The sequence below is a fragment of the Halomonas sp. KM-1 genome, assembly GCF_000246875.1.
GTDB lineage: Bacteria > Pseudomonadota > Gammaproteobacteria > Pseudomonadales > Halomonadaceae > Halomonas > Halomonas aerodenitrificans.
Map to the genome: position 1 here is coordinate 1 of NZ_BAEU01000079.1, position 55,834 is coordinate 55,834.

General features: G+C 64.4%; 56 protein-coding genes (1 of these 56 cut by a window edge). 36 read left to right on the top strand and 20 right to left on the bottom strand.

Features of this window, described 5'->3' with window-relative positions; translation table 11 throughout:
• The coding region (locus tag B8115_RS08395) for a DUF1538 domain-containing protein (RefSeq protein WP_035590548.1) at positions 1–886 on the bottom strand (886 nt) is incomplete at its 3' end.
• 189 nt (positions 887–1,075) lie between these two features.
• On the opposite strand from B8115_RS08395, the gene B8115_RS08400 reads away from it, so the two are divergent.
• The 3 genes from B8115_RS08400 to B8115_RS08410 all read left to right on the top strand — a co-directional run bounded on the left by B8115_RS08400 (position 1,076) and on the right by B8115_RS08410 (position 4,447).
• Positions 1,076–1,672, top strand: a complete 597-nt coding sequence (locus B8115_RS08400; RefSeq protein ID WP_010627340.1) for a LemA family protein — start codon at positions 1,076–1,078, stop codon at positions 1,670–1,672.
• Positions 1,673–1,684: 12 nt separating this feature from the next.
• A complete protein-coding gene (locus tag B8115_RS08405; RefSeq protein WP_010627341.1) occupies positions 1,685–3,613 on the top strand; it encodes a M48 family metallopeptidase in 1,929 nt (642 codons plus the stop codon).
• Between the two features lie 132 nt (positions 3,614–3,745).
• Complete coding sequence (locus tag B8115_RS08410) at positions 3,746–4,447, top strand: hypothetical protein (protein WP_010627342.1); 702 nt, start codon at positions 3,746–3,748, stop codon at positions 4,445–4,447.
• A 102-nt stretch (positions 4,448–4,549) separates the two neighbouring features.
• On the opposite strand, the gene B8115_RS08415 is transcribed toward B8115_RS08410, so the two are convergent.
• Positions 4,550–4,756 carry a cold-shock protein gene (locus tag B8115_RS08415; protein ID WP_010627343.1) on the bottom strand — a complete coding sequence of 69 codons (207 nt, stop codon included), beginning with the start codon at positions 4,754–4,756 and terminating at the stop codon, positions 4,550–4,552.
• Positions 4,757–5,058: 302 nt separating this feature from the next.
• On the opposite strand from B8115_RS08415, the gene B8115_RS08420 reads away from it, so the two are divergent.
• Complete coding sequence (locus B8115_RS08420; protein ID WP_010627344.1) at positions 5,059–5,700, top strand: LysE family translocator; 642 nt, start codon at positions 5,059–5,061, stop codon at positions 5,698–5,700.
• 30 nt (positions 5,701–5,730) lie between these two features.
• On the opposite strand, the gene B8115_RS08425 is transcribed toward B8115_RS08420, so the two are convergent.
• On the bottom strand, positions 5,731–7,683 hold the full coding sequence (locus tag B8115_RS08425) for a transglycosylase SLT domain-containing protein (RefSeq protein WP_010627345.1): 1,953 nt from the start codon (positions 7,681–7,683) through the stop codon (positions 5,731–5,733).
• Positions 7,684–7,884: 201 nt separating this feature from the next.
• Here B8115_RS08425 and B8115_RS08430 point away from each other — a divergent pair, with 201 nt between their 5' ends.
• The 7 genes from B8115_RS08430 (at position 7,885) to sixA (ending at position 15,805) form a co-directional block, all read left to right on the top strand.
• Complete coding sequence (locus tag B8115_RS08430; protein ID WP_010627346.1) at positions 7,885–8,406, top strand: PaaI family thioesterase; 522 nt, start codon at positions 7,885–7,887, stop codon at positions 8,404–8,406.
• Positions 8,399–8,869 carry a PaaI family thioesterase gene (locus tag B8115_RS08435; RefSeq protein WP_010627347.1) on the top strand — a complete coding sequence of 157 codons (471 nt, stop codon included), beginning with the start codon at positions 8,399–8,401 and terminating at the stop codon, positions 8,867–8,869. Before B8115_RS08430 ends, B8115_RS08435 begins: the two co-directional genes overlap by 8 nt.
• Before the next feature lie 92 nt (positions 8,870–8,961).
• Positions 8,962–10,866 (top strand): molecular chaperone HtpG, encoded by a 1,905-nt coding sequence (htpG, locus tag B8115_RS08440; protein ID WP_010627348.1) that lies wholly within the window; start codon positions 8,962–8,964, stop codon positions 10,864–10,866.
• A 243-nt stretch (positions 10,867–11,109) separates the two neighbouring features.
• Entirely contained in the window at positions 11,110–12,681 is a 1,572-nt protein-coding gene (locus B8115_RS08445) for a Re/Si-specific NAD(P)(+) transhydrogenase subunit alpha (protein ID WP_010627349.1), read from the top strand.
• Positions 12,682–12,698: 17 nt separating this feature from the next.
• A complete protein-coding gene (locus B8115_RS08450) occupies positions 12,699–14,141 on the top strand; it encodes an NAD(P)(+) transhydrogenase (Re/Si-specific) subunit beta (protein WP_026037983.1) in 1,443 nt (480 codons plus the stop codon).
• 120 nt (positions 14,142–14,261) lie between these two features.
• On the top strand, positions 14,262–15,335 hold the full coding sequence (locus B8115_RS08455) for an NAD(P)H-dependent glycerol-3-phosphate dehydrogenase (RefSeq protein ID WP_026037984.1): 1,074 nt from the start codon (positions 14,262–14,264) through the stop codon (positions 15,333–15,335).
• The gene (gene sixA / locus B8115_RS08460; RefSeq protein ID WP_010627352.1) at positions 15,332–15,805 is read left to right on the top strand and encodes a phosphohistidine phosphatase SixA; all 474 of its coding nucleotides are present in this window, start codon (positions 15,332–15,334) and stop codon (positions 15,803–15,805) included. Before B8115_RS08455 ends, sixA begins: the two co-directional genes overlap by 4 nt.
• Before the next feature lie 142 nt (positions 15,806–15,947).
• On the opposite strand, the gene B8115_RS08465 is transcribed toward sixA, so the two are convergent.
• Entirely contained in the window at positions 15,948–16,895 is a 948-nt protein-coding gene (locus tag B8115_RS08465) for an AEC family transporter (RefSeq protein ID WP_010627353.1), read from the bottom strand.
• A gap of 213 nt (positions 16,896–17,108) precedes the next feature.
• Between B8115_RS08465 and B8115_RS08470 the strand changes: the two genes are divergently transcribed.
• Genes B8115_RS08470 through B8115_RS08480 form a run of 3 tightly spaced genes read left to right on the top strand, consistent with a single transcriptional unit; the run spans position 17,109 to position 19,865 of the window.
• Positions 17,109–17,924, top strand: coding sequence for an alpha/beta fold hydrolase (locus B8115_RS08470; protein WP_010627354.1), 816 nt, complete (start codon positions 17,109–17,111; stop codon positions 17,922–17,924).
• Positions 17,921–18,787, top strand: a complete 867-nt coding sequence (locus tag B8115_RS08475; RefSeq protein WP_010627355.1) for an alpha/beta fold hydrolase — start codon at positions 17,921–17,923, stop codon at positions 18,785–18,787. The genes B8115_RS08470 and B8115_RS08475 overlap by 4 nt, the downstream gene beginning before the upstream one ends.
• A 16-nt stretch (positions 18,788–18,803) precedes the next feature.
• Entirely contained in the window at positions 18,804–19,865 is a 1,062-nt protein-coding gene (locus B8115_RS08480; protein ID WP_010627356.1) for a patatin-like phospholipase family protein, read from the top strand.
• Here B8115_RS08480 and B8115_RS08485 read toward each other — a convergent pair.
• On the bottom strand, positions 19,862–20,440 hold the full coding sequence (locus B8115_RS08485) for a Smr/MutS family protein (RefSeq protein ID WP_010627357.1): 579 nt from the start codon (positions 20,438–20,440) through the stop codon (positions 19,862–19,864). The genes B8115_RS08480 and B8115_RS08485 overlap by 4 nt on opposite strands.
• 118 nt (positions 20,441–20,558) lie before the next feature.
• Between B8115_RS08485 and prmB the strand changes: the two genes are divergently transcribed.
• The 5 genes from prmB (at position 20,559) to phaC (ending at position 25,700) form a co-directional block, all read left to right on the top strand.
• Positions 20,559–21,509, top strand: a complete 951-nt coding sequence (gene prmB, locus B8115_RS08490; RefSeq protein WP_010627358.1) for a 50S ribosomal protein L3 N(5)-glutamine methyltransferase — start codon at positions 20,559–20,561, stop codon at positions 21,507–21,509.
• A gap of 30 nt (positions 21,510–21,539) precedes the next feature.
• Complete coding sequence (gene aroC / locus B8115_RS08495) at positions 21,540–22,625, top strand: chorismate synthase (RefSeq protein WP_010627359.1); 1,086 nt, start codon at positions 21,540–21,542, stop codon at positions 22,623–22,625.
• Positions 22,626–22,700: 75 nt separating this feature from the next.
• Positions 22,701–23,087, top strand: a complete 387-nt coding sequence (locus B8115_RS08500; RefSeq protein WP_010627360.1) for a DUF6489 family protein — start codon at positions 22,701–22,703, stop codon at positions 23,085–23,087.
• Positions 23,088–23,285: 198 nt separating this feature from the next.
• Positions 23,286–23,732 carry a phasin family protein gene (locus tag B8115_RS08505; protein ID WP_010627361.1) on the top strand — a complete coding sequence of 149 codons (447 nt, stop codon included), beginning with the start codon at positions 23,286–23,288 and terminating at the stop codon, positions 23,730–23,732.
• A 129-nt stretch (positions 23,733–23,861) separates the two neighbouring features.
• Complete coding sequence (gene phaC / locus B8115_RS08510) at positions 23,862–25,700, top strand: class I poly(R)-hydroxyalkanoic acid synthase (RefSeq protein WP_010627362.1); 1,839 nt, start codon at positions 23,862–23,864, stop codon at positions 25,698–25,700.
• Between the two features lie 84 nt (positions 25,701–25,784).
• On the opposite strand, the gene lnt is transcribed toward phaC, so the two are convergent.
• From lnt to miaB, 5 genes are all read right to left on the bottom strand, one after another.
• Complete coding sequence (lnt, locus tag B8115_RS08515; protein ID WP_010627363.1) at positions 25,785–27,263, bottom strand: apolipoprotein N-acyltransferase; 1,479 nt, start codon at positions 27,261–27,263, stop codon at positions 25,785–25,787.
• A 27-nt stretch (positions 27,264–27,290) separates the two neighbouring features.
• Positions 27,291–28,166, bottom strand: coding sequence for an HlyC/CorC family transporter (locus tag B8115_RS08520; protein ID WP_035590543.1), 876 nt, complete (start codon positions 28,164–28,166; stop codon positions 27,291–27,293).
• Between the two features lie 2 nt (positions 28,167–28,168).
• Positions 28,169–28,678: an rRNA maturation RNase YbeY gene (gene ybeY / locus B8115_RS08525; RefSeq protein ID WP_010627365.1), complete on the bottom strand. Its 510-nt coding sequence runs from the start codon at positions 28,676–28,678 to the stop codon at positions 28,169–28,171.
• Positions 28,675–29,751: a PhoH family protein gene (locus B8115_RS08530; protein WP_026037985.1), complete on the bottom strand. Its 1,077-nt coding sequence runs from the start codon at positions 29,749–29,751 to the stop codon at positions 28,675–28,677. Before B8115_RS08530 ends, ybeY begins: the two co-directional genes overlap by 4 nt.
• A 118-nt stretch (positions 29,752–29,869) precedes the next feature.
• Positions 29,870–31,213 carry a tRNA (N6-isopentenyl adenosine(37)-C2)-methylthiotransferase MiaB gene (gene miaB, locus B8115_RS08535; RefSeq protein WP_010627367.1) on the bottom strand — a complete coding sequence of 448 codons (1,344 nt, stop codon included), beginning with the start codon at positions 31,211–31,213 and terminating at the stop codon, positions 29,870–29,872.
• A gap of 222 nt (positions 31,214–31,435) precedes the next feature.
• Here miaB and B8115_RS08540 point away from each other — a divergent pair, with 222 nt between their 5' ends.
• From B8115_RS08540 to B8115_RS08550, 3 genes are all read left to right on the top strand, one after another.
• Positions 31,436–31,765, top strand: coding sequence for a DUF1820 family protein (locus tag B8115_RS08540; protein ID WP_010627368.1), 330 nt, complete (start codon positions 31,436–31,438; stop codon positions 31,763–31,765).
• 208 nt (positions 31,766–31,973) lie between these two features.
• Complete coding sequence (locus B8115_RS08545) at positions 31,974–32,600, top strand: TIGR04211 family SH3 domain-containing protein (protein WP_010627369.1); 627 nt, start codon at positions 31,974–31,976, stop codon at positions 32,598–32,600.
• Between the two features lie 16 nt (positions 32,601–32,616).
• Positions 32,617–33,258, top strand: coding sequence for a thiopurine S-methyltransferase (locus tag B8115_RS08550; protein ID WP_010627370.1), 642 nt, complete (start codon positions 32,617–32,619; stop codon positions 33,256–33,258).
• A 98-nt stretch (positions 33,259–33,356) separates the two neighbouring features.
• Here B8115_RS08550 and B8115_RS08555 read toward each other — a convergent pair whose 3' ends face one another.
• Entirely contained in the window at positions 33,357–33,947 is a 591-nt protein-coding gene (locus B8115_RS08555; RefSeq protein ID WP_010627371.1) for a YajG family lipoprotein, read from the bottom strand.
• 213 nt (positions 33,948–34,160) lie between these two features.
• Here B8115_RS08555 and B8115_RS23585 point away from each other — a divergent pair, with 213 nt between their 5' ends.
• Positions 34,161–34,604, top strand: coding sequence for a GNAT family N-acetyltransferase (locus B8115_RS23585; protein WP_010627372.1), 444 nt, complete (start codon positions 34,161–34,163; stop codon positions 34,602–34,604).
• Between the two features lie 6 nt (positions 34,605–34,610).
• On the opposite strand, the gene B8115_RS08565 is transcribed toward B8115_RS23585, so the two are convergent.
• Genes B8115_RS08565 through cysP form a run of 4 tightly spaced genes read right to left on the bottom strand, consistent with a single transcriptional unit; the run spans position 34,611 to position 38,446 of the window.
• The gene (locus B8115_RS08565; protein WP_010627373.1) at positions 34,611–35,708 is read right to left on the bottom strand and encodes a sulfate/molybdate ABC transporter ATP-binding protein; all 1,098 of its coding nucleotides are present in this window, start codon (positions 35,706–35,708) and stop codon (positions 34,611–34,613) included.
• The gene (gene cysW / locus B8115_RS08570) at positions 35,705–36,532 is read right to left on the bottom strand and encodes a sulfate ABC transporter permease subunit CysW (RefSeq protein WP_010627374.1); all 828 of its coding nucleotides are present in this window, start codon (positions 36,530–36,532) and stop codon (positions 35,705–35,707) included. The genes B8115_RS08565 and cysW overlap by 4 nt, the downstream gene beginning before the upstream one ends.
• A complete protein-coding gene (cysT, locus tag B8115_RS08575) occupies positions 36,532–37,395 on the bottom strand; it encodes a sulfate ABC transporter permease subunit CysT (RefSeq protein ID WP_010627375.1) in 864 nt (287 codons plus the stop codon). Before cysT ends, cysW begins: the two co-directional genes overlap by 1 nt.
• Positions 37,396–37,435: 40 nt before the next feature.
• A complete protein-coding gene (gene cysP / locus B8115_RS08580; RefSeq protein WP_010627376.1) occupies positions 37,436–38,446 on the bottom strand; it encodes a thiosulfate ABC transporter substrate-binding protein CysP in 1,011 nt (336 codons plus the stop codon).
• Between the two features lie 177 nt (positions 38,447–38,623).
• Here cysP and rpe point away from each other — a divergent pair, with 177 nt between their 5' ends.
• The 6 genes from rpe to trpE all read left to right on the top strand — a co-directional run bounded on the left by rpe (position 38,624) and on the right by trpE (position 44,777).
• Positions 38,624–39,322, top strand: a complete 699-nt coding sequence (gene rpe, locus B8115_RS08585) for a ribulose-phosphate 3-epimerase (RefSeq protein WP_026037987.1) — start codon at positions 38,624–38,626, stop codon at positions 39,320–39,322.
• A 10-nt stretch (positions 39,323–39,332) separates the two neighbouring features.
• On the top strand, positions 39,333–39,629 hold the full coding sequence (locus tag B8115_RS08590; protein ID WP_238539204.1) for a GIY-YIG nuclease family protein: 297 nt from the start codon (positions 39,333–39,335) through the stop codon (positions 39,627–39,629).
• Positions 39,614–40,279, top strand: coding sequence for a phosphoglycolate phosphatase (locus B8115_RS08595; protein WP_010627379.1), 666 nt, complete (start codon positions 39,614–39,616; stop codon positions 40,277–40,279). The genes B8115_RS08590 and B8115_RS08595 overlap by 16 nt, the downstream gene beginning before the upstream one ends.
• 159 nt (positions 40,280–40,438) lie before the next feature.
• Positions 40,439–40,999, top strand: a complete 561-nt coding sequence (locus B8115_RS08600) for a LemA family protein (protein WP_010627380.1) — start codon at positions 40,439–40,441, stop codon at positions 40,997–40,999.
• 36 nt (positions 41,000–41,035) lie between these two features.
• Positions 41,036–42,982 (top strand): DUF2207 domain-containing protein, encoded by a 1,947-nt coding sequence (locus B8115_RS08605; RefSeq protein ID WP_158409645.1) that lies wholly within the window; start codon positions 41,036–41,038, stop codon positions 42,980–42,982.
• Positions 42,983–43,292: 310 nt separating this feature from the next.
• Complete coding sequence (gene trpE / locus B8115_RS08610) at positions 43,293–44,777, top strand: anthranilate synthase component I (protein WP_010627382.1); 1,485 nt, start codon at positions 43,293–43,295, stop codon at positions 44,775–44,777.
• A gap of 95 nt (positions 44,778–44,872) precedes the next feature.
• Here trpE and B8115_RS08615 read toward each other — a convergent pair whose 3' ends face one another.
• Complete coding sequence (locus B8115_RS08615; RefSeq protein ID WP_010627383.1) at positions 44,873–45,892, bottom strand: metal ABC transporter solute-binding protein, Zn/Mn family; 1,020 nt, start codon at positions 45,890–45,892, stop codon at positions 44,873–44,875.
• Positions 45,893–46,226: 334 nt separating this feature from the next.
• Between B8115_RS08615 and B8115_RS08620 the strand changes: the two genes are divergently transcribed.
• Both B8115_RS08620 and trpD read left to right on the top strand, forming a co-directional pair.
• Positions 46,227–46,811 (top strand): aminodeoxychorismate/anthranilate synthase component II, encoded by a 585-nt coding sequence (locus B8115_RS08620; RefSeq protein ID WP_010627384.1) that lies wholly within the window; start codon positions 46,227–46,229, stop codon positions 46,809–46,811.
• A 27-nt stretch (positions 46,812–46,838) separates the two neighbouring features.
• Complete coding sequence (gene trpD, locus B8115_RS08625) at positions 46,839–47,861, top strand: anthranilate phosphoribosyltransferase (RefSeq protein ID WP_010627385.1); 1,023 nt, start codon at positions 46,839–46,841, stop codon at positions 47,859–47,861.
• Positions 47,862–47,997: 136 nt separating this feature from the next.
• Here trpD and B8115_RS08630 read toward each other — a convergent pair whose 3' ends face one another.
• From B8115_RS08630 to B8115_RS08645, 4 genes are all read right to left on the bottom strand, one after another.
• Entirely contained in the window at positions 47,998–49,941 is a 1,944-nt protein-coding gene (locus B8115_RS08630) for a TonB-dependent receptor domain-containing protein (protein ID WP_010627386.1), read from the bottom strand.
• 106 nt (positions 49,942–50,047) lie between these two features.
• Positions 50,048–51,403, bottom strand: a complete 1,356-nt coding sequence (locus B8115_RS08635; RefSeq protein WP_010627387.1) for a cell wall metabolism sensor histidine kinase WalK — start codon at positions 51,401–51,403, stop codon at positions 50,048–50,050.
• Positions 51,400–52,104, bottom strand: a complete 705-nt coding sequence (locus tag B8115_RS08640) for a response regulator transcription factor (RefSeq protein WP_010627388.1) — start codon at positions 52,102–52,104, stop codon at positions 51,400–51,402. The genes B8115_RS08635 and B8115_RS08640 overlap by 4 nt, the downstream gene beginning before the upstream one ends.
• 91 nt (positions 52,105–52,195) lie before the next feature.
• Positions 52,196–52,957: a 4'-phosphopantetheinyl transferase gene (locus tag B8115_RS08645; protein WP_010627389.1), complete on the bottom strand. Its 762-nt coding sequence runs from the start codon at positions 52,955–52,957 to the stop codon at positions 52,196–52,198.
• A gap of 180 nt (positions 52,958–53,137) precedes the next feature.
• On the opposite strand from B8115_RS08645, the gene trpC reads away from it, so the two are divergent.
• The 5 genes from trpC to B8115_RS08670 all read left to right on the top strand — a co-directional run.
• Positions 53,138–53,944, top strand: coding sequence for an indole-3-glycerol phosphate synthase TrpC (trpC, locus tag B8115_RS08650; protein WP_010627390.1), 807 nt, complete (start codon positions 53,138–53,140; stop codon positions 53,942–53,944).
• A gap of 115 nt (positions 53,945–54,059) precedes the next feature.
• A complete protein-coding gene (locus B8115_RS08655; RefSeq protein ID WP_010627391.1) occupies positions 54,060–54,461 on the top strand; it encodes a VOC family protein in 402 nt (133 codons plus the stop codon).
• A gap of 47 nt (positions 54,462–54,508) precedes the next feature.
• The gene (locus B8115_RS08660; protein WP_026037991.1) at positions 54,509–54,919 is read left to right on the top strand and encodes a hypothetical protein; all 411 of its coding nucleotides are present in this window, start codon (positions 54,509–54,511) and stop codon (positions 54,917–54,919) included.
• 53 nt (positions 54,920–54,972) lie between these two features.
• Positions 54,973–55,698 (top strand): class I SAM-dependent methyltransferase, encoded by a 726-nt coding sequence (locus tag B8115_RS08665; protein ID WP_010627393.1) that lies wholly within the window; start codon positions 54,973–54,975, stop codon positions 55,696–55,698.
• Position 55,699: 1 nt separating this feature from the next.
• Positions 55,700–55,834, top strand: the start of a protein-coding gene (locus B8115_RS08670) for an SH3 domain-containing protein (RefSeq protein ID WP_010627394.1). It continues 231 nt past the right edge of the window; 135 of the gene's 366 nt are visible here — the first part of the coding sequence; its start codon is at positions 55,700–55,702; the stop codon falls past the right edge of the window.

Consider the following 55,834-nt stretch of genomic DNA (forward strand, 5'->3'; position numbering starts at 1 on the left):
GCGGGCTGGCCAGCGGGTGGCGCAGCACGGCGTACTGGAAGAACAGGATCACCAGAATGATCGGCAGCACGTCGCGCAGCATGCCGAACAGGTCGAGAATCATCGTCACCCAGCCGGCTGGTGGGGCGGCGTCGGCTTCGGCACGCAGCACCTCGGCCCCGCCGGCCAGGGTACCCGGATCGGCGTAGACCAGAATGCCGTAGAGCTGCACGCTGATCATCGGCACCATCACCGCCAGGGCCACCAGGCCGAAGCCGTCGACCAAGGGGTTGCGACCGCGAATCGAGGCGGCCAGACCGATGCCCAGCGCGGCGATCAGCGGTACGGTGACGATGTTGGTCGTCACGCCGCCGGAATCGTAAGCCAGGCCGACGATCTCCTCGGGGGCGAAGAAGGTCACCATCACCACGATCACGTAGCCGACGATCATGTACCAGTGCAGTGGGTGGCCGAGAATGACGCGGAACACTCCCAGGGCCATCACCAGGCCCACCGAGCTGGCCACGATCAGGCGCAGCGTCAGGGCGTCGATGCGCCCCTCGCTGATCATGGCGGCCTGCTCGGCCACGGCGATCAGGGCCGGCTCTGCGATGACGGCGGAAAAACCGATGGCGAAACCGAACAGCATCAGCAGCGGCATCGAGCCGCGCCGGGCGAACTGGTTGGCGAGCCGTTTGCCCACCGGGAAGATGCTCAGCTCCAGCCCTTGCAGGAACAGCGCCACGCCCAGGGCGACGATCAGCAGCCCCAGCGCCATGCTCAGCCCGCCCTCGGGCCACTCGCGCAGCAGTAGCGCCTGGAATGCCAACACCACGATGATGATCGGCAGCAGGTTGCGCAGGGCATGGGCCAATGCGTGGAGAAAATCCTTGAATTGCTCTACCAAGACCGACTCCCTGGCAATATCGGTTGGGCTATGGTGTCGCGGCTAGCGTTGGTGGCGCGATGCATCAGGCGGTTGGCCTGGGTGGCTGCCACACTATACCATCGGCCCATGACAGTTAGCAGGCGCTAATGCAGGCTCCATCTTGACCTATATCAACAGGGCACGGTGGCCGCGGACAGGAGAACGCGAATGAACATGACAGTGATCGTCGCTCTGGTGGTACTGGCACTGCTGGTGATCTACGGGGCCAGCATCTACAACCGCCTGGTGGCGCTGAAGAACCGCTACCAGAACGCCTTTGCCCAAATCGAGGTGCAGCTCAAGCGGCGTTATGATCTGATTCCCAACCTGGTCGAGACCGCCAAGGCCTATATGGCCCACGAGCGCGATACCCTGACCGCCGTGACCGAGGCGCGCAATGCTGCGCTTGCCGGGCTGAAGTCGGCGGCGGCAAGGCCAGGCGAGCCCGGCGCCATGGCCGAGCTGGCCGGTGCCGAAGGGGCCCTGGGTGCCGCCTTGGGGCGGCTCAACGTGGTGATGGAGGCCTACCCGGACCTGAAGGCGTCGGACAACATGCGCCAGCTCTCCGAGACCTTGACCAGCACCGAGAATCGCGTGGCCTTTGCCCGCCAGGCTTTCAACGATGCGGTCATGCAGTACAACACCTACAAGCAGAGTTTCCCGCCGGTGCTGCTGGCCGGCCCGTTGGGGCATCGCGAGGACGCGGCGCTGCTGGAGTTCGACGACAGCGCCGAGATTCAGGCGGCGCCACGCATCAGCTTCTGACGGCGCGCCGCAATGGATTTCTTCGGCGCTCAGGCCCAAGCACGCCGCTTGACCCTGTGGTTGGTGTTTCTGCTGTTGGTGGCCGTGATCGGTATGGTGGTAGTGACCGTCCTGGTGGTGACCCTGGCAGTGGCACTGCTCGATGGCGGCCAGCCGGGAGCCGACCCGCTGGCCCTTGCCTTCGATCCGCTGCTGCTTGGCGGTGTGACCCTCGGGGTCCTGGCGGTGGTGTCGGCGGGCAGCCTGGCGCGCCACATGCAGCTACGCGCAGGCGGAGCGGCGGTGGCCGAGGCGCTGGGCGGCAGGCCGATCAACGCCGATACCCGTGACCCCGACGAGCGCCGCTTGCTCAACGTGGTCGAGGAGATGGCCATTGCCTCGGGGCTGCCGGTGCCACTGGTCTACGTGCTCGAAGAAGAAGGCATCAACGCCTTTGCCGCCGGGCACACACCGCAGGATGCCGCCATCGGCGTCACCCGTGGGGCCATCCAGAGCCTCTCGCGGGACGAGCTGCAGGGGGTCGTGGCCCATGAGTTCAGCCATGTGTTGCACGGTGACATGCGTCTCAACATGCGCCTGATTGCGCTGCTCTACGGCATTCTGGTGATCGGCCTGGTGGGGCGCATGTTGCTGCGTGGAACGGCGACCCGGCGCATGGTGCGCGGCTCGCGCCAGAACAATGCCCAGGTCGTGCTGCTGGGAGCGGGCCTGGCGCTGATGCTGGTGGGCTTCATCGGCACGCTGTGCGGCAATCTGATCAAGGCGGCAGTCAGCCGTCAGCGCGAGTTTCTCGCCGATGCCAGCGCTGTGCAGTACACCCGTAACCCGGCCGGCCTGGCCGGCGCCTTGAAGCGCGTGGCAGCGCACGCGCAGGGCTCCGAGCTGCGCGCGGCGCAAGCCGAGGAGTTCAGTCATCTCTACTTCGGTCGCGGTGTGTCCGGCCTGCGCGGATTGACCGCCACCCACCCGCCATTGGCGACCCGCATCCGCCGCCTCGAGCCCGAGTGGGACGGCGAGCTGCCCGAGCCGAGGCAGGCGCTGGACGACAGGACCGATGAAGCGCTGCAGGCGCCGCGGACGGCGACTGCAGCGACGGCTGCAGCGACGGCGACAGCGGCTGTTACCGGGAGCGCCTTTCTTGCCACCGGCGGGGGAGTGTCACAGCGAGTCGGCGAGCCGCGCGATGCCGATCTCGAGGGCGCCCGAGGGATCCTGGCCGAGATCGATCCTCGTCTGCTTGAGGCAGTTCACGAGCCCTATGCGGCACGCGCCGTCATCTACGGCATTCTGATGGGAGCGGAGCCCGAGAGCCGAACCCGACAGCGCGAGGCGCTGGTAGATGCTGCCATGCCGGAGGTGTTGGCGGAGCTTGAGCGTCTCGACCAACCGCTGCGCGACGTGCTGCCGGGTCAGCGACTGGCGCTGATCGAACTCTGTCTACCTATGCTGCGCCAGCTCTCGGTGGCCCAATATGCAAGACTGCACGAATGCCTCGAGCGCCTGATGGCCGCCGAGCATCGCCCCGGCGCCCTGCAGTGGGCGCTACACCGGCTGGTGACGGTGGGCAGCCAGGGGGCGACGTTACCGCGTGGTCGCCGCCTGCCGCTGGCGCAGGCTGGGGACGCGGTGGAGCTGCTACTGTCGAGCCTGGCTCTGGCAGGCAGCGACGAACAGGATCGGGCGAGAGCGGCCTTCGACAAGGCGGCCGAACGGTTGGACATGAACCTGACGCTGCGGCCGGAGCCGGCTTCGCCGCAGGCGCTCGACGACGCCTTGGCACGCTGCCGGCGGCTGGCGGACACCGAGCGAGCCCGGCTGCTCGATGCCATGCTCGACTGCGTGACGCACGACGGCCATGTGGCGCCGGAAGAAGCCCAACTGCTACGGGCCGTGGCCTGGTCGTTGGGGTGCCCGCTGCCGCTGGTCACCGTGCAGAATTGAGGCGGATGCGGGATCGTTTCTCGTTATCGTTGTCCAATCCCCAGGAGGGCAAGGCCCGGTGGCTTGCAGCAGCTGTCGGGCTCTGCTGGAATAGGGGCCTTTTGCTGGTCTCATATGGATGGGAGAAAGCCGATGGCCAAGACACCCTGGATTCCTGCCGCCGTGGCATTGACGCTAGCCCTTGGGCTGGCGGGCTGTGGCGACAATGGCGAAGAGGCTGACGCGACACCCCAGCCCGAAGAGCCGGCCACCGAGGCCGAGCCTGACATCGAGATGACGGAGGACGAGCCGGAGACGCCGCCACCGGCGGCCGAGGAAGAGGTGCCGACCGATGATGAGTCGTTGCCGGCCATCCCCGAAGAGGACGCCGCCGAGCTGGAAGCCAACGGCGAGCTCGAGGCCGACGCCGAGACGCTGGGGGAATCTCCGGTCGATACCCTCGAAGAGGGCGGTGCACTACCCGGTGAGCCGACCCGCTCCGATATCGATGCCATCATCGAGGATACCGAGCGTCGCTTCGAAGAAGCGCAGCGTCAGATCGACCAGCAGTTCGAGGAGGTGGAGCAGAGTCCACCCGCCCTGGAGCCCATGGAGAGCGACGAAGATTACAGCACCCGGCTCGAACCGATAGGTGGGGGCGAGCGCGATACGACGACCGAAATCGATCGCGAGGCGGAGCGCACCGGGGAGGTGACGCAGTCCGACATCGATGCCTGGCTCGAAGAGACCGAGCGCCGTTTCGAGGAAGCGCAGCGTCAGTTGGAGGCACAGTTCGAGGAAGCCGAGCGGCGTGAACCGGAAAGCGAGGCGCCGCGCTTCGAGATCGAGGACTGAACAGCCGGATCCGGAAAGGCTGCGGCTGGAAAGACGAAAAAGGCCCACTCGAACGAGTGGGCCTTTCGTCAGGCAGACATCAGGGCCAGCCGAGGACGAGCCTCAGTTGGCAATCCGGATGTTGGAGGCCTGAAGGCCCTTCTTGCCCTGGGTCACTTCGAAGGTCACCTTCTGACCGTCCTGCAGGGTCTTGAAGCCTTCAGCCTGAATTTCGGAGAAGTGTGCGAACAGGTCATCGCCGCCGTCGTCCGGAGAGATGAAGCCGTAGCCCTTGGTATCGTTGAACCACTTGACAGTGCCAGTTGCCATTGTCGATTTTCCTTGCTTACTGATTGATCGTACTGGGCACTCGGAATACCGGGGCCCGAAGTGCGTGGCAAGAGAAAAATGTGCGCTTCGGGTGTACCATGACTCGCCATGCTTGGCTCGCCTTGCAGCGTCACGTCTTTCCACTTTCAAGCCTACGCAGCGGAAGCCACTGGAGAAGGCGCTGTTTGTAGTGAGTCGCTCGCCCCAGGCTGGCCGCCCGCTCAATCCACTGTAGATAGAAAATTTCCTAGCGTCCAGAGAATCTATTGCCCTGCTTAGGCAATATTTAACGGAGTCCTTATATGGTCGATGCCCAGTTCTGGCCCTTTCTCATTGCCATCACGCTGCTGTCGATGAGCCCGGGGGTAGACACCCTGCTGGTCATCCGCAACACCGCCCGCGGCGGCACCCGCGATGGCGTGTTAACCAGCTTGGCCATCTGCTGCGGCCTGTTCGTGCATGCCACCATCTCGGCGCTGGGTATCTCGCTGATCCTGCTGCAATCGGCCTGGGCGTTCAGTGCACTGAAAATGGCCGGCGCAGCGTACCTTATCTGGCTGGGCATCAACGGCCTGCTGGCGGCGCGGCGTGGCACCGGACTGCCGCTGGGGGCCGTGCAGGGCGAGCGCCAGGCCGTGCCGCTATGGCGCCCGCTGCGCGAGGGACTGCTCTCCAACGTGCTCAACCCCAAGACCGTGGTCTTCTACATGGCCTTTCTGCCTCAGTTCATTGCACCGACCGATCCGGCGCTGCTCAAGTCGCTGTGGTTGGCCGGGGTGCATTTCGTCATTGCCAACGTATGGCAGATCGCCATCGTCTTCATGGTCGGCAGTGCGGGGCGCTGGCTGGGCAGCCGTCTCTTTGCGCGGGCGCTCAATGGGGCAACGGGCGCGGTGCTGGTTCTTTTCGGTGTCAGGCTGGCGCTGGAACGGCAGCCAGCCTGATTCCGTGTCGGTGGTGGTTGGCTCGACGGCTCAGTTACGGGCCAGCAGGGAGGCGTCGTAGCGTACCGTCTTCTCCGCCTGGCTGAGCATCGACACGCCCTCGCTGCTGCCACCGTTGGCCAGGCTCTCGAAGATCACCCGGTAGGAGAGCACCGCCTGTACGTAGTCGCGGGTCTCGCGGAAGGGGATCGCTTCGACGAACAGGTCGAACTCTTCCGGCGCGTCGCGCAGCCAGCGGTCCACCCGGCCAGGGCCGGCGTTGTAGGCCGCGGCGGCGGCCAGGCGGTTGCCGCGGTAGCGGTTGGTCATGTCGCGAATGTAGGTACTGCCCAGGCGAATGTTGAGCTCGGGGTCGAGTACGCCATAGGGACCCGGGTCACTGATGCCGAGCTGGCGGCTGAGCTGGGTGGCGGTGCCCGGCATGATCTGCATCAGGCCGCGGGCGCCGGCCGGTGACAGCGCCACCGGATTGTAGGCGCTCTCACGACGGGCGATGCCCATCAGCAGGAAGGGGTCGACCCCGGTCTGCCGTCCCCAGTGGAGGAAATGCTCGCGATAGGCTTCGGGGAAACGCCAGTCGAGCGCGTCCCACAGCTGGGCGGTGATGGTGGTCTGCACCAGCCGTGCATGCCAGCCTCGGCGTTGGGCATAGTCGGCCAGTGCTCTGACCTCGCGCGGCGAGGCGGTGGCCACCGCATGCAGCCATTCGCTGTTGGCCAGCCCATCCTCACCGATGCGCAGCAGGGCTTCGGTGCGCTGTACCGCTGGCCAGCGGGCCACCTCTGCGCGGTAGCTCTCGTCGAAGTTGCTGCGCTCCAGGTTCAGCGAGTAGGGGCGTCCGATGCGATCCGCAGCGGCGAAGCCGAAGAAGTTGCGCCCCTGGGCGGCCTGCGCGTAGGCCACTTCGGCCCGCTCGCTGTCACCCAACTGCTCATGAGCGCGTGCCTTCCAGTACTGCCAGCGGCTGTTGTCACGGCTGTCCTCGGGCAGCATCTCCACCCAATCGAGGACACCGGCCCAGTCTCGGTTGGCCAGGGCGTGGCGAATGCGCAACTCCAGGACCCGCGTGGTAGCGATGCGCGGCAGGGCTTCGTCGACCCAGTACATGTTGTGATCGATGCCACGCACCAGTGAGTAGAAGGCCAGATCTTCCTCGATGGCGTGGCGATGGCGCTCCTCGACCGGAAGGTGCGGGGCAATCTTGCGCCACGCCTCGTAGGCGGCTTCGGTATCGGCACGGGTGAAGCCATGCATGGCCGAGACGAACAGCGGACCGCTGCCACGGCACTCGGGGCCGATGCAGGAGGGGACGCGGGTGACGTCGGCGTAGCTGCGCTGCAGGCGCTCCACGGCGTCGATGCCATCCTGCCAGCGGCTGCCCAACAGACGGCCCAGATAGCTGACAAGGCCGGTTTCTCCCTGCTCCCAGGCCAGCATCTTGCGCTCCCAGATATCGAGCTCGCTGATTTCGCCGTTGGCGCGCAGGTGGTCGAACAGGGTGTCGCAGGCCGAGGGTTGGGAACTGCCCACGTGCCACAGCTGGCGGCCACCTTCGGCGGCGGCCTGGGGATCGCTGCCGAGTAGCGCCGTGTAGTAGTAGCACTGCCGTTCGGTGCCGCTGGGCTCGCCATCGGCCACGGCAAGCAGGCTGCCGAAACGCCCGGCGGCACCATAGCGGGCGATCGCCTGGCCGCGCATCCAGTCGGCCACGGGGGCGCCCCGGTGGCGCTCGATGAACTCCAGTATCTGGCCAGGCTCGGCCTGGGGCAGGCGGCTGCGTAGGCGATGGTACTCGACATAGCCCTCCAGCACATGACCGCTGATGCCGGCCTGGTCGATGCGATCCCATTGATGGTTGCGCGCGGCCTCCAGTGCCGTGCGCATGGCGCTGTCGCTGGGCTGGGCATGCGCGGTGACGGAAAAGCTCAAGGCCGCCGCGGTGAGCAGGGCGGCCGCGCGGTGCAAGGGGAAAAAATGGCGCATGTTGAACGGCCTCCGGAAGGGCGGTGACGAACCTCTGTATCCTGGCCCATTGGAGCCGTTTTGAGTAGACCGTGTGGTCGCTTTCTCGTTCAGCGCATCTCACGTTCCGTCATCGGAACGCTTGTCTCGCCGACGGGCGGCGTCTAGTCTGCGAAACTGGATCAAACGCTTGTTGGAGGTGTGAGTGTTGGAGGATAGAGAGTGAGCGCATCTGACGAGTCGCGCCAGGAATCTGCCGCGGCACACCGAAGTCCCGAACGATGGCGAGCCGGCCTGACCCGTTTCGTCAACGTCATACCGCATACCCGGGAGCTGGGCCTCGAGGTGCTGGAAGTCGCACCGCCCAGGGTGCACATGCGTCTGCCCTGGCGCGACGAACTGCTGGGCGACACCGAGCGCGGACTGGTGCACGGCGGGGTGCTGACCATGCTGCTCGACACCGTGTGCGGCTCGGCAGTGCTATGTGGGCTGCCCGCGCCGGAGGTCTGTCCCACCCTCGATTTGCGGGTCGATCACTATCGCCCGGCCTTGGCCGGCCAGCCGATCATGGCCGAGGCTCGCGTGCTGCGCGTGACCGGTGCCATGGTCTTCACCGAAGGAACGCTGTGGCAGGACCCGCAGCGGCCCATTGCCCGCGGCATCGGTAACTTCGTGCGGCTCGGGCCGCGCAATACGCCGCCGGGTTTCGCCGAGGCGCTGTTCGGGGAGGACGACCATGCCTGAAGGATTTCACGACGTGGCCTGGCTGGCCAGGACGCGCGCCGAAGGAGACGTTGCCGCCTGGCTCGAGCGGCTGCCCTATGCCCGTTACATCGGCGTCACGGCCACGCCGGACGCTAGCGGCGATGGCCTGATCTTTCATCTCGAACCGCGCGAGCACAACGTCGGCAACGTGCTGCTGCCGGCGCTGCATGGCGGCGTGGTGGCGGCCTTCATGGAAACCGCGGGCACCCTCGACCTGATGCTCTCGGCCAGGGAGCCGCGCCTGCCCCGTGTCGTCGACTTCTCCATCGACTATCTGCGCACCGCCCGGGTGGTGACCACCCATGCCAGATGCCAGCTGCTGCGCGAGGGGCGTCGACTGGCCAACGTTCAGGTCACGGCCTGGCAGGAAGCGGAGGACCAGCCGGTGGCTACCGCACGCCTGCACCTGGTGCTGGGGGCGCCGGAGCCCAACGACGCTTGAAAAGCGGGATGTGGACCCCATATCGCTGAACAGTTCAGTAGCGGCGGTGCGCCGGGCACCGCCGTGGGTTCACGCGATGAGGTAATCGATCCATGTCCACGACCGCTCACGAGGAAACCCTCGGCTTCCAGACCGAGGTGAAGCAGCTGCTGCACCTGATGATCCACTCCCTGTACTCCAATCGGGAGATCTTCCTGCGCGAGCTGATTTCCAACGCCGCCGACGCCTGCGACAAGCTGCGTTATGCCGCGCTGGACAACGACGCCCTGTACGAGGGCGACAGCGAGCTGCGCATCGAGATCGAGCATGACGAGAAGGCACGTACCGTGACCTTGCGCGACAACGGCATCGGGATGAGCCGCGAGGAGGTGATCAAGAACCTGGGCACCATAGCTCGCAGCGGTACTGCCGAGTTCCTCAAGCAGCTCTCCGGCGAGCAGCAGAAGGATGCCCGCCTGATCGGTCAGTTCGGCGTCGGTTTCTACTCCAGCTTCATCGTTGCTGACGAAGTCACGGTGCGCAGCCGTAAGGCGGGCAGTGACAAGGCCGAGGGCGTCGAGTGGCGTTCCAAGGGCGAGGGCGAGTTTACCGTCGCTGACCTCGAGCGCGAGGTGCACGGCACCGAGATCGTGCTGCACCTGAAGAAGGACGCCAAGGAGTTCGCCGACGACTTCCGCCTGCGCAGCCTGGTACGCAAGTACTCCGACCACATCGAGGTGCCGGTGCGCATGCCCAAGGTCGAGACCGCCAGGGATGACGAGGGCAACGAGATCGAAGGCAGCGAGGTCACCACCTGGGAGACCGTCAACGAAGCCACCGCGCTGTGGGTGCGCTCCAAGGGCGAGATCTCCGACGATGAGTACAAGGCCTTCTACAAGCACGTGGCCCATGATTTCAGCGATCCGCTGACCTGGAGCCACAACAAGGTCGAGGGCAAGCTCGAATACACCAGCCTGCTCTACGTGCCGGGGCGCGCGCCCTTCGACCTCTATGAGCGCGACGGCTCCCGCGGCGTGAAGCTCTACGTCCAGCGCGTCTTCATCATGGACGACGCCGAGCAGTTCCTGCCGCTCTACCTGCGCTTCGTCAAGGGCGTGCTCGACACCCGGGAGCTGTCGCTCAACGTCTCCCGCGAACTGCTGCAGCAGGATCCCAAGGTCGAGAAGATCAAGAGCGCGCTGACCAAGCGTGCGCTGGACATGCTCAAGAAGCTGGCCAAGGACCAGGAGGCCTACCAGACCTTCTGGAACGTGTTCGGCAGCGTGCTCAAGGAGGGCCCGGCGGAAGACTTCGCCAACCGCGAGAAGATCGCCGCCCTGTTGCGCTTCGCAAGCACCCACACCGACAGCGCCACCCAGGACCAGTCGCTTGCCGACTACGTCGCGCGCATGAAGGAAGGGCAGGAGAAGATCTACTACATCGTCGCCGACGGCTTCAACGCGGCGAAATCGAGCCCGCACCTGGAAATCTTCCGCAAGAAGGGCATCGAGGTACTGCTGTTGCACGACCGCATCGACGAGTGGCTGATGAGCCACCTGCACGAGTTCGAAGGCAAGCGCTTCGTCGACGTGGCCAAGGGTGAGCTCGACCTCGGCGAGATCGAGGGCGAGGAAGAGAAGAAGGCTCAGGAGCAGACCGCCAAGGCCAAGGAGGCGCTGGTCAAGCGGGTCAAGGAGGCGCTGGGCGACGCCGTGCAGGAGGTCAAGGTGACCCACCGGCTAACCGACTCGCCGGCCTGCGTGGTGCTGCCGGAGCACGAGATGGGCTTCCAAATGCGCCGTATCATGGAGGCCGCCGGGCAGAAGATGCCCGAGGTCAAGCCGATCCTCGAGCTCAACCCGAGCCATGCCCTGGTGGAGCGGCTCGAGGCCGCCGAGGGCGAGCGCTTCGGCGATCTGGCGCTGGTACTGCTCGACCAGGCAATCATCGCCGAAGGCGGCCACCTCGACGATCCGGCGGCCTACGTACGCCGCCTCAACGCACTGTTGACCGCCTGACATAAGGCTGACGACATAGCACTTTGGGCCGCCTTCGGGCGGCCTTTTCGTATCTATTCGCGTCTTCTCGCCCTCTCTTGACGTAAGGGTCAGCAAGCTTTTTTTTCGCAATTTCAGCTGGATAGTATTGCCCACGAGCTGGAAGGAAAGGGCGGGGCTGCTGTTGTGCATCGCAGTAAGGTCAGGTATGAATAGTCGGATTGCCTAACCAGAAAGTTCAATAACCATAAAGGGAGATCCAACGTGAAGATTGGTGCACCCAAGGAGCTCGCCACGGGAGAAGCGCGCGTCGCGCTCACCCCTGACAGTGCACAGCTCATACAGAAGCTTGGACACGAGTGTTTGATAGAAACCGGGGCCGGCGTTGCCGCCGGCTTCGACGACGAGGCCTACCGGGCCGTCGGCGTCAGTGTGGCGGAGAGTGCCGAAGCGCTGTGGCGCGACGCCGAGATCGTGATCAAGGTGCGCGAGCCGAGCGAGGCGGAAGCCGACCTGCTACGCGAGGGTCAGACCCTGATCAGCTTCTTCTGGCCGGCCCAGAACGAGGCGCTGCTGGAGCGCTGTCGCGCCCAGGGCGCGACCGTGATCGCCATGGACATGGTGCCGCGGATCTCGCGGGCCCAGAAGATGGACGCGCTCTCCTCCATGGCCAATATCGCCGGCTACCGTGCGGTGATCGAGGCGGGTAACAATTTCGGACGCTTCTTCACCGGCCAGGTCACCGCAGCGGGCAAGGTGCCGCCGGCCAAGGTGCTGGTCATCGGCGCCGGTGTGGCTGGCCTTGCCGCCATCGGCACGGCGACCAGCCTGGGTGCCGTGGTGCGCGCCTTCGACGTACGTCCCGAAGTGGCCGAGCAGATCGAATCCATGGGCGCCGAGTTCCTGTTCCTCGACTTCGAGGAGGCCCAGGACGGCTCCGGCACCGGCGGTTACGCCGCACCCTCCAGCCCCGAGTTCCGCGAGAAGCAGCTGGCGCTGTTCCGCGAGCAGGCCCCCGAGGTCGACATCGTCATCACCACTGCGCTGATCCCGGGTCGTCCGGCGCCCAAGCTGTGGCTCGAGGACATGGTCAAGGCGATGAAACCGGGTTCGGTGATCGTCGACCTGGCCGCCGAGAAGGGCGGCAACTGCGACCTTACCGTGCCGAACGAGAAGGTGGTCAGTGACAACGGCGTGACCGTCGTCGGTTACACCGACTTCCCGTCGCGCATGGCGACCCAGTCGTCGCTGCTCTACGCCACCAACATTCGTCACATGCTCACCGATCTGACGCCGGAGAAGGACGGCGCCATCGCGCATGACATGGAAGACGACGTGATTCGCGGCGCCACCGTGACGCACCAGGGCGAGATCACCTTCCCGCCGCCGCCGCCCAAGGTGAAGGCCATTGCCGCGGCCAAGCCCAAGGAGAAGGTCAAGGAGCCGACGCCCGAGGAGAAACGCGCGGCGGAGCTTGCCAGCTTCAAGGAGCAGACCAAGCGTCAGGTCACGCTGCTCGGCATAGGCGGGGCGCTGATGCTGCTGCTCGGGCAGATCGCCCCGGCCTCGTTCATGCAGCACTTCATCGTCTTCGTGCTGGCCTGCTTCGTCGGTTTCCAGGTGATCTGGAACGTCAGCCACTCGCTGCATACGCCGCTGATGGCGGTGACTAATGCCATCTCCGGCATCATCGTGCTCGGTGCCGTGCTGCAGATCGGTTCGGGTAACTGGATCGTGGTGCTTCTGGCGGCGATCTCGGTATTGATCGCCACCATCAACATCGTGGGCGGCTTCCTGGTGACACGCCGGATGCTGGCCATGTTCCAGAAATCCTGAGCGGCGGAGTGACGAACATGTTAGGACAAGGTTTTGTTTCCGCCGCGGCCATCGCGGCAAGCATACTTTTCGTGCTCTCCCTGGGCGGGCTGAGCAATCAGGAGAAGGCCAAGCGGGCGGTATGGTACGGCATCGTCGGTATGGCGGTGGCGGTGCTGTTCACCGCCTTCGGCCCCGGCATCGGCAACTACTGGCTGATGATCCCGATGATCGCGATCGGTTCGGTGATCGGCTGGAAGGTGGCCAAGCAGGTGGCCATGACCGAGATGCCGCAGCTGGTGGCGGCACTGCACAGCTTCGTCGGCCTCGCCGCGGTGTTCGTGGCCTGGAACGCCGATCTCGAGCGGCGCCGGGTGTTGGCCGCCCAGGCGCTGGATACCGCGCATCAGGAGTTCTCCGCCTTCGCCGCCCTGGTGGCGACCAAGGCGCCGGACGAGCTCACCTTCCTGCAACTGGAGGTGGTCTTCGCCATCTTCATCGGCGCGGTGACCTTCACCGGCTCGGTGGTCGCCTTCGGCAAGCTGGCCGGCAAGGTCGACGGCAAGCCGCACAAGCTGCCCGGCGGCCATCTGCTCAACGCCGGAGCCGCGGCGATCTGTCTGCTGCTGGCGGTGCTCTATCTCAACGGGGCCGGTTTCTGGACGCTGCTGCTGCTCGCGGCGCTGTCGTTCTTCATCGGCTGGCACCTGATCATGGGCATCGGCGGCGCCGACATGCCGGTGGTGGTGTCGATGCTCAACAGCTACTCCGGCTGGGCGGCGGCAGCTATCGGCTTCACGCTCTCCAACGACCTGCTGATCGTGACCGGCGCGCTGGTGGGCTCCTCAGGGGCGATTCTCTCCTACATCATGTGCAAGGCGATGAACCGCAACTTCGTCAGCGTCATCCTGGGCGGCTTCGGCGGCACCCAGGGCCCGGCCGCCGAGATCGAGGGCGAGCAGGTGGCCATCGACGCCGCGGGCGTGGCCAGCACGCTCAACAACGCCGACAGCGTGGTCATCGTGCCGGGCTACGGCATGGCCGTTGCCCAGGCCCAGAACGCCGTGAGCGAACTGGTGCGCAAGCTGCGTTCCGCCGGCAAGGAGGTGCGTTTCGCCATCCACCCGGTGGCCGGGCGCCTGCCAGGGCACATGAACGTGCTGCTGGCCGAGGCCCGGGTGCCCTACGATATCGTGCTGGAGATGGACGAGATCAACGACGACTTCCCCAAGACCGACGTGGTGATCGTCATCGGCTCCAACGACATCGTCAACCCGGCGGCCCAGGACGACCCCAACAGCCCGATCGCCGGCATGCCGGTACTCGAGGTGTGGAAGTCCAGCGTGGTGTTCGTCTGCAAACGAGGCCAGGGTACCGGCTACTCCGGCATCGAGAATCCGCTGTTCTACAAGGAGAACACGCGGATGTTCTACGGCGACGCCCGGGAGAGCATCGACTCCCTGCTATCGCTGATCGACTGAGTCGGTCGCGGGAGTGTCATCCCGCACCGAACGTTGGTATGAATGCCCCCGAAAGGGGGCATTCTTCGTTACACTCAGGGCAATTTCATCCGTTCCATCGACCGATTTCGCGGGGCAGACATGGCAGACGAACCCATGCGGGTAGCAGTTCTGGGGGGCGGCAGCTTCGGTACCGCGCTGGCGAGCATCGCCGCTGACAACGGGGCCAGGGTGTGCCAATGGCTGCGCGACCCGCAGCTTGCGGAGCAGATCAATCGGGAGCATTGCAATTCACGCTACCTGCCGGACTACGCCATCAATCCGGCGGTGTGCGCCTCGAGCGACATGGAGGCCGTGCTCGAAGGGGCCGAGCTGGTGCTGGTGGCGATTCCCTCGAAGGCCTTTCGCGACGTGGTGCGCCAGGCGCGGCCCTGGCTCAACGCCGACCAGATCCTGGTCAGTACTACCAAGGGAATCCAGGAGGAAGGCTTCAAGCTGATGAGCCAGATCCTCGAGGAGGAGACCGGCTTTGCCCATATCGGCGTGATTTCCGGGCCCAATCTGGCCACCGAGATCGCCCAGAAGCAGCTCACCGCCACCGTGGTGGCCAGCGACGATGCACTGACCCGCACCCGCGTTCAGCAGGCGCTGAGCTGTGACTACTTTCGCGTCTACGCCAGCAATGACCGCTACGGTGTGGAGTTGGGCGGCTCGCTGAAGAACATCTATGCCATCGCCGCCGGCATGGCCGCGGCGCTGGGCATGGGCGAGAACACCCGCAGCATGCTGATGACCCGGGCGCTGGCCGAGATGGGGCGTTTCGCCGTCAGCCTCGGGGCCAACCCCATGACCTTTCTGGGGCTGGCTGGGGTGGGCGATCTGATCGTGACCTGCTCCTCGCAGCTCTCGCGCAACTATCGCGTGGGCTATGCCCTGGGCCAGGGCAAGAACCTGGACGAGGCGGTCGAGGCGCTGGGGCAGGTGGCCGAGGGGGTCAACACGGTGCGCCTGGTGCGCGACAAGGCGCGCAAGGACGGCGTCTACATGCCGCTGGCCGAGGGGTTGTATCAGGTGCTGTTCGAGGGCGTACCGGCGCGGGAGATGGCGCGCATGCTGATGCGCGGCGAGCAGAGCAGTGACGTCGAGTTCGTGTTGCCGCGGGAGGCCGTGCAGCAGGCCCACCGGCGCGTCGAAGCGGGCGAGGAGAAGCCATGACGTCGCGCCTGTATGTCATGCGCCACGGCGAAGCCGGTCCGGGTCGGCCGGACCACGAGCGCGAACTGACCGCCCGCGGCCACGCCGAGGCCGGGAGCATGGCCGAATGGTTCTCACGGCAGTCGCTGGAAGGCGCCCGGCTCTTCAGCAGCCCCTACCGGCGCGCCCGGCAGACGGCGGCTCACGTCGCGGGAGCGCTTGGCATCGATGCCGTGGAACTCCCCATCATCACCCCCGACGACTCGCCCGGCGGCGTGTGCGACTGGCTGCTGGACATGAGCGATGGCCAGCCCATCGTGCTGGTCAGCCACATGCCGCTGGTCGGGCTGCTTACCGGGCAACTGGTGGAGGGGCGCTCCGACCGCGGCCTCGCTTTTCCCACCGCCGCGGTGGCCGAGCTCGAGAGCGAGGTGTGGGCGGCAGGGTGCGCCCGGCTGCTGCGCTTCATGGCACCCCACGACCTCTTCTGAGTCAGCTGTGTCTGAAAAGTCGCCGAGCGAAGGCCAGACAAGGCAAAAATCAGCGAAAAGACGGAGTTTACGAGGTGTAAATGAGTACTTTGAGCTGATTTTTAACGCTGTATGGCCAAGCGCAGGCAGTTTTCAGACATAGCTAGATCCAGCCGATGACTTTCAGGGCAAATACCCCCAGGGTGATGGTCACGCTGGCCATCAGCGTGGTCAGGGCGATGATGTTGGCCGAGAGGGCCGCATTGCCACCCATCGCCTTGGTCATGACGAAGGCCGCGGCCGCCGTCGGGCTGGCGAAGAACAGGAACAGTACGCCCAGTTCGCGCCCCTCGAAGCCGGCCAGCCAGGCAGCGAAAATCGCGATGAGGGGCAGGGTGATCATCTTCATCAGACTGGCGCCCATGGCCAGGCCGCCCGAGGCCCTGATCGAACCCAGCGACAGGGTGGCGCCGATGCAGATCAGCGCCAGTGGCAGCGTCAGCGAGGCGAAGTACTGTCCCGAGGTCATCGCCCAGCCGGGCAGGCGCAGCTCCAGCGCCGCTACCGGGATGGCGGCGACCACGGCAAGGATCAGCGGATTGCGGGCGATATGGCTGGCGATGCTGCGCCAGTCTGCGCTCTTGCCTTCCTGATAGGTGGCCAGCACGATGACCGAGAAGGCGTTGTAGGTCAGGATCACCACGCCGAGCAGCAGGCCGCCGGCGGAAAGCCCGTAGTCGCCGTACATGCCGGCCGCCAGCGCCAGGCCGACGATGCCGCAGTTGCCGCGAAACGCGCCCTGTACGTAGACGCCGCGGTCGGCATAGGGCACGCGCAGAATGGCCCAGCCCCAGGAGAGCAGGAAGCTGCCTAGCGTGGCCAGGGCGAAGAAGGCCAGCATGGCGGGGTTGAGCGTGGTATCCAGGTCGGCGCGAATGATGCTGAGGAAGATCAGCGTCGGCATGGTGGCCTTGAACACCAGGCTCGAGGCGGTGGAGATGAAGGCCTGATCGATCCAGCCCAGGCGCTTCAGGCCCAGGCCGATGAAGACCATGGCGAAGACCGGCAGGGTGATCTCCAGGGTGGCGAAAAAGAGTTCGTATAGGCCCATGTCAGCGTGCGAGCCACAGGCCGACGACGATGGCGACGGTCACGGTGACGAAGAACACACGGTTGCGCGTACGAGTATCGCGAGGGGAGCGAGGCATGACGGGACTCCAGAACAGGGCGAACGGTATGAAGCGGAGGTCGACTTGGCGGAATAGAGTAAACCCGTTAGCCTGCTATCGCCACTGCCGGCCAGCTCCGACTCCGGATTCTCCTCATGACTGAACGTTCCACCGCATCGCGACCGCGCCTGGTCTTCGCACACGCCAACGGTTTTCCCGGCATGAGCTACCGTAGCCTGCTGGCTCCCTTGCATGAGCGCTTCGACATTCACCCCGTCGACCGCCTGGGTCATCATCCCGACTACCCGGTCGGCGCCAACTGGCTGGCGCTGCGCGATGAGCTGCTCGAGCACGTGCTCGACGATGACGGCCCCGTCGTCGGGGTGGGGCACTCCATGGGCGGCGTGCTGATGGCCATGGCGGCGGAGCATGCGCCGCAGCGCTTTCGCTGCGTGGTGATGCTCGACCCGCCGTTGATGCTGGGACTCGATGCCTGGAGCATGAAGGTGGCCAAGCGCTTTGGCTTCGTCGACCGGGTCACGCCGGCGGGCAAGAGCCACGGTCGCCGGGCATCCTGGCCCGATCGTGAGGCGATGGCCAATCACTTGCGTCGTCGCGGCCTGTTCCGCCGTTTTACTCCTGAAGCCCTGTACGACTATGTGGAAGGCGGCACGCGGCTACGTGACGACGGCGGTGCCGAACTGATCTACGACCCGGCGATCGAGACCGAGATATTCCGCAACCTGCCCGATCACCTGACGCGCCTGCCGCGCCGGCTCAGAATTCCCTTCGGCGTGCTGGTCGGCAGCGACTCCGATCTGATCACGCCCAGGCGGCGCCGCCGGCTGGCTGCCCACGGCATTCCGCTGGCACCGGTGCCGGGTACCCATATGTTTCCCATGGAGCACCCCGAGGAGACGCGGCAGGCGCTGCTGGCGATGCTCGACGAACTGCTGGAGGGTGAGGTATGAGCGAGGCGCAACCCCTGACCCTGGCAGGCGGTCGCCTGGCGGCACTCGCCTGGGGCGAGCCGAGCGCACCCACCTGGCTGGCACTGCACGGCTGGCTGGACAACGCCGCGAGCTTCTCCCGCCTGGCACCGCTGCTGTGCGATGGGCTCGGTGTGCGCATCGTGGCGCTGGACTTCTCCGGTCACGGCCATTCGCGGCATGGGGAAGGCGACTACGCCCTGTGGGACTACTGCCACGACCTGCTGGATGCTGCCGACGAGCTGGACCTCAGGCGCGTGAGTGTGTTGGCCCACTCCATGGGAGCGGGAGTGGCCTGTCTCACCGCGGCGGCGCTGCCGGAGCGCATCGAGCGACTGGTCCTGATCGATGGTCTGGGCGCCGTCACCACGTCTGCCGAGGAGAGCGCCGCTCAACTGCGCAAGGGGTTGCGTGCCGCCAGACGCCCGAGGTCGGCGGCGCCGCGCTATCCTGATAGCAGTACCGCCGTGGCGGCACGTGTGGCCGGTGGCGTGACACCGATCGATGCCGAAACCGCGACGCCGCTGGTGGAGCGCAACCTGATGTGGGAGGCCGATGGCCACGTGCGTCTGCGTACCGATGGCAGGCTGCTGTGGCCTTCACCGCTACGCCTGAGTCCGGAGCAGGTGTTGGCCCTGCTCGGCGCGATCCAGGCGCCGGTGCTGTTGATCGAGGGCGAGAAGGGCATACTGGCCGAACGTGAGAACGCCCAGGCGGCGCGTGCGGCAGTCCCTCATCTGATGCGACAGGTATTGCCGGGCGGACACCATCTACATCTGGAGCCTGACAGCGTGGCCGCGGTGGCGCGAGCCATCGAGACGTGGCTGGAACCGCGTCGAACATGATCCCGGGAGAGGTGAGATGAGCAGCAGTCAGGCGGTGGAACAGGGCAAGCGCGTGGCGCTGACGCTAGGCAGCGGCGGGGCGCGCGGCTACGCCCATATCGGCGTGATCGAGGTGCTCGAGGCGCGGGGATACGAGATCGCTGCCATCTCCGGCTGCTCCATGGGTGCGGTCATCGCCGGTGTCCATGCCGCGGGGCAGCTCGAGGCCTATCGTGACTGGGTCTGCAAGCTCGACTACTTCGACGTGCTCAAGCTGGTCGACGTCACCTGGAGCCCGATGGGGGCGATGCGGGCCAGCAAGGTGATGAGCAAACTCGAAGAGCTCATCGGCGACATCCAGATCGAGGAGCTGCCGATCCCGCTGACCACCGTCGCCACCGATCTGGCGCGGCAGCGTGAGGTGTGGTTCCAGTCGGGCCCGCTGCTGCGTGCGATCCGTGCCTCCATCGCCATACCGGGGGTCATCACGCCGGTGCACATCGGCGACAGCACCCTGGTGGACGGCGGCCTGCTCAACCCGCTGCCGATCACGCCGACGGTATCGTCTCATGCCGATATGATGCTGGCCGTCAACGTCACCGCCCACAGCGCCCGGCCGGTGACGCTGAACGATCTGATGCCCACCGAAGAGCAGGAGATGGTGGAAGCGCAGGCCGTGGCCAAGGGCTGGATGGACGTGCGCGGTGCCACGCGCTGGCTATTCGAAGGGTTCGGCGCTGCGGATCAGGAAGCCAGTATGGCGGACGGCAAGAGCGAGCGCGCGTCCAACGGGCGACGGGCCTGGGGCCGGCTCGACATGATCCTGGCCTCTTTCGACATCACCCAGGCGTCGCTGGCCAAGTACAAGATTGCAGGCTATCCCCCAGATGTGCTGATCGAGGTGCCCAAGACGGTATGCGGGGCCTTCGAGTTTCACCGCGCCGAGGCGCTGATTCGCCTGGGGCGTCACCTTGCCATGGAAGCGCTGGACCGCTACGAGGGGCGCACGCATACCGGCCACGGCGGTTCTGCCGGTATTATTGTCGAGCCGCCGCAGATGCCGGTCGACCGCGAGTCGGGAGGTGGGCAGGCAAGCTAGAAGGCTTGCCCACGGCGGCGCAACAGTACATAAACGGCGCCGGTGCCGCCATCGCTCTCCCGCGCCGAGCAGAACGCCAGCACCGTCGGCCATTCGCGCAGCCAGGTGTTGACGTGGCTCTTGATCACCGGGTAATCCGCCGTGCTGCCCCACGCCTTGCCGTGAACCACCAGCACGCAGCGCATGCGACTGCCCACCGCCTCCTTGAGAAAGCTTTCCAGCTCCAGACGCGCCTCGTCGAGGCTGTAGCCGTGCAGATCCAGCCCTGCTTCCCAGGCGATCTGGCCGCGCTTCAGCTGGCTGCGGGTGCGGTAGGGCAGGTCGGGCAGAGCGAAGTCGAGGAATTCCGAAGGGCGCACCGGCTCCACACGGCCATCGCTGGTGCGACTGGCGCTTTCCGCCGTATCGGCTGCCACCGCCGCAGCGCGACGTTCCGCTGCCGCCGGGTCGCGACGCTTGGGCCGCCCCGGGTCGGCACGATTGACGGCAATGCGGCGCACGCCGGCCTCGCGCAGCGCCTGGCGAAAGGCGTTGCTGTCGTCGTCATCGTCGTCGGGCGGGCGGCGTTGGCTCATGCGGGGCTCGGGTGGTGTCGTCGAGCGGCCAGTATAACGGCCTGAGCGCGGCTGTGAACCGCCAGTCGCCGCGGGTACAATCGGGTCATCGAACCCAACCGACTGTGCAGGACCTTTCGTGGCCAACTCCACCGATTCCCGCTCGACCCTGACCCTGGACGACGAGGCGCTGTGTCGCGACCTCCTCACGCTGCGCGACTACCTGCGCTGGGCCGCCAGCGAATTTCATCTGGCCGGCCTGCATCACGGCCACGGCACAGACTCCCCCTGGGACGAAGCCGTGGCGCTGACGCTGGGCGCCCTGCACCTCCCCTGGAACGTCGATCCGGCGGTGCTCGATGCACGCCTGCTGCCCGTGGAGCGAGCGCGTATCGTGGCGCTGGTGCGTGAGCGCATCACCTCGCGCCGGCCGCTGCCCTATCTGCTGGGCGAGGCATTCTTCGCCGGTTTTGCCTTCGACGTCGACGAGCGGGTGCTGGTACCGCGTTCGCCCATCGCCGAGCTGATCGAGAGTGGCTTCGCCGCCTGGTTCCCCGAGGAGCCGCCGGCGCGGGTGCTGGATCTGTGCACCGGCTCGGGCTGCATCGGCATCGCCGCGGCGCTGCACCTGCCCACCTGCGAGGTGGACCTTTCCGACATCAGCACCGACGCCCTGGCCGTGGCCAGGCAGAACATCCAGCGCCACGACCTGGGCGCGCGGGCGCGGGCGGTGCTCTCCGACCTGTTCGAGGGGCTGGCCGGCCAGCGCTACGACCTGATCGTCTCCAACCCGCCCTATGTCGATGCCCGCGATCTTGCCACCATGCCCGCCGAGTATCGTCACGAGCCGGCGCTGGCGCTTGGCGCCGGGGCCGACGGCCTCGACATCGTGCGCCGTATTCTGCGCGAAGCGCGGCGCTACCTGACCGATCACGGCGTGTTGATCGTCGAGGTCGGCAACTCCGACCGTCATCTGGAAGCAGCCTTCCCCGAGGTGCCTTTCCTGTGGCTCGACTTCGAGCGCGGCGGGCAGGGCGTGTTCGCCCTCACCGCCGCGGAACTCGACGCCCATGCGGCGTCCTTCGTCTGATCCAACCCTACGATATCGGGAGGCACGCCCATGTCCGGCAATACCTTCGGCAAGCTGTTCACCGTCACCACCTTCGGCGAGAGCCACGGCCCGGCGCTAGGCGCCATCGTCGACGGCTGCCCGCCGGGGCTGCCGCTCAGCGAAGCCGATCTGCAGCACGACCTCGACCGCCGTCGTCCCGGCACTTCAAGGCATACCACCCAGCGTCGCGAGCCCGATCAGGTGCGCATCCTCTCCGGGGTGTTCGAGGGTGTAACCACCGGTACCGCCATCGGCCTGTTGATCGAGAACACCGACCAGCGCTCCAAGGATTACGGCAACATCAAGGACCAGTTCCGTCCCGCCCACGCCGACTACACCTATCACCACAAGTACGGCGTTCGGGACTATCGCGGCGGCGGTCGTTCCAGCGCCCGGGAAACCGCCATGCGCGTGGCTGCCGGGGCGATTGCCAAGAAGTACCTGGCCAACCAGGGCATCAGCGTGCGCGGCTACATGAGCCAGCTCGGCCCGCTGGAGATCGCCTTCAAGCAGTGGGAGTCGGTCAACGACAATCCCTTCTTCTGTCCCGACCCCGAGCGCGTGCCCGAACTCGAGGCCTACATGGACCAGCTGCGGCGCGATCAGGACTCGGTAGGTGCCAAGATCACCGTGGTGGCCGAAGGGCTGCCGCCGGGGCTGGGCGAGCCGGTGTTCGACCGCCTGGACGCCGACCTGGCCCACGCTCTGATGAGCATCAATGCGGTGAAGGGGGTGGAGATCGGCGACGGCTTCGCCGCGGTGGCACAGCGCGGCAGCGAGCATCGCGACGAGATGACGCCCGAGGGGTTTCTCTCCAACCATGCCGGAGGCGTGCTCGGCGGTATCTCCTCGGGGCAACCGTTGATTGCGCATCTGGCGCTCAAGCCCACCTCCAGCATCACCCTGCCCGGGCGTAGCATCGACGTGAGCGGCAACCCGGTCGAGGTGGTGACCAAGGGTCGCCACGATCCCTGCGTGGGCATCCGCGCCACGCCAATCGCCGAGGCGATGATGGCGCTGACGCTAATGGATCATCTGTTGCGTCACCGGGCGCAGAATGGTGACGTGAGGGTCGGGACGCCGGTCTTGCGTTGAGGAGCGTCGGCAGCGGGTGCGTTGCGTCTGGAGCCGAGTTGCTACACTGAGAGCACACTGAAGCAGAGATGAGCCATGAAGATAAACGTCGAGTTCGACCTGACGCCCGAGGAGTTCCGTCGTGCCCTGGGCCTGCCCGATGTGGAAGCCTTTCAGCAGGAGCTGCTCAACCGGATCCAGAAGCAGATGGAGTCCGGCGTCGAGGGTTACGACCCCATGAGTCTGATGAAGCCTTTTCTGCAGCAGGGGTTTACCCAGGACATGAGCCAGGGGCTCTCCCAGGGGCTGGCCAGCTTCGGCACCTATCAGCAGATGATGCTCGACATGCTGCGCCAGGCCGGCAGTTCGATGGGCAAGGCGGCACAGGAGCCTGCGGCGGACGGTGAATCAAAGCGCGCGGAGAGGCCGGCCAGCAATACGGGTACGGCCAAGGCGCGCTCGCGTTCTCGGCGTTCGGAGTAGTAGACGCTCATCGTTCTGCGGAAAGTGCAAGGGTATTGCAGCGAGAGCCAGGGCAGGCTACGATTTGTGCGGTGCAGCATGAGTGCCGCGTCAGATCGCGCCCGGCGTTTTGCGCTGGTATCGGAGGCGGCTGAAGACTTGGCCGATACCGGTGCACGCTGCTCCCCGCATGTTCACGGTCCACAGGAGGTTGCCCCCATGCAGGACAAGATGCTTGATGACTTCAATCAGCAGACGCGGCGGTTCTTCGAACCCATGCGCAAGCTCAACTCGCTGATGCTCGGCAATATGGAGAAGATGACCGAGTACCAGCTCGAGGCGATGAAACGCTACAGCCAGATGGGCACCGAGCGCATGCGCAGCGCTTCCGAGATTCGCGATGCCCAGGACCTGCAGGCGTTCGGTGCCCAGCAGGCCGAGATGATGAACGAGCTATCGCGGCAGATGATGGAAGATGCTCAGGCGCTGGGCGAAATGAGCCAGCAGTTCCGTGCCGAGCTGGAGCAGCTGTTCGGCGAGGTCAGTCAGGAACTGAGCGATACGGCCAAGCAGGCGGAAGCGAGTGCCAAGCCGGCCGCATCGGCTAAGACCGACGCTCAGGCCAAGACCGACGCTCCGGCCAAGGCCACGTCGCGCAAGAGCTGAAAGCCATTCGACCGCTTCGGGGTCGGTAGTCGCCGACCTCTCCACGGGGCTGATGTCTCGCTCCGTGGAGGCGCTCGGTCGGGCGCTCGCATCGAATCGAAGAAGAAGGTTCTCATATAGGAGAGGGCGATGCAGTCAGGGGACGAGGTGTTCTCCCAGGCCGAACTGGAAGAGTGGAACGAGCAGCTCAGGGAGATGGGGCAGCACTATCAGGCCCTGATGCAGGAACTGCTCGAGCGCATGGCGCCCGATGCGGCCGCCGACTCCATTCAGGCCGACATGCGCGAGGCCTTCCAGGCCGGCGCCGAGTCGCTGATGCGCAATCCTCAACTGCTGTGGCAGACCCAGGCGCGCCTCATCCAGGATCAGTATCAGCTGTGGCAGCAGGGTCTGCAGGCGCTGAACGGGAACTTGGGTGAGCCGCTGGTGGTACCACCCAAGAACGACCGGCGCTTCAAGGACGACGCCTGGCAGCAGGAGCCGTTCTATCGGGCTATCCTGCAGCAATACCTGCTGTTCTCCGGTGCCGTGGAAGAACTCGTCGAGCAGCTCGATGGCCTGCCCGAGAAGCAGAAGCGCAATCTGGCGTTCTATGCCCGCCAGATGGTCAATGCCATGGCGCCGACCAACTTCGTCACCACCAACCCCGAGGTGATGCGCCGTACCCTGGAGACCAAGGGCCAGAATCTGGTCGAGGGGCTGGCTCAGCTGCGCCGCGACCTGGCCAACTCCGCCGACGGGCTCAATGTGGCCATGACCGACCGCAGCGCCTTCGAGATCGGACGCAACATCGCCGTGACGCCCGGCTACGTGGTTTACGAGAACGAGCTGATCCAGCTGATACAGTACACGCCGACTACCGACACGGTGTTCAAGACGCCGCTGCTCGTCGTGCCGCCCTGGATCAACAAGTACTACATCCTCGACCTGCGTCAGGACAACTCGCTGGTCAAGTGGCTGGTGGATCAGGGCCACACCGTGTTCCTGATCTCCTGGCGCAACCCCGGCCCCGCGCAGCGCGACCTGACCTGGGCCGACTACATGCAGATGGGACCGGTCGCCGCCATGGAGGCCATCGAGCAGGCCTGCGGCGAGAAGTCGGTCAACCTGCTCAGCTACTGCATCGGTGGCACCCTGACCGCGTCCACCGTGGCCTACCTCACCAGTACCCGGCGCGGGCGCAAGGTCAAGTCGGTCACCTACATGGCCACGCTGCAGGACTTCCGCGATCCCGGCGAACTCGGCGTACTGCTCAGCGAGCCGATCCTGCAGGGGATCGAGGCGCGCATGGATCAGGACGGCTACCTCGATGGCCGCTCCATGGCTTATACCTTCAACCTGCTGCGCGAAAACGACCTGTTCTGGTCCTTCTATGTCAGCAACTACCTGAAGGGCGAGAATCCGGCGCCGTTCGACCTGCTCTACTGGAACACCGACGGCACCAACCTGCCGGCCGGCACCCACGGCTGGTATCTGCGCCACATGTACCTGGAGAACCGACTGGTGGAACCCGGCGGCGTCGAGCTGGACGGGGTCAAGGTCGACCTGCGCAAGATCTCCACGCCGAGCTATTTCGTCTCCACCAGCGAGGACCACATCGCCAAGTGGAACAGCACCTATTACGGTGCGCTGCTGCCCAAGGGGCCGGTCACCTTCGTGCTGGGCGGTTCGGGCCACATCGCCGGTATCGTCAACCCGCCTGCGCGCAACAAGTACGGCTACTGGACCAACGGCGAGCTGCCCGACGACCACGAATCCTGGCTTGCCGGCGCCGAGTTCCAGGAGGGCTCCTGGTGGCCGCACTGGCAGCAGTGGATGACCGCAGGCGGCTACGCCGATGCCGACAAGATGGTGCCGGCACGCCAGCCGGGCGAGGGCGAGCTCAAGCTGCTGGAAGAGGCGCCGGGTCGCTACGTGCGCATGACCATTCCCGAGGTGCTGGGCGAGGTACCGGCCAAGCCGGAGTGATCCACCCGGAGTGAGCTACCAATGCCCAACGCAACGAGGCCCGCTGATGCGGGCCTCGTCGTTTTCTGGGTCTGGAGATATAGCCTAGAATCGCCGTCGGCGGCGCTGCGGCAACCGCAGTCCCGGCAGCACCAGCAGCGCGCTGAGTAGCCACACCGGCCAGCTGCCGGTGCGAGTGAAGGGCGTCAAGCCCTGCATCGGTACGGCCTCGGCGAGCAGTGCCACGGTCTCGAACTGAGGCGCTCTGGCCACCACCTGACCATACTGGTCGATGACGGCGGTCACCCCGTTGCTGGTGGCGCGCACCACGTAGCGGCCGTTCTCCAGCGCCCGCAGGCGGGCCATCTGCAAGTGCTGCAGTGGACCGATCGACTCGCCGAACCAGGTGTCGTTGGACACCGTCAGAAGCAGTTCGCTATCGCGGGCCTGCTGGGCCACCAGATCGGCGTAGATGATCTCGTAGCAGATGGCGTTGCCGATCACCGTGCCGGCGGCACGGATTGGCCGCTGCCCCGAGGGGCCGGGGGTCATTGCCGGCATCGGCAGGTCGAAGAAGGCGATGGTGCCGCGCAGCCAGCGCTCCAGCGGCAGGTACTCACCGAAGGGTACCAGGCGCTCCTTGCGGTATTCGCCTTCGGCGTTGCCCAGTCCGATCACGCTGTTGTAGTAGAGTCCGCGGCCCTCGCGCTGGAGAATGCCGGTCAGCAGGGCGCTGCCCGGCACCAGATGGGCCTGGGCCCGGGCCAGCAGCGGTTCGGCCTCGTCTTCGAACATCGGCAGCGCCGCCTCGGGCCAGACGATCAGGTCGGCGTCGTCGGCGTAGGCCCGGGTCATCTCCAGATAGGTATTGGCGGCGATGCGCTGACCCTCGGGGGTCCACTTGATCAGTTGGTCGAGGTTGCCCTGCAGCAGAGCGACCCGCAGCGGCTCGCCTGCCGGCTCGGTCCACTGGGTCGGCAACGTCAGCGGGACCAGCCACATGGCGGCGATGGGCGCGGCCGCCCACCAGCGGCGACGCAGGAATTCCGCGCCTAGGGTGCCGCTGAGCGCAACGATCAGCGAGAGCAGATAGACCCCGCCAATGGGCGCCCAGGGCGCCAGCGGCGAATCGACGTGGGAGCTGCCCAGCAGCAGCCACGGGAAGCCGGTGAACAGCCAGGTGCGCAGCCATTCGCCCAGTACCCAGGCGCCGGCGAAGGTAAGAAAAGCCAGGCGCTGACCGCACAGCAGGCGGCAGAGCCATAGCGCCGCGGCAACGAACAGCGCCATGGCGCAAACGAACAGCACGGTGAGGAAGAGCGCCAGCGGCATCCCGGTGTAGCCGTAGTCGTGGATCGACACGTAGACCCAGGAGGCACCGGAGCCGAACAGGCCGACCCCGTAGCACCAGCCGAGGAAGGCGGCCTGGCGCGCCCCCAGGGGCCGAATTGCCCAGTAGACGAGCCCTGCGGCCAGCGGCCCCAGCCACCACAGTTCGTAGGGCGAGGCAGTCAGCGTGGTCAGAACGCCAGCAACGAGCGCGGCCAGATAGCCGAATACAGGCGTCGGACGTTTGTTTGTCATGGGAGTTGGCATCCTGAGGCAGCCGGATCAATCCTGGGGTGGAGTTGCTTCGTCCTGCAGAACGGCTTCCAGCAGGCGTATGCGCCGGTTGTCTGCATTGAGCACGGTGAAGCGCCAGCCGCCGAGCTCGGTATGCTCGCCGCGCCCGGGCAGGTGGCCGAAGCGCTGCATCACCAGCCCGCCGACGGTATCGAACTCATCGTCGGAGAAGCGCGTGCCGAAGCGCTCGTTGAAGTCCTCGATCGGGGTCAGTGCGCGAATGGCGTAGCGCCCCTCGCCGAGGGTGCGGATGTCGTCGTCCTCGTCGGTGTCGTGCTCGTCCTCAATGTCGCCGACGATCTGTTCGAGGATGTCCTCGATGGTGACGATCCCGGCGGTGCCGCCGTACTCGTCGACCACCACCGCCATGTGGTTGTGAGTGTCGCGAAACTCCTTGAGCAGGCTGTTGAGCCGCTTCGATTCCGGCACGAACATGGCGGGGCGCAGCACGTCCTCGAGGGAGAAGCGCTCACGCTCCTCGGCGGGACGGTTGAGCAGCTTGAGCAGATCCTTGACCAGCAGCAGACCCTTGACCTCGTCGAGGTTCTCGCCGATGACCGGATAGCGTGAATGACCGGTCTCGTTGATCAGCGCCAGGTACTCCTCGGCAGGCTGGTCCACGGCGATGGCGGCCACCTGGGAGCGCGGGATCAGCACCTCACGAACCTGCTGGTCGCTGATCTGCAGTGCGCCTTCGATGATCATCATGGCGTCCTGGTCCAGCTTGAGGCGGGTGGCCGCTTCGCGCAGGAACTCCATCAGCTCCTCCCTCGAACTGGGGCCTTCGCTGTCCCCCGAGAGGGCGCCGAGCAGTTTGTCGAGCCATGACCTTCCGCTTTGGCTGCTCGTTCGGTCTTCACTCATCGCTAGAGTCTCTCGTCCATGCTGTCGTCTTGTTGTTCGGGGTGATCCGCTGCATAGGGGTCGGCAATGCCGAGGTCCGCCAGGATGTCGCGCTCGAGCTGCTCCATCGCCTCGGCTTCCTCATCCTCGAGGTGATCGTGACCGAGCAGGTGCAGCATGCCGTGCACCACCAGATGGGCATAGTGATGTTCGAGTCGCTTGGACTGCTCGGCGGCTTCGCGTTCCACCACCGGATGGCACAGCACCAGATCGCCGAGCAGCGGCAGCGCGATGCCGGGCGGGCCATCGAAGGGAAAGGAGAGCACGTTGGTCGGCTTGTCGCGACCGCGATAGTCGCGATTCAGCGCCTGGCCTTCGTCGGCATCGACGAAGCGCACGGTTACCTCGTGGCGCGTCTCCCCCGGAAAGCGTGCCAGCACGGCGGCGACCCAGTTCTCCAGCGCTGCCTGTGCCGGCAGTTCCCGGTCGGATAGCGCAGCCTGGCGGTCGACGATGGGCGCCGGGGTCATCATCTTATGCCGTCATCCCTGTTGCGTTCACGCTCCTGGCGCAGGGCCTCGCGCTCGCGTTCGCGGGCTTCGCGGCGGGCGCGCTCCTGCACTTCCTGCTCGGCCTCGAAGCTCTCGTAGGCCTCGATGATGCGCTGCACCAGCGGATGACGCACGACGTCCTTGGCGGCGAAATGCGTCACCCCGATGCCGGCGGTGCCCCTGAGCACCTCGAGCACCTGGATCAGCCCGGAGCTCTGGCCGCGGGGCAGGTCGACCTGGGTCACGTCGCCGGTGATTACCGCGGTGGAGCCGAAACCGATGCGGGTGAGGAACATCTTCATCTGCTCGCGGGTGGTGTTCTGGCTCTCGTCGAGAATGATGAAGGCGTTGTTCAGGGTGCGTCCGCGCATGTAGGCCAGCGGAGCGATCTCGATCACCTGGCGCTCGATCAGCTTGCCCACCTGCTCGAAGCCGAGCATCTCGTAGAGCGCATCGTAGAGCGGGCGCAGGTAGGGGTCGATCTTCTGGGCCAGATCGCCCGGCAGGAAACCGAGCTTCTCTCCCGCCTCCACGGCCGGACGCACCAGCAGGATGCGACGCACCTCCTGCTGGTTGAGCGCTTCCACCGCTGCGGCGACGGCCAAGTAGGTCTTGCCGGTGCCGGCCGGGCCGATGCCGAAGTTGATGTCGTGCTGGCGAATGCTCGCGACGTAGTTCTGCTGGTTCTGCCCGCGGGGCTTGATCAGGACCTTGGGCGTACGCAGTAGCACCTCGCCGTCGGCGGGACCTTCCTCTTCGTCCAGCGCTTCACGCCCTGACTCCTGCAGGAACAGGTGCACGGTATCCGGTGACAGCGGGCTGGCTTCGGCCTCGCGATAGAGGTGCTCCAGCACGTTGGCGGCGGCCTTGACCCGATGGCCGGGACCAGCCAGTTGAAAGACGTTGCCGCGGTTGCGCAGGGTGACGCCGAGGCGTGATTCGACCAGTTTGAGATGCTCGTCCCTTTGGCCGCAAAGGTTGGCGAGACGCTGTGGATCGTTGGGCTCGAGGCTCAATGTGATGATGCGGTTGGCCTGTGCGGCGTGTTGACTCAAGGTGTCGGAATCCATGCGTTGCGTGTATTGGCTCCCAGCTTAATGCCCTGCCTTTCGGCAGGGCAATGCTTTCGACTCACGTTGCCCGTCTGCGGACGGATAACATGCCTGCCTGCCCTCATTGTAGCGTCGGGGAAGCCAGTTCGCCGCGCAGTGAATTGGGCAGTGCCTCGGTGATGGTAACCTCGACGAAGTGGCCGATCAGCTCGGTGGGGTTGGCGGCGCTGAAGTTGACCACGCGGTTGTTCTCGGTACGCCCCGACAGCTGCCCGGGGTCCTTGGGTGAGAAACCGCTGACCAGGATGCGCTGCGTGGTGCCCACCATGCGCCGCGAAATCTGCATCGCCTGCTGGTTGATGCGATCCTGCAGGATCGCCAGACGCTGCTTCTTGACGCTCTCCGGGGTGTCGTCGGGCAGTGCCGCGGCCGGTGTGCCGGGCCGCGCCGAATAGACGAAGCTGAAGGAGTGGTCAAAGCCGATGCGATGGATCAGGTCCATGGTGGCCTCGAAGTCTTCCTCGGTCTCACCGGGAAAGCCGATGATGAAGTCGGAAGAGAAGCTGATGTCGGGGCGCAGCGCACGAATGCGCTCCATTTTCTCCACGTACTCCTCGACCGTGTGGCCGCGCTTCATGGCGGCGAGGATACGGTCGGAGCCGGCCTGAACCGGCAGGTGCAGGTGGCTGACCAGCTCGGGAATCTCGCCGTAGGCCTCGATCAGGCTGTCGCTGAACTCCACCGGGTGCGAGGTGGTGAAGCGAATACGGTCGATGCCCTCCACCGCCGCCACGCAGGCGATCAGCTCGGCCAGATCGATCTCGTCGCCGAGCCGGTTCTCGCCGCGGTAGGCGTTGACGTTCTGGCCCAGCAGGTTGATCTCGCGCACGCCCTGATCGGCCAGGTGGATCACCTCGTCCATCACCGCCTCGAACGGGCGCGATACCTCTTCGCCGCGGGTATAGGGCACCACGCAGAAGGTGCAGTACTTGGAGCAGCCTTCCATCACCGAGACGAAGGCGGTCGCACCGTCGGAGCTGGGCTTGGGCAGGTGGTCGAACTTCTCGATCTCGGGAAAGGTGACGTCGACCACCGAAATCTGATTGTCGCGGCGGGCATCGAGCATCGCCGGCACCCGGTGCAGGGTCTGGGGGCCGAACACCATGTCGACGTAAGGCGCGCGCTTGCGCAATGCCTCGCCTTCCTGGCTGGCCACGCAGCCGCCTACGCCGATCACCAGATCGGGGTTGGCCTCCTTGAGTTTCTTCCAGCGGCCGAGCTGGTGGAAGACCTTCTCCTGGGCCTTCTCGCGAATCGAGCAGGTATTGAGCAGGATGACGTCGGCCTCGCCTTCGTCGTCGGTCAATTCGAGCTGATGAGATTCGCCGAGTAGATCCGCCATGCGTGCGGAGTCGTACTCGTTCATCTGGCAGCCGTGGGTCTTGATGAAGAGTTTCTTCGCCATAGGATAGAGGGTCGGTCGTCCGACGCGTGCGTCACCGGTGAGTGGAGTGTCGCGGGAATAGGCCTTGTGGCCGTCCTCGAAGGTGGCGGTATTATACGGAAGCCAGCCTGATGGGGCCAGTAGGGCACCGCGGCCCGGGACGCCTGTGGTACGCTAGCCCCTTGGCGGTCCCGTAGCGGGACATCTAATTCGCGCAACCGAACGTTGAGGACAGACGGCCTTATGGCGGCCAAGCCGATCTATCGGGTGGTTTTCCACCAGCAGGGTGAAGTCTGGGAGCTCTATGCCAGGGAGATCTACCAGAGCGAACTTTGGGGTTTCATCGAGGTCGAGGAATTTGTCTTCGAGGACGGTTCGAAGCTGGTAGTCGATCCCTCGGCCGATCGCCTGCGTCACACCTTCGATGGCGTCAAGCGCAGCTATCTGCCGCTGAACGCCATCGTGCGTATCGACGAGGTCGAGCGTGAGGGACCGGCCAGGGCCGTCAAGAGCGAGGGGCGCATTGCGGAGTTTCCGCGTGGTCCGATGCTGCCGCCGAAGAGCGAGCGCTGACAACAATGAACGCAGGGAACGGCATGCCCGCGGTCTGCTCAGGAAATGACCATCCTCTCGCAGGCCAGTGCCGGGGTGCCAGACAGCCGCCTTTCCAGCGGTTTTCCCGGGGTTTATCCACAGATCCTGTGGATAGGCCAGTGAAAGAGAGATTTTGCCAAGGGTTTGTCGATGGCAGGCCCGCGGCTTTGATAGCCAGGACACCGGCATGAAGCATCGATTCAGATTTTTTCTCGCAGGCGTCGCGCTTAGCGTGTCGGCGCTGCCGCTGCATGCCCAGCAGGCGGAAGACAACGCGCGTTGGGTTTCCGATGAGTTGACTACCTACGTGCGCAGCGGCCCGACCGACGGCTATCGCATCGTCGGTACCCTGACGGCCGGCGAGCCAGTTACTTTGCTCGAAACCAGCGGCAACTACAGCCGAGTCGAAAACGGTGACGGCAGTCGTGTATGGATACTGAGCAACGAGCTGCAGTCGTCGCCGAGTGCGAGCTACCAGTTGCCGCGCCTGGAAGCGCAGGTGGCAGAGCTCGAGGCTGAGCTGGGCGGCATCAACGAGACCTGGGAGAACCGGGTCTCGGCCATGACCGAAACCCTCGACGTGCGCGAGCAGCGCATCGCCGAGCTGGAAGCGCGTAACCGCGAGCTCGACAGCGAGGCTGACCGCTCGCGTAGTACCATCCGCCAGCTCCAGGCACGTCTGGACACCCAGGAAGAGGACCTGCTGATGCGCTACTTCATGTACGGCGGTGGTGTGGCCGGGGCTGGTCTGCTGGTCGGGTTGATCGTTCCCCACCTGCCGCGCAAGCGGCGCAAGCGCGACCGCTGGTTCTGATGACGAGGCATGGACGATGACGCGTGAATGGCTCGACCGCTGGCGCGAGGGTCGTATCGGCTTTCATCGCCACGACACGCATCCGGCGCTGTTGCGCCACTGGCCAAGGCTGAAGATACGCGCGGGCACCAAGGTGCTGGTACCGCTGTGTGGCAAGAGCCTGGACATGCGCTGGCTGGCCAATCGCGACCACCCCGTGCTGGGCATCGAGCTGTCCCGGGAGGCGATCGAGCAGTTCGTCGACGAGGGTACCGGCGAGGTGTCTCGTTACCAGCAGGGGCCGTTTGCGATTTGCCGTCAGGGCAGCGTGGAGCTGTGGTGCGGCGACTTCTTCCATTTTCATATCGATCAGGCGGCCGAGATCGGTGCCTTCTATGATCGTGCCGCGCTGATCGCTCTGCCGCCCGCTACCCGCCAACGCTACGCTTTTCATCTCGCGCAGCTGATTCCGCCCGGCATGCGCGGGCTGCTGATCTCGCTGTCGCGCGCACCGGGAGACGAAAGCGCCGGTCCGCCCTATCACGTGCCGGCCGATGAGGTTCGCGAACTGTTCGAGCCCAATTTTCAGGTCGCTCACCTGGAAGATGGCGAGCCGGAAGCGGGCAGTGGGTTTCGCGAGAGCGTGTGGGCGCTCACCCGGCGCGGGCCTTTGACTTGAGTGGCAATCGTGGGTGGTATCAAACGTCAAAGGGCCGTCCGGTGGGCGGCCCTTTCGCATGGTGCGGCTGGGCATGATGTGGCCTGAGGCCAAGAGGCTCAGCGGGCCAGCAGCTGGGCCAGCTCCGGATCGCTGAAGGCGCGATCCAGAGCGTCGCCGATCAGGTCGTTGAGCATGCGGCGGTTGGCGTCACGCCCCGGACGCACCGCGTAGCTCTGGGTGCGGCGAGCGGTGTAGGTGCCGGTGTAGGTGGTGCCCTGGTTGGTCACTTTGACCTCGAGTACCGCTTCCATCCGTGCTTCATCGATGACCGGGCGGTTCTCGCCACGCTCGTAGCCGAGGTGCAGCATCGTGACCGTCAGGCCCGGGCGACCGCTACCCGGCTCGCTGGTCGGTGAAAAGCCCATGTCGCGAACGGCCCGCTCTGCCTCGCGCTGCAGGTTCGGTATCAGCTCGTGGGCGCTGACGGTAATCACTGCCGTAGACATGGCGCTGCCGGTGCGAGTGCCGATCACATCGCTGTCGCGCTCGTCCACGGCGGCTACCGTTACGGCCTGGCCGCTGCCTGTCTGGGGAACGGCGGTGCTGCGCTGTGGGTTCAACTGGAGGTAATGGGGGCTGGCGCAGCCGGTCAGCAGGGCGGTGGCCAACAGAACGGCTGCGGCACACAAGGCATTACGTCGATTCATTCTCGCTCCCGGATTCGTCTTGCGGGGCCAGGGGGTGGCCCGAGCTTGGCCGTGCGTGAAGCGTATAAGAGTGCTCGCTTCAGTCACTTGCGCAGTATATCGCCAGCGCGTTGCGGGCAACAGCGTTGCGCCAGGCGTAGGCATTACGGTTACACTCTGTTTTTCACTCGACGAAGATCGAGCTTTTCGCCTCTCAGGAGAGGAAGATACTGCATGATACGCCCTGCCACGACCGAGGACATTCCGCAGCTCGTCGACATCTGGCTGCGTGCCTCGCTGCTGGCCCATGACTTCATCCCCGCCGGGTTCTGGCGCGAACGCGCCGAAGACATGGCGAACCTCTACCTGCCCGGTGCGGAGACCTACGTGCTCGAGGCCGCCGGGCGCGCCGTGGGATTTGCCGCACTCAACGACGAACACCTTGAGGCGCTGTTCATCGATCCTGAGCTGCAGAGCTTCGGTCACGGCACCCACCTGATGGCCCATGCCATGAGCAAGCGGGAGCGGATTACCCTGTGCGTCTATTCACGTAACGTGCGTGCCGTCTCCTTCTATCACCGCCTGGGCTTCAAGATTCTCGAGGAGCGCACGGAGCCGCTCAGCGGTGAGAAGGAGACGCTCATGGTCTGGTCGCGGACGCCAAGCGAGGCCGACTGATGCCCCTCAGCTCACCGTTTCGGGGGTGGGGGCGGTCTGCTGGGTGCGCTCATCGGGAAATCGATGCCAGCGCCGGGGAATGGCGTACAGACGCGTGCCGCGGGTGAGATGGAGCCTTTCGTAATCGGCGTGGCTCACCGTGGCCAGCCAGGGTTCGCCCAGCCAGTCCGCCTCCAGCTCCACACGCACTTCGGCTCCCACCGGCGAGATAGCGGTCACGCACACCGGCAGGTGGGCGTGCTGCGTAGCGCTGGGTGCGAGTTCCAGCTCGTGGGGGCGCAGCAGCAGCTCTTCGGGACCATCCTCGAGGTCCACGGCCAGACTGGCGTCACCGCAGGTCAGCACACCGTCGCGCACCGTGCCTTCGAGGTGATTGACGTCGCCCAGGAACTCGAACACGAAGCGATTGGCTGGATGACGATAGAGTTCGTCGGGGGTGTCGATCTGCTCGATGCGACCGTTGCTCATCACCACCACGCGATCGGAGAGCTCCAGCGCCTCCTCCTGGTCGTGGGTGACGAACAGGCTGGTGAAGTTGAGCTCGTCGTGCAGGTGGCGCAGCCAGCGGCGCAGCTCCTGGCGCACTTTGGCATCCAGCGCGCCGAAGGGTTCGTCGAGCAGCAGCACGTCAGGGCGCAGTGCCAGGGCGCGCGCCAGCGAGACCCGCTGCTGCTGACCGCCGGAGAGCTGGGCGGGGTAGCGGTGGGCCATGTGCTCGAGCTTGACCATCTCCAGCAGGCGATGCACCCGGCTGCGGATCTCGCCGCTCGAAGGACGGCTCTTGCGCGGCATCACCGTGAGACCGAAGGCCACGTTGTCGAACACCGTCATGTGCCGGAACAGCGCGTAGTGCTGAAAGACGAAGCCAATTCTCCGGTCGCGCACGTGCAGGTGGGTCACGTCGCGCTCGCCGAACAGAATGCGGGCGCCGGTGACGTTGTCTGCCGTCTCCAGTCCGGCAATGATGCGCAACAGAGTGGTCTTGCCGGAACCGGACGGACCCAGCAGGCCGACCAGCTCGCCTTCGGCGATGTCCAGATCGATCGGCTCCAGCGCCTGGGTTCTGCCGAAGTGCTTGCCGATCTCGTGAAGGCGGATGCTCATGAGTGAACCTCCCGGCGCGCAGCGCGCCATTCCAGGCCGGCCTTGGCGACCAGCGTGAGCAGGGCAATCAATGCCAGCAGCGATGCGCTGGCAAAGGCGCCCACGGTATTGTAGTCCTGATAGAGCTGCTCCAGGTGCAGCGGCAGGGTGTTGGTCTGGCCGCGGATGGCGCCGGAGACCACGGAGACGGCGCCGAACTCGCCGACCGCCCGGGCGTTGGTCAGGATCACGCCGTAGAGCAGCGCCCAGCGGATGTTGGGCAGCGTGACCCGGCGGAAGATCGTCCAGCCCGGGGCGCCCAGGGTCACGGCGGCCTCTTCCTCGCGGGAGCCCTGGGCCTGCATCAGCGGGATCAGCTCGCGGGCAACGAACGGGCAGGTGACGAAGATGGTCACCAGCAGGATGCCGGGCCAGGCGAACATCAACTGGATGTCGTGGCCGTCCAGCCAGCTGCCCAGCCAGCCGGTGCGGCCGTAGAGCAGCAGGTAGACCAGCCCCGCCACCACCGGGGAGACGGCGAAGGGAATGTCGATCAGGGTCTGCAGGATGCGCCGCCCCGGGAAGCGGAAGCGGGTCACCAGCCAGGCCAGCGCCACGCCGAACACCAGGCACACCGGAATCGTCAGCACGGCGATGAACAGGGTCAGCTGGATCGCCGCCAGGGTGTAGTGGTTGGTGACGTTGGCCCAGAACACGTCGATGCCCCGGGCGAAGGCCTGGGCGAAGATCGCCACCAGCGGCAGCAGCAGGAACAGCGCCGCCAGCACTACGGCGGCGCCGATCAGCAGGCGCCTAACGGCGACGCCATCTCCGATTCGTTGCATCAGCCGTGTCCTCCATGCAGGCGCTTGATGAAGCGGCCCTGCCAGATGTTGATGGCGAGCAGCAGGGCCAGCGAGACGAGCAGCACCACCGAGGCGATGGCCGAGGCGCCGGCGTAGTCGTACTCCTGCAGGCGCACGAAGATCATCAGCGCGGTGATCTCGGTCTCGTAGGGCATGTTGCCGGCGATGAAGATGATCGCGCCGAATTCACCCAGCGAGCGCACGAAGGCAAGCCCGGTACCGGTCACCAGGGCCGGCCACAGGTGCGGCAGGATCACGCGGCGAAAGCCGGTGAAGTCCGAGGCGCCGAGGGTAAGCGCGGCCTCGTCCATCTCGTGGGGCATGTCCTCCAGCACCGGCTGCACCGTGCGCACCACGAAGGGGATGCTGGTGAAGGACATGGCCAGGGCGATGCCCACCCAGGTGTAGGCCACCTGCAGCCCGAGTGGTTCGAGCAGTTGCCCCATCCAGCCGTTGCTGGAGTAGAGCGTGGCCAGGGTGATGCCGGCCACGGCGGTGGGCAGGGCGAAGGGCAGGTCCATCAGTGCATCGAGCAGGCGCTTGCCGGGGAAGGTGTAGCGCACCAGTACCCAGGCCAGCAGCAGGCCGAAGGCGGCGTTGACGATGGCTGCCACGGCGGCGGCTCCAATGGTCACCACGTAGCTTGCCACCACCCGCTCGTTGGTGATGATGGCCCAGTACTCGGCCAGGCTGAGCCCCGCCAACTGGCCGAACAGGCCGGTCATGGGCAGCAACAGCATCAGCGAGACGAAGGTCAGGCTGATGCCGAGCGACAAACCGAAGCCCGGCAGCACCCGCTTGGGGGTGCTGCCGAGGCCGATGGCGAAGGAACGACTACTCATCGTGTCTCGCTTGCGTCGGGCATGTCAGGCGCCGTCGCTATCAGCGGCGGCGTTGCAGCTGGTCGAGCAACCCGCCGCTACCGAAATGGGTTTCCATCGCTTCTTCCCAGCTGCCGGCAATGTCTTCTACCAGCAGCAACTCGGTCTCGGGGAAGTGATCGGCGAACTCTTCGACGACCGTCTCGTGATGCACGCGATAGTTGAAGCCGGCCAACTGACGCTGGGCCTCTTCGCTGTAGAGGTACTCCACATAGGCTTTGGCCAGGTCGAGATTGCCGTTACGCTCGGCGTTGGGCTCGACCACCGCCACCGGGAACTCGGCCAGGATGCTGACCGGCGGCACGATCACTTCGTAGTCGTCCTCGCCGTACTCCTGGCGAATGTTGTTGACCTCGGACTCGAAGCTGATCAGCACGTCGCCCAGACCACGCTCGATGAAGCTGGTGGTGGCGCCGCGACCGCCGGTGTCGAACACTGCCACGTTGCGCAGGAAGGTGCGCATGAAGTCGTGGATCTGCTCTTCATCGCCGTCGAACTGCTGCTGAGCGAAGCCCCAGGCGGCCAGGTAGGTGTAGCGGCCGTTACCGGAGGTCTTGGGATTGGGGAAGACCATGCGCACGTCTTCACGCACCAGATCGTCCCAGCTCTCGATGCCCTTGGGGTTGTCCTTGCGCACCAGGAAGGCGGTGGTGGAGTAGTAGGGCGAGGCGTTGTTGGGCAACTGCTCCTGCCAGTCCTCGGCCACCAGGCCGGCATCGGCCAGCACCTGCACGTCGGTCACCTGGTTGTAGGTCACCACGTCGGCACGCAGACCCTGCAGAATGGCACGGGCCTGAGCCGAGGAGCCGCCATGGGACTGCTGAATGCCGATCTGCTCACCGTGCTCCGCCTGCCAGTGGTCGCGGAACTCAGGGTTGATCGCGGCGAACAGCTCGCGGGCGATGTCGTAGGAGGAGTTGAGGATCTCGCGCTCGGCAGCCACCGCTGGCGCTGCCAGGCCAAGACCCAGGGCAGCGGCGATCAGGGTGCGGCGAAGAGAGGGAAGTCGCATGGGACGTCTCCGGCAAAGGGAACTTGGTAGCAAGAGTATGGCCGACTAAGTGGAATTACAATCCGTGTTTTTATTCTATTTTTCTATAAGCTTCATTGGCGGTGCCTGTCGGGTGCCCGGCGGTCGGGGCAGTCTGTTAATATGACGCCTCTTTCCCGTGCGATGGCTGTTATTCCCATGAGCGACATGAACCGCGACTTCCTGATTGCCCCCTCCATCCTCTCCGCCGATTTCGCCCGGCTGGGCGAGGAAGTCGACCGGGTCCTGGCCGCCGGGGCGGACATCGTCCACTTCGATGTGATGGACAACCATTACGTGCCCAATCTGACCATCGGCCCCATGGTGTGCGAGGCGCTGCGCAAGCACGGCGTCACCGCCCCCATCGACGCCCACCTGATGGTCAAGCCGGTGGATCGCCTGATCGGCGACTTCATCGATGCCGGGGCAAGCTACATCACCTTCCACCCGGAGGCATCCGAGCATATCGACCGCTCGCTGCAGCTGATCCGCAGCGGCGGCTGCAAGGCCGGCCTGGTGTTCAACCCGGCAACGCCCCTGTCCTACCTCGATTACGTAATGGACAAGGTCGACATGATCCTGCTGATGAGCGTCAACCCCGGCTTCGGCGGGCAGGCCTTCATCCCGGGCACGCTGGACAAGCTGCGCGAGGCGCGCCGTCGCATCGATGCCTCGGGCCGCGACATTCGCCTCGAGATCGACGGCGGGGTGAAGGTCGACAACATCGCCGAGATCGCCCGTGCCGGTGCCGATACCTTCGTTGCCGGTTCGGCTGTCTTCGGTGCTGGCCGCGATGGCGACCCCAACCGTTATGACAGCGTCATCCGCGCCTTCCGCGAGCAGTTGGCGACGGTATAGCCAGCGCGCGATGAACGATCCGTTGCCCGTTACGTGGTACCTCTATATGGTCGAAACCCGGCAGGGGATGCTCTACACCGGCATCACCACCGACGTCGAGCGGCGCCTGGCGCAGCATGAGGCCGGGCGGGGCGCCAAGGCCTTGCGCGGGCGCGGGCCGCTGGCACTGGTGCATCATGAGCCGGTGGGCAGCCGCGGCGAAGCGCTACGCCTCGAGGCCGAGATCAAGCGTCTCTCGGCAGCGCGCAAGAGAAGCTGGTTGCAAGACCGGCAGGGCCAAGAGGAGTTGCCATGCACCCCATCCTGAACGACATCCGCCTGATCAGCTTCGACCTGGACGGCACCCTGGTGGACTCCGTGCCCGATCTGGCGGTGGCCGTGGATGCCAGTCTGGCCGAGTGCGGGCTGTCCACCGCCGGTGAGGCGCGGGTGCGCGACTGGGTGGGCAACGGCTCGCTGAAGTTGATGGAGCGGGCACTGACCTTCGCCCGGCACGCGTCCCCCGACGAGGTGCTGCTGGCGCGGGCTCACGAGGCCTTTCTCGCACACTACGGGCGCGACCCCGGCTCACGCACGCGGCTCTATCCCGGCGTGCGCGAAGCGATGGATGCCCTGCGGAGTGACGACAGGATCCTGACGCTGGTCACCAACAAGCCGTTCGCGTTCATCCGCCCGATCTTGGCGCAGTTCGGGCTCGAAGCTCACTTCGCGCTATGCCTGGGTGGCGACAGCCTGCCGCAGAAGAAGCCCGACCCGGCACCGCTGCTGCACGTGGCGGCGCAATTCGGCCTGCCGCCCTCGGCCTGTCTGATGGTGGGCGACTCCCGTCACGACGTTGCCGCCGGTCAGGCTGCCGGCTTCCGCACCCTGGCCGTGCCCTATGGTTACAACCATGGCGAACCGGTGCACGATAGCCGCCCGGATGCGCTGGTTGATTCACTGGCGGAACTCGTTTGACGCTGGCGGCATAAAGAGAAGAATCAGGACGCAGAATTTTACAGAAGTCTTCTTCCGCACCTTGCATGGTGCAATCGACATCAAACGCGGCATAATACGTTATCGAGACATGACTAATACTGCTTCGCCTACAGGCGACGTTGCAGGGAAGGAGCGAGCATGGGGTGGGCAGGGTTGGCGCTGTTTGTGGCGCTCATCGTTTATTTCATTCATCTCTACAATAGCTTGGTCAGGTATCGGCAATTGAGCAAGGAGGGCTGGTCCGGAATCGATGTGCAATTGAAGCGCCGGGCCGATCTAATTCCCAGTCTGCTGGAAACCGTCAAGGCTTACATGCGACACGAGCGCGAAACGTTGCATGCGGTGACTGTTGCCCGACAGGCAGTGCTGGTGGCGCAAGACAAGGGATCTCTGGTGCAGCGTGGTGAGGCAGAGAATCAACTCTCTGGGGCGCTGGGACGGCTGCTTCTGGTGGCGGAAGCCTACCCGGACCTCAAGGCAGATACCACGTTTCTGGAGTTCCAGCGTGCGTTGCAGGCAGTGGAAAACGACATCCAGTACGCACGACGCTATTACAACGGCACGGTACGCAACCTGAATGTGGCGGTAGAGTCTTTCCCCTCCAATATCGTCGCCCGAAGTTTTCGATTCGAAAAAGCCCAATACTTCGAGCTCAATAACGAAGGTCGTAGCGTGCCGCAAGTGGCTTTCGCCCAATAGCGGCGCGGCATGGAAATGGAGCAAGGGATATCTGCCATGAACAGGAAAGTTTCTATGCGCAAGGTGGCGAGTACCGTATGGCTCGCTATCGTTATCCTCATGCTGTCCGGTATGGTGGTACTGCCGGTAGTGGCGGAAGAGGTCATCGAACGGTTCGAGGTTGACATTACGGTAAAGCCCGATTCCTCGGTGGAGATTACCGAGACGATCCGTGTCCATGCCGAGGGCCAGCAGATTCAGCGTGGTATCTTTCGCGACATTCCTACTGTCCTGACTGGCGAAGGCAGAGGCCGCGTGAGGCAGACGCTTGACGTGCTCTCAGTGAAGCGCAATGGGGAGCATGAAAGCTATACGGTCGATGCGTTGAGTACCGGCAAGCGTATCCGGATCGGGCGCGCCAGTGCTATCCTGCCGCATGGCACACACACCTACGAGATCCGCTATCGAATCGATCGGGCGGCTCGGATGTTCCAAGAGCATGATGAACTCTACTGGAATGCGACAGGAAACTTCTGGACGCTTCCGATTCTCGAGGCATCGGCACTCGTCACGCTGCCCGCCGGTGCCGAGATCCGTGAGCTCGGCGTCTTTACCGGACGTCAAGGGGCGACCGAGAAAGCGGCACGCATGGAGCGGCTCGAGGATAACGTCGCTCGCTTTGATATGGCGCAACCGTTGGCGGTTCGGGAGGGGATGACGCTTGCGGTATCCTTTGAGAAAGGAACTCTGCGTTCCCCTGACTTCGCTCAGGAGATGCGCTACTGGTTGTCGGACTACCGTGAGGTGGTCGGGTCGGCCGCTCTGCTTCTAGTGGTCTTCTTCTATTTTTTCTCTGCTTGGTATCGAGTCGGCCGAGGCCCGGCCAAGGGCATCATCATTCCTCGCTTCTATCCACCGGAAGGGTTTTCTCCGGCGCTGACTCACTTTGTCTATTGCAAGGGACGCTGGGACAAGGACGGCTGGACCGCCTTTTCCGCGGCCGTGGTGTCATTGGCCGTCAAGGGATTGGTGACCCTCGGCAAGGAGGGCAAGAAGGCAATGACGCTAGAGACGACAGGCAAGGTGCCCGACTCGCTTCCCACGGGCGAGAGAGTCATTTTCGATTTCCTGAGCGAAAAAAGTCCGGTCACTACCGACGCCAAGCATGGGGTGACTATCCAGCGCACGAAATCTCGCTTTATATCAGCGCTGCAAAAAGAGAATCGTTCGGTGTTCTTTACCAGCAACTTGGGCTATACGCTCTTCGGTTTGGCGCTGATTGCTGTGTCGATACTCCAGATGTTCTATTTCGACGTGTTGGAATTCGGTGTGTTCATCTTCATGCTGCTCACCTTCATACCGCTTTTGCTGTTGTTGCTGGTCATGAAATGGGCGAGGCGGAAGCCGCTTGTGGTTAGCGTGCTGGTGAGTGCCATCGTGGCAATGGCGACATTCAGTTACTTGAAGTACTGGGTCGGTATATTTTATGTGATCGGGATGGATTTGATTTTCATTGCCCTTTTGTTGAGTTTGGCGATCAGTATCGTCTTCGGTATTTGCATGGGGGCGCATACCTTGCAAGGGCGCAAGGTGATGGACGAAATCGAGGGCTTCAAGATGTATCTGGAGACCGCAGAGAAGGAGCGACTCAACTTCCAGAACGAGCCGGATATGACGGTGTTGCGCTACGAGGCGATGCTGCCCTACGCTATGGCGCTCGGTGTCGAGAAGCCCTGGACGGAGCGTTTCGAGAACGATTTGACACGACACGCGATCAGCGACGTCGGGCCGGGCTACCGGCCTCGTTGGTATCGCGGGGACGGTTTCACCCCGGGCCGACTGTCGCCCAGCATGAGTGGCATCACGACGGGCGTCACGTCGGCCATGATGGCAGCGCGGCCCGCCTCCGCCTCCAGCTCAGGCTTTTCGAGCGGCCGCAGCGGCTCCTCCAGAGGTGGTTTTTCAGGCGGCGGTGGTGGCGGTGGTGGCGGCGGTGGCTGGTAGTTTTTCGCCGCATGACGGGGCCGCCAGCGACGCTATGCGCTGGTTGATTCACTGGCGGAACTCGTTTAGGGTGATTTTCGATCCTTATCAATGACCTCGGAATCCTTCCGTTTGCCTATTCCTGCGGGAAACGCTTCGATGGACAGCATGATGCTGCATGACGACTCCTTAACCCGTGGTTGCCTGCGTCGGGCAGCTGACACGACGGTGCTATTTTCTGCCCAGCCCGCCGCTTGGCGATGGTGAAGCTCGCTGAAGCATCACCCTGATTCACCATCCGTCACCGTCATATCTCGAGGGCTCCGTCATGATGACTCCCGAACGTTTCCTTGCGCTGGCCGAGGCCGGTTACAACCGCATTCCGGTCACCCGCGAGGTGCTGGCCGATCTCGATACGCCGCTGTCGACCTATCTCAAGCTGGCCGACGAGCCCTGGACCTTCCTGCTGGAATCGGTGCAGGGCGGCGAAAAGTGGGGACGCTACTCGATCATCGGCCTGCCTTCTCACGAGCGCATCGAAGTGCGCGGCTTCACTGTCAGCCACGTACGCCAGGGCGAATGCATCGAGCGTGTGGAGGTGGAGGATCCGCTGGCCTGGATCGAGGAGTTCCAGGGGCGTTTCCGGGTGCCCAACCTCGATGACCAGCCGCGCTTCGACGGCGGTCTGGTGGGTTACTTCGGCTACGACACCATTCGCTACATCGAACCGCGTCTCAGAGGCGTGGAGAAACCCGATCCGCTGGGCGTGCCCGACATCCTGCTGATGGTGTGCGACGAGCTGGTGGTGTTCGATAACCTCTCGGGCCGGCTGACGCTGTGGACCCATGCCGACCCCGCCGCTGCGGATGCCTTTGCCACGGCGGTGGCGCGCCTCGAGGGCCTGGAGCGGCGCCTGCGCAGCGCAGGTGTCCAAGCCGCCAGTCCCGGCACCGGACGCAGCGCGGTGGAAGAGGGACACTTCACCTCGGGCTTCACCGAGGCCGGTTTCAAGGCGGCGGTGGAGAAGATCAAGGAGTACGTGCTGGCCGGCGACGTCATGCAGTGCGTCCCTTCGCAGCGCATGTCGATTCCCTATCGTGCCTCGCCGCTGGACCTGTACCGCGCGCTGCGCAGCCTCAACCCCTCGCCCTACATGTTCTTCTTCAACCTGGACGACCACCATGTGGTGGGCTCCTCTCCGGAGATTCTCACCCGGCTGGAGGAGGGCGAGGTCACGGTACGGCCCATCGCCGGCACCCGGGTGCGCGGCAAGACCGAGGAGGAGGACCGGGCACTCGAGGCCGAGCTGCTGGCCGATCCCAAGGAGATCGCCGAACACCTCATGCTGATCGACCTGGGGCGCAACGACGTGGGGCGCATCAGCGAGACGGGGTCGGTGCAGGTGACCGATCAGATGGCAGTGGAGCGCTACTCTCACGTGATGCACATCGTTTCCAACGTCACCGGACGCCTGAAGCCGGGCCTCAGCGCCATGGACGTGCTGCGCGCCACCTTCCCAGCGGGCACGCTTTCGGGGGCACCCAAGATCCGCGCCATGGAAATCATCGACGAGCTGGAGCCGGTCAAGCGCGGCATCTATTCCGGCGCGGTAGGGTATCTCTCCTGGCACGGCAACATGGACACCGCCATCGCCATTCGTACCGCGGTGATCAAGGATGGTGAGCTGCACGTGCAGGCCGGGGCCGGCGTGGTGGCCGATTCCGTGCCCGAGCTGGAGTGGCAGGAGACGCTCAACAAGGGGCGCGCCATCTTCCGTGCCGTGGCCATGGCCGAGAAGGGCCTGGATAACCTCTAGGCTAGAACTTTCTTGAATTCTCTACGCTTGGCCATACGGCAAACGGCGCCCCTTCGTAGCAGGGGCGCCGTTTGCGAACTGAGACGAGAGATGCCTTATGCGTCCTCGGTGTCGTCCCGCTCTACCTCTTCGTTCTTTTCCACATCTTCACCTTCTGCCGACTCTTCACCCTCTACCGCGTCGGCTTCGGCGTTGCTCTCTTCGGCTTCGCCCAGCGTCAGAGCGGTGCGGATCAGCTTGGCGTTGTGACGCATCATGGCAACGTAGTTGGTGGCATCGCCATCGGGTTCGCTGAGGGAGTCGACATACAGCGGGCCGGCAATCGGCAGCTCCGTGTCGGCGGCGATGCTGCGAATGTAGCGGTCCGAGAGTGTGCTTTCCCAGAACAGGGCGCCTGGCTGGGCCTGCTCGATCAAGTCGACGATGCGCATGACCTGCTGGGGCGAGCCCTCGGTTTCGGCATTGCTGCCCCACACGCCGTCATGACGAAAGCCGTAGGCATCGGCGAAATAGACGAAAGCCGCTTCCGTGGTGATCAGCAAGCGTTGCTCCTCGGGAATCGGCGCGAGTATCTCGCCGATCTCTTCGTGTAGTCGAGCGAGGGTTTCCCTGGCAGCGGCGGCGCGCGCCTGGAAGTTGTCGGCGGCCTCGGGGTGGAGCTCGCTGAGCTGGTCGGCAATCACCTTCATGTAGGCTGCCACGGCGCGCGGGTCCATCCACAGGTGCGGGTCGGGCTCGCCGGTGTATTCACCCGTGACGATGGGTTGAGTCGGGTATTCCGTGGCTTCCGCCACCGGCACCAGCGGTGCCCGGTTGCCCACCGTGGCGTAAACCTGGCGCATCCACTGCTCGAGCTGGTAGCCGTTGTAGAAGACGAGGTCGGCATCCTCCAGGGCAATGAAATTGTTGGGTGTCAGCTCCCACTCATGGACTTCGGCCCCTACCGGGGTTAGCACCACCAGTTCGATATCGTTACCGCCGACTTTGTTGACCAGGTCGCCAAGAATCGAGAAGCTGGCGACCACTTTGGGATTGGCTGCCGCTGCCGTAACGCTGCCGACCATGGCGGCTAGAGGCAGGGTCAGCCAGATACAGGCACGGCGGGTAAAGCGCATCGTCAATCTCCTTTTCGCGGTAGCGCACTGCCCGATGATAGAGACTGGGAGGTACGCTGGCCAGCCGCGACTGTCCTGGCCGCTGATGAACGCGCCGGCCGGGGGCATCTTGCGTTGACAGCTCGGCTGCCTGGGCGGCACTATTGCGTCATGAACGCAAACGCCTATATGCCGAATTCGATCCAGTGGTGGCGCTCCTGAGCGAGGGGCGGCGCGCTGACGACTGAACGAAATGCCGCCGTCGGGCGGCTTTTTTGTGTCCGCAGCAGAACTGCATGGCCGGCCGCGCACGACGAAACATTGAAAAGATTCGCTGGAACAGGACCTTCTCGCCATGTCCGTGCTGATGATAGACAACTATGACAGCTTCACCTTCAACGTGGTGCAGTATCTTGGCGAACTTGGTGCCGAGGTGGCCACCTATCGCAACGACGCCATCACCCTGGAGCAGATGGAAGCGCTGGCGCCGAGCCATCTGGTGATCTCGCCCGGTCCTTGCACCCCCAACGAGGCGGGCATCTCGCTGGCTGCCATTCAACACTTCGCCGGTCGTTTGCCGATCCTCGGCATCTGCCTCGGCCATCAGGCGATCGGTCAGGTCTACGGTGGCAAGGTGGTACGCGCCCCGCAGGTGATGCACGGCAAGACCTCACGCATCCGCCATAATGGTCTTGGTGTCTTCGCCGGCCTCGAGGATCCGCTGGAGGTCACACGCTACCACTCACTGGTCGTGGAAGCCGACACGCTGCCCGAGTGCCTCGAGGTGACCTCCTGGACCGACGATGACGACGTGACCCCCGGTCTGATCATGGGGCTGCGTCACCGTGAGCTGGATATCGAAGGCGTGCAGTTCCACCCGGAGTCGATTCTGACGCGTCAGGGGCATGAGCTGCTGGCCAATTTTCTCAAGCGCCGCTGAGCCGCCCGTATAGAGGAGTGCCTGCCCATGCAGATGCGAGACGCCATTGCCGCGGTGATGCGCCGTGAAAACCTTAGTTTCGACCAGACCCATGCCGTCATGCAGCAGATCATGACCGGCGAGGCCAGCGATGCGCAGATCGGCGGTTTTCTGGTCGGTCTGGCGATGAAGGGGGAGACGGCCGAGGAGATCGGTGCCGCTGCCCAGGTGATGCGCGAGCTGATGAAGCGTGTCCACCTTCAGCGCAGCGAGAACGTGGTGGACATCGTCGGTACCGGCGGCGACGGCGCCAACCTGTTCAACGTCTCGACCGCTTCCAGCTTCGTTGCTGCGGCTGCCGGCGCCCAGGTGGCCAAGCACGGCAATCGCAGCGTTTCATCCTCTTCGGGCAGCGCCGATCTGTTCGACATGGCGGGCATTCATCTCGACCTCCGGCCGGAGCAGGTGGCGCGCTGCATCGAGCACGTCGGTGTAGGCTTCATGTTCGCCCCCAACCATCATCCCGCCATGCGCTTTGCCATTGGCCCGCGGCGCGAGATGGGAGTGCGTACCCTGTTCAACATTCTCGGGCCGTTGACCAACCCCGCCGGTGCGCCGAACCAGGTGCTGGGGGTCTATTCCGCCGAGCTGGTGCCGCTGATGGCCGAAGTGCTGCGTCAGCTCGGCAGCCGCCACGTCATGGTGGTTCACGCCGAGGACGGACTCGACGAGATCTCCCTGGCTGCGCCGACCCAGGTCGCCGAGCTCAAGGACGGCGAGATTCGTCGTTACACCGTCACGCCCGAGGACTTCGGCATCGAGCGGCAGGCACTGAGCCCCTTGAAGGTGGTCAGCGCCGAAGACAGCTTGCGGCTTGTGCGTGAGGCGCTGGTGGGCGAGGGGCCGGCAGCCGACATCGTCTCTCTCAACGCCGGAGCGGCCCTCTACTGTGCCGGTATCGCCGATACGTTGAAGGAAGGCGTGATGATGGCTCAGGACGCCCAGGCCTCCAAGCTGCCGCTGGAAAAGATGAAGGAGCTGGCCGACTTCACCCGCGTGCTGGTTTCCTGAGCCGTGACCTGCAGCGCAGCCACGGCCAGCCAAGCGCAGCAAACACCAGAGGGGGCGCCATACGGCGTCCCCTCTCGTTTTTGGCCTTCTCGTTTTTGGCTATGCGTTTCTGGCTATGGCTTCACCGTTATTCGGGTCAAAAGCGATAGGTGGCGCTGAGGCGGAAATCACGGCCGGGGTCGGGCAGGCCGTGAGCAACGTCGCCGGCATCGCCGTAGCTGGCGTGATCGAAGTACTGTTTGTCGAAGACGTTGTTGACTCGCAGCGACAGCGTCAACTGATCACCGACCAGCGGATGCCAGCTGGCATAGATGTCGTTGACGCCATAGCCGGCCTTCTCTGGGTAACCATCGGCCACCTTGGTCAGTCGCTCCGCAAAGCGTCCCGTCCAGCCGAGATCGATATCGTCAGTGGCCTGGAAGTTCACGTTGGCCACCCAGGTATCGCCGATGCTGGTGCCAATGGCCATATCATCGTCGCTGAGCGGTACACCTTCGAGCTCGGGCCTGGCACGGCTGTAGGCGAGCGAGGCCTCCAGGCGATCCCAGTCGTAGCCGATCCGGGCGTTGACGCCACGGGTCTTGAGCTCGCCCAGATTGCCAAGTACGGCAGGCGTGACCTGACCCACCACGTCGTCGATGCGCGTCTCGAACACTTCCGCCGCCAGATAGAGGTTGCCGTAGCGATAGGTGGCGCCCAGCTCGACGTTCTCGGCGACTTCTTCCTTGCGATCCTCCGCATTGCGATAATAGTCGAGCACGAACAGCTCCTTGACCTGGGTGCCACGAATGGCGCGCGCCCAGCCGCCATGCAAGGTCAGCTGATCGGTGGCGTCGAAGCGCAGGCCCAGGTTGGGGCTCCAGCCGGATTCGCTGAAGGAGTTGCCGGTCAGGTGCTCGTCCAGCTCGAACCAATCATGACGCGCACCGGCACTGAGCCGCAGGCGCTCGGTCAACTGATAGTGGTTCTGCAGGTAAAGGCCTACCACGCTACCTTCTTCGCGGTCGGTACCGTACAGAGGGCTGCGCAGGCGGGCCTCGTCCTTGCGGTAGTCGACACCGTAAGTCAGGGTGAGGTCGCCGACCTGGCTGTGGTTGCGCAGGTCGCCGCCGTGACTCTGCATGGCGCCGATATAGTCGCCGAAGGGGCCATTAATGTGCTCCAGAGATGCCTCGGTGTGATATAGCGTCAGGTCCAGATCGAGCCAGTCATTTTTGCTCGAGGTGAAGCCGTAGTTCCCGGTCACCGTCTCGCGCACCACTTCCTGGTCGATGGGGGCGTTGCGTGCGCTGGGAACCCAGTGGGGGCGATGCAGGCGATAGGCTTCGTCCTCGCTGCGCTCGTAGCTCAACCGGAGCCGCTGCTCATCGGTGAGCTGCCCCACCAGCTTGGCGAAGCCGGTGAACCTCTCGCTGCCCGTGTAGGGCTGAGTGTTGCCGTCGGCATCCTTGTAGTCGCCGTGATCGGTCTGGGTCAGCGTGGCCAGGCCGCTCCAGTTATCGGTGAGTCTGCCGTAGAGCGAAGCGGAGGCCCGGTAGCCATCGGTGTTGCTGAAATAGCCACCTTTCAGCAGTGCGCCGAAGCTCTGGCCTGGACGCAGCAGATCCTCAGGGTCCTTGGTCACGAAGCGAATGGCGCCACCCAGCGCGCCGGGACCGTTGGTCGCCTCCCCGGCGCCGGCGACGATATCGACCTGCTTGAGCAGCTCCGGCTCGACCACCAGGCGGCCCTGGTGATGGAACAGATACCCGGACTGAGTGGCTCCGTCCACGGTAACGTTGAGCATGGTGTCTTCCAGCCCACGCACGTAGACCTTTTGAGCGGCCGGCGCCCCGCCCCCTACGGCGACGTCGGGCATGTCGGCAAAGATATCCTGCAGCTCGGAAGCTTGGCGACGCTCGAGCGCCTCTGCGCTGACGCTCTGGCCGCTCTCGCTGACACGTTCCCCGGTGATCTGCAGAGTGTCGAGCTGTTGAGGACCGTTTTGGGCCAGTACGGCGGGACTGGCGCTGACAAGAGCAATAGCCAGCCACAAGGGATTGAGCGGCCAGGCGTTGCCGCGGGTAGATAGAGATATCATAGAATGATCCGAGCTCCTTTGAGTGATAAGTATTCTTATTTGGAGCGCATTCTTTGTTAGCCGCTATGAAAAGTGAATTGCTTTTACAATTGTTACCTCCTGTACCTCATGCCCGCCTCGAGCGGGCTTCAGGAAACCAGAGCGTCATTCTCAGACCACCCCCGCTGCGGTTCGCGGCGCGAATCCAACCGCCCGCCGCTTCGATCTGTCGGCGCGCCAGGGCCAAGCCCAGGCCGTGGCCATCCGGCCGGTCGTCACGGGCCTGAACGGTGCGGTAGAAGGGCGTGAAAATCAGCTCCAATTGGTCGTCGGCCACGCCAGGTCCCTCATCGTCGATAGTGAGCCGGTAGCCGTCGCCGTCTGGCTGCAGCGTCACCCGGACGTGACCGCCACCTGGGGTATAGAGGCAGGCATTGCGGATCACGTTCTCGATTGCCTGTGCCAGGGCCCGCTGGCTGCTGCCGCTGATCTCCGCCTGGTCGGGCAGCGAGCTTTCGATGACGTGCGCCGGATATTCATACCGGGCATCTTCGATGATGCTGTCGAGTAGGTCGGTGAGGTCCAGGTTGTCGTGATCGAGACTTGGCTGCTCGTTTTCCAGCCAAGCTAGCGTAAGGGCATCTTCCACCAAGCTGCGCATCACACGACATTCACGGCGGATGCGAGGCAGGAAGTCTTGCGTATCGATGCCCTCCTCCGCGCAGCTTACCGCCATGTCGATTCGGGTCAGCGGAGTGCGCAGTTCATGGGAGAGGTCGGCGATCAGCTGGCGCTGGGTGAGGATGAGGTCGCCGGTACGCTCGGCCATGCGGTCGAAGGTTTCGGCCAGAGCGGTGAGTTCGTCGCTGCGGTTACCGAGCAGAGGGCGTACCCGAACTCCCAGGTTGCCTTCGCTGAAGGCCCGAGTGGCCAACTCCAACTGACGTAATGGCCCCATCAAGTAGTGATAGATCACCGATGCGAGCAGCATCAGCACGGCGAGCGGCAAGGCTACCTTGAGTAGCAGCTTGACCTCGGGCAGGTAGGTGCCGGGGCGCATGCGCTGAGGCAGGGTCACCAGAAAATGAGTGTGGCCATCGGCGAACGTGAGATCCATGATCGGGTTCTCTGTGAAGTAGAGGTGAATCTTCCACTCCACGTTGCGCCCCAATCGAAACCCCTCCTGGAACTGTGCCGACAGAGTACTTCCCGCCAAAGGCTGGACATCGGAGCGCACCACGGCGGCCCAGGTGTTCTCGCGGGCCTGTAGCTCCGCGAGCCAGTCGGCCAGAGCCTGCTCGTCGCCGGCATAGTAGAGCTGCTCGGCTGTGGTGCCCCAATGTTTCAAGGTTTGCTGATGCTGCGCGGCGATGAAACTCATCTTCTGCTCGGTTTCGTCGCCCAGGAAAGTGACCACCCAGACCAGAACCAGAGTACCAAGCGCCAGGGGCCCGCACAGCTTCCAGAACAGGCGCCTAGTCACAGGAAGCAGTATCCCTTGCCGTGCACCGTCTGCAGGCGGTCGGCGGCCATTCCCGCCATGGTCAGTTTGCGACGTACCCGGCTCAGATGCATGTCGAGACTGCGGTCGTAGCGGCTAAACTCGCGCTCCAGCACCAACTGGTACAGATAGGGTTTGCTCAGCACCTCGCCCTGGTAGAGCGCCAGTGACCAGAGTAGACGGAACTGGATGGGAGTCAGAGCGATGGGAACACCATTGTGACGAACGTCCAGGTTGCCTCGGTCGAGCTTGAGCGAGCCCAGCGTTAGCTCGTTGGGGTCGCCACGCTGATCGGTATTGCCCAGGGTACGTCGGAGCAGGGCGTCGATACGCAACATGAGTTCGGTGAAGCCAAATGGCTTGGGCACGTAATCGTCGGCGCCACGACGGTAGCCAAGGATGCGTTCTTCTTCTGCGCCGCAGGCGGTGAGCATCATGACGGGCGTCTGGCGCGTCTTGCGCAGCCTGTCGAGCACGTCAAAGCCATTCAGCTTTGGCAGCAAGACGTCCAGTAGTATCAGGTCGAAGTGTTGGCCAAGGGCGGAGAGCAGTGCGACTTCCCCCTCATAGCATTGGCAGGTCCGGTATCCCTTGCTCTCCAGGAGGCTGGCGATCTGCCCGCTCAGCGTTCGGTCGTCCTCGACTACCAGGATATGTGGCCTGCGTGGTGCGGCTGAGGGCATTGGCCCTACACTCCATGTGTATACGATAATTGTTATCGTATGCCGTGAAAGTGCAAATGACAATATGTCTCATATTGGCGGCAATAAGGGGTCAGTCTCTGTCAGCCGCTGAAGCTGGTAGAGCCACCAGACTCAGGACTCTGTCTTCAAGCAGGCAGACCATGCCGGTGACCTCGCGGCCGACTGTCCAGCCGTTGCCCAGGTCTTCCAGCAGACGCAGGCGAACGGGGCCGATGCCATGCCAGGCCATGAGTTCAGCGGCGGGAAAGTGGAACATGCGGCCCACCAGTGGGTAGAGCGCCTTGAACAGGCTCTCCTTGAGGGAGAAGGTGGTGCTGACCATCAGCCCCACGCTCGACGGCGGCAGCGCTCGCATGCGGACGATCTCTTCGGCGGTCAGTACCCTTGTTGCGAGCCGGCGGGCCTGCTCCTCGTTCAGCAACCGCTCGGCATCGAGACCGACACCCTGATAGGTCTGGCGATGGGCGACCAGTGCCGCTGCCCAGCCGTCGCTGTGAGTGATGGCGCCCACACAGCCTGCGGGCCAGCATGGTGAGCGATCCTCGTTCATGCTTGGGGTTGCGTCCCTGCCATCCAGCAGGCGCAGGGCACGGCGTGCGCACAGCCGCCCGGCAACGTATTCCGCCCGCCGTTTGGCAATGGCGCCATGCAAGCGGGGCGGGAGCGCGATGCTACCCCGTTCAAAGGGAAGGGGCCCAACGTTCGGCTCATCGAAGCGGTCTGGATCGAAACGTGCCGCCACCAGGCGAGCACCCGGAAGGGACGAGGCCCAGGGCCAGTCGCTGGTGAAAGGGCCGACAAAAGGGTCGATCAAAGAAGAGGAGCTGTCCATGGGCGAATTCTTGCATGGGCCACTGGCTGGCGTCATGTATCCTGACGCTTCGAGCCGGAGAGAGGCGGGCGATACGCCGACTTTGGGTAGCCTCGCGTTCCATGTCGAACCGCAGGTAGGTAATATGGGTCGCTCACCGGCTTCAACCGCGGCCAGCGCCGCCCGTACCGAGACAGCACCATGAGCCCAACCAAGGACGCCCCGACCATTCTCACCCGCATCCTGGCCCGCAAGGACGAGGAAGTGGCAGAGCGCAGCCGCGCCGTGTCCGAAGCCGAGCTGCTGACCTTGGCCGAGCGGCAGAGCGCTCCCCGCGGTTTCATCGCGGCTCTCGATCAGAACATCGCCGAGGGTGATCCGGCAGTGATCGCAGAGATCAAGAAGGCCTCGCCCTCCAAGGGCGTGATCCGTGAGAACTTCCAGCCGGCCGAGATTGCGGCGAGCTATGCTGCCGGCGGTGCTGCCTGTCTCTCGGTGCTGACCGACGCCGACTTCTTCCAGGGCCATGAGGACTTCCTCATCGCTGCGCGTGAGGCGTGCGAGCTGCCAGTAATCCGCAAGGACTTCATCGTGCATGGCTATCAGGTCAGCGAGGCGCGCGCCATCGGAGCCGACTGCATCCTGCTGATCGTTGCCGCGCTGGAAGATGCCCAGATGACCGACCTCTACCAGCAGTCTACGGCGCTGGGTATGGACGTGCTGGTCGAGGTGCACGACGCCCTGGAACTCGAGCGCGCGCTCAAGCTCGGCATCGGCCTGGTGGGCATCAACAACCGTAACCTGCATACCTTCGAGACTCGCCTGGAAACCACGCTGGAGCTGCTGCCGCGCATTCCCGCCGGGGTCACCGTGGTCACGGAGTCCGGCATTCACACCCAGGCCGACGTGCTGCGCATGCGCGAGCACGACGTGCATGGCTTCCTGGTCGGCGAGGCCTTCATGCGCGAGCAGGAGCCGGGTGAAGCGCTGCGGCGGCTGTTCTACTGAGCGGGTGGAAATCAGGGACCAAAAGGGCAGCCGCGTTGGCTGCCCTTTTTCGTCGGCAGAATAATAACGAGTGTTCTAATGTGTTTATGTGCAGTCAGGCACATCAGGAGCCCTCATGTTTGACCACGTCAAGTTTGGTGTCAGCGACTATGTAGCGAGCAAGGCCTTCTTCCTTAAAGCTCTCGAGCCGCTTGGGGTAACAGGAGGTGCGGAAGGTGAGCCGTCATACGGCATCGAACTCTGCGGTAAGGGAGACGCCTCGCTGTGCCTGTACCAGGCCAAGGAGAAACCTGCCCCTCTTCATATCGCGTTCCATGCTGGCACTCGACAGCAGGTCGATGACTTCTATCATGCGGCCTTGAAGGCCGGAGGCAAGGATAACGGTGCTCCTGGTCTGCGTCCGAACTATCATGCGAATTACTATGCTGCCTTCGTCATCGGTCCGGATGGGCACAACATCGAAGCGGTGTGCCATGAGCCCGTGTCTCCTTCCTTTTGTTCTTCCCATGTTAGGTGAATGCAATAGTAGCAGTGGAAGATAGCCTAAGCGCGATGGAAAAGTGCATGAAACCGATCATACAAGAAGAGATATCCGGCTGCGGTATTGCCGCGAGCGCTGCCATCGCCGGCATCACATACGCCGAGGCCAAGAGGAAAGCTAACTCTCTGGGTATTTATGCCGAGGATCCGACATTATGGTCGAGTACCGAGCATGTTCGCAGGCTTCTGCGCGAACTCAATGTTTCAGTCGGCCCAAAGAAAATCCCTTTTGAGGCTTGGGAGCGGCTTCCAGACAAGGCGCTTCTGGCGATTAAATGGAGGGTGGAGCGGGGAAGGCCATTCTGGCACTGGGTCGTTTTTGTCAGGGACGGGGGCAATGCGATCGTGCTTGATTCCAAGAAAGGCTTGAAATCCAATGTTCGCCGGGACTTCGGACGCATGAAGCCCAAGTGGTATATCGCAGTGGACAACTGATGCTAGGCAGCAGTGTGTGGCCTTCTTGAGAAAGCAAAAAAGCAGGGAAAGCGATGAACCAAGACGAAATCAAGGCATTGTTCGATCAGCAGGCTGCCAGCTACGACGCGCAGTGGGCGAAGACATTGCCGATACGGAGTTGCCTGCACATGTTGCTGGATGCGGCCTTTGCCGAGCTACCCGAAGGTGCACACGTCCTTTGTGTCGGGGTAGGAACGGGAGCGGAGCTGTCACACCTTGCCCGTAACAATCCGACTTGGAAGTTCACCGCCGTAGAGCCCTCTGGTGCGATGCTGGATATCTGCCGGGAACAGGCAGAAACGGAGGGCTTCTCGGGGCGCTGTATATTTCACGAGGGTTATCTGGAGTCACTGCCTGATGCCCAGGTATTCGATGCTTCCACCTGCTTGCTGGTGTCGCAGTTCATTCTCGACCAGCAGGCGCGTTCTGACTTCTTCCACCAAATAGCCCGCCGACTCAAGCCGGGTAGTCTTCTCGCCAGCTCTGACTTGGCCTCGGATGTGGCATCACCCGAGTATGAGGTGTTACTGCGCGCCTGGGTGAACATGATGGCGCAGGCGGATATTACCCCCGAGGGGATAGCGCGCATGCGCAAGGCCTATGCCAACGACGTCGGCGTCCTGCCGCCAAGCAAGGTGGCCGCCATCATCGAGGCCGGAGGCTTCGAGCCGCCCGTGCAGTTCTTCCAGGCCGGCTTGATCCACGCCTGGCTGTCGAAGCGCACCGATAGTAGTGCCATCCATGGGTCAAGGAGGTGATATGAGCACTTCTGAATATCTCGTCATCACTCCTCACGTGAGCGAATTTCCCGCCCCCATTACTTTCAAAAAAGGGGCCTTTCTCACCGTTGGCGAAAAATACGAGGGAAAGGCGGGCTGGGAGAACTGGTTTTTT

Coding starts and splice junctions, on each gene's coding strand:
- B8115_RS08400 (WP_010627340.1), top strand. CDS start 1,076: ATGAACATGACAGTGATCGTCGCTCTGGTGGTACTGGCACTGCTGGTG.
- B8115_RS08405 (WP_010627341.1), top strand. CDS start 1,685: ATGGATTTCTTCGGCGCTCAGGCCCAAGCACGCCGCTTGACCCTGTGG.
- B8115_RS08410 (WP_010627342.1), top strand. CDS start 3,746: ATGGCCAAGACACCCTGGATTCCTGCCGCCGTGGCATTGACGCTAGCC.
- B8115_RS08415 (WP_010627343.1), bottom strand. CDS start 4,756: ATGGCAACTGGCACTGTCAAGTGGTTCAACGATACCAAGGGCTACGGC.
- B8115_RS08420 (WP_010627344.1), top strand. CDS start 5,059: ATGGTCGATGCCCAGTTCTGGCCCTTTCTCATTGCCATCACGCTGCTG.
- B8115_RS08425 (WP_010627345.1), bottom strand. CDS start 7,683: ATGCGCCATTTTTTCCCCTTGCACCGCGCGGCCGCCCTGCTCACCGCG.
- B8115_RS08435 (WP_010627347.1), top strand. CDS start 8,399: ATGCCTGAAGGATTTCACGACGTGGCCTGGCTGGCCAGGACGCGCGCC.
- htpG (WP_010627348.1), top strand. CDS start 8,962: ATGTCCACGACCGCTCACGAGGAAACCCTCGGCTTCCAGACCGAGGTG.
- B8115_RS08450 (WP_026037983.1), top strand. CDS start 12,699: ATGTTAGGACAAGGTTTTGTTTCCGCCGCGGCCATCGCGGCAAGCATA.
- B8115_RS08455 (WP_026037984.1), top strand. CDS start 14,262: ATGGCAGACGAACCCATGCGGGTAGCAGTTCTGGGGGGCGGCAGCTTC.
- sixA (WP_010627352.1), top strand. CDS start 15,332: ATGACGTCGCGCCTGTATGTCATGCGCCACGGCGAAGCCGGTCCGGGT.
- B8115_RS08465 (WP_010627353.1), bottom strand. CDS start 16,895: ATGGGCCTATACGAACTCTTTTTCGCCACCCTGGAGATCACCCTGCCG.
- B8115_RS08470 (WP_010627354.1), top strand. CDS start 17,109: ATGACTGAACGTTCCACCGCATCGCGACCGCGCCTGGTCTTCGCACAC.
- B8115_RS08475 (WP_010627355.1), top strand. CDS start 17,921: ATGAGCGAGGCGCAACCCCTGACCCTGGCAGGCGGTCGCCTGGCGGCA.
- B8115_RS08480 (WP_010627356.1), top strand. CDS start 18,804: ATGAGCAGCAGTCAGGCGGTGGAACAGGGCAAGCGCGTGGCGCTGACG.
- B8115_RS08485 (WP_010627357.1), bottom strand. CDS start 20,440: ATGAGCCAACGCCGCCCGCCCGACGACGATGACGACGACAGCAACGCC.
- aroC (WP_010627359.1), top strand. CDS start 21,540: ATGTCCGGCAATACCTTCGGCAAGCTGTTCACCGTCACCACCTTCGGC.
- B8115_RS08500 (WP_010627360.1), top strand. CDS start 22,701: ATGAAGATAAACGTCGAGTTCGACCTGACGCCCGAGGAGTTCCGTCGT.
- B8115_RS08505 (WP_010627361.1), top strand. CDS start 23,286: ATGCAGGACAAGATGCTTGATGACTTCAATCAGCAGACGCGGCGGTTC.
- phaC (WP_010627362.1), top strand. CDS start 23,862: ATGCAGTCAGGGGACGAGGTGTTCTCCCAGGCCGAACTGGAAGAGTGG.
- lnt (WP_010627363.1), bottom strand. CDS start 27,263: ATGACAAACAAACGTCCGACGCCTGTATTCGGCTATCTGGCCGCGCTC.
- B8115_RS08520 (WP_035590543.1), bottom strand. CDS start 28,166: ATGAGTGAAGACCGAACGAGCAGCCAAAGCGGAAGGTCATGGCTCGAC.
- ybeY (WP_010627365.1), bottom strand. CDS start 28,678: ATGATGACCCCGGCGCCCATCGTCGACCGCCAGGCTGCGCTATCCGAC.
- miaB (WP_010627367.1), bottom strand. CDS start 31,213: ATGGCGAAGAAACTCTTCATCAAGACCCACGGCTGCCAGATGAACGAG.
- B8115_RS08540 (WP_010627368.1), top strand. CDS start 31,436: ATGGCGGCCAAGCCGATCTATCGGGTGGTTTTCCACCAGCAGGGTGAA.
- B8115_RS08545 (WP_010627369.1), top strand. CDS start 31,974: ATGAAGCATCGATTCAGATTTTTTCTCGCAGGCGTCGCGCTTAGCGTG.
- B8115_RS08550 (WP_010627370.1), top strand. CDS start 32,617: ATGACGCGTGAATGGCTCGACCGCTGGCGCGAGGGTCGTATCGGCTTT.
- B8115_RS08555 (WP_010627371.1), bottom strand. CDS start 33,947: ATGAATCGACGTAATGCCTTGTGTGCCGCAGCCGTTCTGTTGGCCACC.
- B8115_RS23585 (WP_010627372.1), top strand. CDS start 34,161: ATGATACGCCCTGCCACGACCGAGGACATTCCGCAGCTCGTCGACATC.
- B8115_RS08565 (WP_010627373.1), bottom strand. CDS start 35,708: ATGAGCATCCGCCTTCACGAGATCGGCAAGCACTTCGGCAGAACCCAG.
- cysW (WP_010627374.1), bottom strand. CDS start 36,532: ATGCAACGAATCGGAGATGGCGTCGCCGTTAGGCGCCTGCTGATCGGC.
- cysT (WP_010627375.1), bottom strand. CDS start 37,395: ATGAGTAGTCGTTCCTTCGCCATCGGCCTCGGCAGCACCCCCAAGCGG.
- cysP (WP_010627376.1), bottom strand. CDS start 38,446: ATGCGACTTCCCTCTCTTCGCCGCACCCTGATCGCCGCTGCCCTGGGT.
- rpe (WP_026037987.1), top strand. CDS start 38,624: ATGAGCGACATGAACCGCGACTTCCTGATTGCCCCCTCCATCCTCTCC.
- B8115_RS08590 (WP_238539204.1), top strand. CDS start 39,333: ATGAACGATCCGTTGCCCGTTACGTGGTACCTCTATATGGTCGAAACC.
- B8115_RS08595 (WP_010627379.1), top strand. CDS start 39,614: ATGCACCCCATCCTGAACGACATCCGCCTGATCAGCTTCGACCTGGAC.
- B8115_RS08600 (WP_010627380.1), top strand. CDS start 40,439: ATGGGGTGGGCAGGGTTGGCGCTGTTTGTGGCGCTCATCGTTTATTTC.
- B8115_RS08605 (WP_158409645.1), top strand. CDS start 41,036: ATGAACAGGAAAGTTTCTATGCGCAAGGTGGCGAGTACCGTATGGCTC.
- trpE (WP_010627382.1), top strand. CDS start 43,293: ATGACTCCCGAACGTTTCCTTGCGCTGGCCGAGGCCGGTTACAACCGC.
- B8115_RS08615 (WP_010627383.1), bottom strand. CDS start 45,892: ATGCGCTTTACCCGCCGTGCCTGTATCTGGCTGACCCTGCCTCTAGCC.
- B8115_RS08620 (WP_010627384.1), top strand. CDS start 46,227: ATGTCCGTGCTGATGATAGACAACTATGACAGCTTCACCTTCAACGTG.
- trpD (WP_010627385.1), top strand. CDS start 46,839: ATGCAGATGCGAGACGCCATTGCCGCGGTGATGCGCCGTGAAAACCTT.
- B8115_RS08630 (WP_010627386.1), bottom strand. CDS start 49,941: ATGATATCTCTATCTACCCGCGGCAACGCCTGGCCGCTCAATCCCTTG.
- B8115_RS08640 (WP_010627388.1), bottom strand. CDS start 52,104: ATGCCCTCAGCCGCACCACGCAGGCCACATATCCTGGTAGTCGAGGAC.
- B8115_RS08645 (WP_010627389.1), bottom strand. CDS start 52,957: ATGGACAGCTCCTCTTCTTTGATCGACCCTTTTGTCGGCCCTTTCACC.
- trpC (WP_010627390.1), top strand. CDS start 53,138: ATGAGCCCAACCAAGGACGCCCCGACCATTCTCACCCGCATCCTGGCC.
- B8115_RS08655 (WP_010627391.1), top strand. CDS start 54,060: ATGTTTGACCACGTCAAGTTTGGTGTCAGCGACTATGTAGCGAGCAAG.
- B8115_RS08660 (WP_026037991.1), top strand. CDS start 54,509: ATGAAACCGATCATACAAGAAGAGATATCCGGCTGCGGTATTGCCGCG.
- B8115_RS08665 (WP_010627393.1), top strand. CDS start 54,973: ATGAACCAAGACGAAATCAAGGCATTGTTCGATCAGCAGGCTGCCAGC.